The organism is Chromobacterium sp. ASV23 (assembly GCF_016428945.1).
GTDB classification, from domain to species: Bacteria; Pseudomonadota; Gammaproteobacteria; order Burkholderiales; family Chromobacteriaceae; genus Chromobacterium; species Chromobacterium sinusclupearum.
Map to the genome: position 1 here is coordinate 1 of NZ_JAELTR010000016.1, position 54704 is coordinate 54704.

General features: G+C 63.2%; 60 protein-coding genes (1 of these 60 running past the window's edge). 19 read left to right on the forward strand and 41 right to left on the reverse strand.

The genetic code is table 11. The features are described 5' to 3' along the window. The first annotated feature begins 1009 nt into the window (after window positions 1-1009). Window positions 1010-1426: a DUF1484 domain-containing protein gene (locus JHD59_RS08920; protein ID WP_199153969.1), complete on the forward strand. Its 417-nt coding sequence runs from the start codon at window positions 1010-1012 to the stop codon at window positions 1424-1426. Window positions 1427-1580: 154 nt separating this feature from the next. Here JHD59_RS08920 and JHD59_RS08925 read toward each other — a convergent pair whose 3' ends face one another. Continuing rightward, window positions 1581-2378, reverse strand: coding sequence for a S9 family peptidase (locus tag JHD59_RS08925; protein WP_199153970.1), 798 nt, complete (start codon window positions 2376-2378; stop codon window positions 1581-1583). 227 nt (window positions 2379-2605) lie between these two features. Here JHD59_RS08925 and JHD59_RS08930 point away from each other — a divergent pair, with 227 nt between their 5' ends. Continuing rightward, entirely contained in the window at window positions 2606-3172 is a 567-nt protein-coding gene (locus tag JHD59_RS08930) for a hypothetical protein (RefSeq protein ID WP_199153971.1), read from the forward strand. A gap of 45 nt (window positions 3173-3217) precedes the next feature. Here JHD59_RS08930 and JHD59_RS23315 read toward each other — a convergent pair whose 3' ends face one another. After that, window positions 3218-4711, reverse strand: a complete 1494-nt coding sequence (locus tag JHD59_RS23315; protein ID WP_199153972.1) for a hypothetical protein — start codon at window positions 4709-4711, stop codon at window positions 3218-3220. Window positions 4712-5464: 753 nt separating this feature from the next. On the opposite strand from JHD59_RS23315, the gene JHD59_RS08940 reads away from it, so the two are divergent. Further along, window positions 5465-5824 carry an NADH-quinone oxidoreductase subunit A gene (locus tag JHD59_RS08940; protein WP_043620422.1) on the forward strand — a complete coding sequence of 120 codons (360 nt, stop codon included), beginning with the start codon at window positions 5465-5467 and terminating at the stop codon, window positions 5822-5824. An 86-nt stretch (window positions 5825-5910) separates the two neighbouring features. On the opposite strand, the gene JHD59_RS08945 is transcribed toward JHD59_RS08940, so the two are convergent. Next, entirely contained in the window at window positions 5911-6576 is a 666-nt protein-coding gene (locus tag JHD59_RS08945; protein WP_199153973.1) for a magnesium transporter, read from the reverse strand. Window positions 6577-6596: 20 nt separating this feature from the next. Continuing rightward, window positions 6597-6752, reverse strand: a complete 156-nt coding sequence (locus JHD59_RS22760; protein WP_233163965.1) for a hypothetical protein — start codon at window positions 6750-6752, stop codon at window positions 6597-6599. Window positions 6753-7666: 914 nt separating this feature from the next. Between JHD59_RS22760 and JHD59_RS08950 the strand changes: the two genes are divergently transcribed. The 5 genes from JHD59_RS08950 (at window position 7667) to JHD59_RS08970 (ending at window position 13705) form a co-directional block, all read left to right on the forward strand. Then, window positions 7667-8584 (forward strand): bestrophin family protein, encoded by a 918-nt coding sequence (locus JHD59_RS08950; protein ID WP_199153974.1) that lies wholly within the window; start codon window positions 7667-7669, stop codon window positions 8582-8584. A 67-nt stretch (window positions 8585-8651) separates the two neighbouring features. Further along, window positions 8652-10394 (forward strand): ABC transporter ATP-binding protein, encoded by a 1743-nt coding sequence (locus JHD59_RS08955; RefSeq protein ID WP_199153975.1) that lies wholly within the window; start codon window positions 8652-8654, stop codon window positions 10392-10394. Further along, on the forward strand, window positions 10384-12144 hold the full coding sequence (locus tag JHD59_RS08960; protein ID WP_199153976.1) for an ABC transporter ATP-binding protein: 1761 nt from the start codon (window positions 10384-10386) through the stop codon (window positions 12142-12144). The genes JHD59_RS08955 and JHD59_RS08960 overlap by 11 nt, the downstream gene beginning before the upstream one ends. A 125-nt stretch (window positions 12145-12269) precedes the next feature. After that, window positions 12270-12917 carry a hypothetical protein gene (locus JHD59_RS08965; RefSeq protein WP_199153977.1) on the forward strand — a complete coding sequence of 216 codons (648 nt, stop codon included), beginning with the start codon at window positions 12270-12272 and terminating at the stop codon, window positions 12915-12917. Further along, window positions 12917-13705 (forward strand): TatD family hydrolase, encoded by a 789-nt coding sequence (locus JHD59_RS08970; RefSeq protein WP_199153978.1) that lies wholly within the window; start codon window positions 12917-12919, stop codon window positions 13703-13705. Before JHD59_RS08965 ends, JHD59_RS08970 begins: the two co-directional genes overlap by 1 nt. A 111-nt stretch (window positions 13706-13816) precedes the next feature. Here the strand turns inward: JHD59_RS08970 and JHD59_RS08975 are convergent, their stop codons facing one another. From JHD59_RS08975 to JHD59_RS09075, 21 genes are all read right to left on the reverse strand, one after another. After that, window positions 13817-15448 (reverse strand): methyl-accepting chemotaxis protein, encoded by a 1632-nt coding sequence (locus JHD59_RS08975; RefSeq protein ID WP_199153979.1) that lies wholly within the window; start codon window positions 15446-15448, stop codon window positions 13817-13819. Between the two features lie 200 nt (window positions 15449-15648). After that, window positions 15649-15993, reverse strand: coding sequence for a DUF2069 domain-containing protein (locus JHD59_RS08980; RefSeq protein WP_103321314.1), 345 nt, complete (start codon window positions 15991-15993; stop codon window positions 15649-15651). Beyond that, on the reverse strand, window positions 15990-16730 hold the full coding sequence (gene tatC / locus JHD59_RS08985; RefSeq protein ID WP_103321315.1) for a twin-arginine translocase subunit TatC: 741 nt from the start codon (window positions 16728-16730) through the stop codon (window positions 15990-15992). The genes JHD59_RS08980 and tatC overlap by 4 nt, the downstream gene beginning before the upstream one ends. Beyond that, entirely contained in the window at window positions 16727-17254 is a 528-nt protein-coding gene (tatB, locus tag JHD59_RS08990; protein ID WP_199153980.1) for a Sec-independent protein translocase protein TatB, read from the reverse strand. The genes tatC and tatB overlap by 4 nt, the downstream gene beginning before the upstream one ends. Before the next feature lie 19 nt (window positions 17255-17273). Next, window positions 17274-17480, reverse strand: coding sequence for a Sec-independent protein translocase subunit TatA (gene tatA / locus JHD59_RS08995; protein ID WP_043620451.1), 207 nt, complete (start codon window positions 17478-17480; stop codon window positions 17274-17276). 65 nt (window positions 17481-17545) lie between these two features. After that, window positions 17546-17869: a histidine triad nucleotide-binding protein gene (locus JHD59_RS09000; RefSeq protein ID WP_043620454.1), complete on the reverse strand. Its 324-nt coding sequence runs from the start codon at window positions 17867-17869 to the stop codon at window positions 17546-17548. 16 nt (window positions 17870-17885) lie between these two features. Beyond that, window positions 17886-18209 (reverse strand): phosphoribosyl-ATP diphosphatase, encoded by a 324-nt coding sequence (locus tag JHD59_RS09005; protein ID WP_043620457.1) that lies wholly within the window; start codon window positions 18207-18209, stop codon window positions 17886-17888. A 121-nt stretch (window positions 18210-18330) separates the two neighbouring features. Further along, window positions 18331-18714: a phosphoribosyl-AMP cyclohydrolase gene (gene hisI, locus JHD59_RS09010; RefSeq protein WP_103321317.1), complete on the reverse strand. Its 384-nt coding sequence runs from the start codon at window positions 18712-18714 to the stop codon at window positions 18331-18333. After that, a complete protein-coding gene (hisF, locus tag JHD59_RS09015; protein WP_199153981.1) occupies window positions 18711-19475 on the reverse strand; it encodes an imidazole glycerol phosphate synthase subunit HisF in 765 nt (254 codons plus the stop codon). The genes hisI and hisF overlap by 4 nt, the downstream gene beginning before the upstream one ends. 85 nt (window positions 19476-19560) lie before the next feature. Then, a complete protein-coding gene (gene hisA, locus JHD59_RS09020) occupies window positions 19561-20301 on the reverse strand; it encodes a 1-(5-phosphoribosyl)-5-[(5-phosphoribosylamino)methylideneamino]imidazole-4-carboxamide isomerase (RefSeq protein WP_103321319.1) in 741 nt (246 codons plus the stop codon). A 21-nt stretch (window positions 20302-20322) separates the two neighbouring features. Next, the gene (gene hisH, locus JHD59_RS09025) at window positions 20323-20961 is read right to left on the reverse strand and encodes an imidazole glycerol phosphate synthase subunit HisH (protein ID WP_199153982.1); all 639 of its coding nucleotides are present in this window, start codon (window positions 20959-20961) and stop codon (window positions 20323-20325) included. Beyond that, a complete protein-coding gene (gene hisB, locus JHD59_RS09030; RefSeq protein ID WP_199153983.1) occupies window positions 20958-21551 on the reverse strand; it encodes an imidazoleglycerol-phosphate dehydratase HisB in 594 nt (197 codons plus the stop codon). The genes hisH and hisB overlap by 4 nt, the downstream gene beginning before the upstream one ends. 4 nt (window positions 21552-21555) lie before the next feature. Beyond that, window positions 21556-22632 (reverse strand): histidinol-phosphate transaminase, encoded by a 1077-nt coding sequence (gene hisC, locus JHD59_RS09035; RefSeq protein WP_199153984.1) that lies wholly within the window; start codon window positions 22630-22632, stop codon window positions 21556-21558. Window positions 22633-22825: 193 nt separating this feature from the next. Then, entirely contained in the window at window positions 22826-24136 is a 1311-nt protein-coding gene (hisD, locus tag JHD59_RS09040; RefSeq protein ID WP_199153985.1) for a histidinol dehydrogenase, read from the reverse strand. A gap of 88 nt (window positions 24137-24224) precedes the next feature. Next, on the reverse strand, window positions 24225-24866 hold the full coding sequence (gene hisG, locus JHD59_RS09045) for an ATP phosphoribosyltransferase (protein WP_043621395.1): 642 nt from the start codon (window positions 24864-24866) through the stop codon (window positions 24225-24227). A gap of 39 nt (window positions 24867-24905) precedes the next feature. Then, entirely contained in the window at window positions 24906-25670 is a 765-nt protein-coding gene (locus tag JHD59_RS09050) for a flagellar brake protein (RefSeq protein ID WP_368671559.1), read from the reverse strand. Between the two features lie 49 nt (window positions 25671-25719). Further along, the gene (locus tag JHD59_RS09055; protein WP_199153986.1) at window positions 25720-26301 is read right to left on the reverse strand and encodes an SCO family protein; all 582 of its coding nucleotides are present in this window, start codon (window positions 26299-26301) and stop codon (window positions 25720-25722) included. Next, window positions 26301-27200: a heme o synthase gene (locus JHD59_RS09060; RefSeq protein ID WP_199153987.1), complete on the reverse strand. Its 900-nt coding sequence runs from the start codon at window positions 27198-27200 to the stop codon at window positions 26301-26303. Before JHD59_RS09060 ends, JHD59_RS09055 begins: the two co-directional genes overlap by 1 nt. Further along, window positions 27197-28219, reverse strand: coding sequence for a heme A synthase (locus JHD59_RS09065; RefSeq protein ID WP_199153988.1), 1023 nt, complete (start codon window positions 28217-28219; stop codon window positions 27197-27199). The genes JHD59_RS09060 and JHD59_RS09065 overlap by 4 nt, the downstream gene beginning before the upstream one ends. Window positions 28220-28288: 69 nt before the next feature. Continuing rightward, window positions 28289-28795 (reverse strand): hypothetical protein, encoded by a 507-nt coding sequence (locus JHD59_RS09070; protein WP_103321326.1) that lies wholly within the window; start codon window positions 28793-28795, stop codon window positions 28289-28291. Continuing rightward, window positions 28782-29501 carry an SURF1 family protein gene (locus JHD59_RS09075; protein ID WP_158248799.1) on the reverse strand — a complete coding sequence of 240 codons (720 nt, stop codon included), beginning with the start codon at window positions 29499-29501 and terminating at the stop codon, window positions 28782-28784. Before JHD59_RS09075 ends, JHD59_RS09070 begins: the two co-directional genes overlap by 14 nt. Here JHD59_RS09075 and JHD59_RS09080 point away from each other — a divergent pair. After that, window positions 29500-29697, forward strand: coding sequence for a DUF2909 domain-containing protein (locus tag JHD59_RS09080; protein ID WP_103321328.1), 198 nt, complete (start codon window positions 29500-29502; stop codon window positions 29695-29697). The genes JHD59_RS09075 and JHD59_RS09080 overlap by 2 nt on opposite strands. Before the next feature lie 6 nt (window positions 29698-29703). Here the strand turns inward: JHD59_RS09080 and JHD59_RS09085 are convergent, their stop codons facing one another. Genes JHD59_RS09085 through coxB form a run of 5 tightly spaced genes read right to left on the reverse strand, consistent with a single transcriptional unit; the run spans window position 29704 to window position 34081 of the window. Next, the gene (locus tag JHD59_RS09085; RefSeq protein ID WP_103321329.1) at window positions 29704-30561 is read right to left on the reverse strand and encodes a cytochrome c oxidase subunit 3; all 858 of its coding nucleotides are present in this window, start codon (window positions 30559-30561) and stop codon (window positions 29704-29706) included. A gap of 10 nt (window positions 30562-30571) precedes the next feature. After that, entirely contained in the window at window positions 30572-30748 is a 177-nt protein-coding gene (locus JHD59_RS09090) for a DUF2970 domain-containing protein (protein WP_199153989.1), read from the reverse strand. Further along, entirely contained in the window at window positions 30745-31293 is a 549-nt protein-coding gene (locus JHD59_RS09095) for a cytochrome c oxidase assembly protein (RefSeq protein ID WP_199153990.1), read from the reverse strand. The genes JHD59_RS09090 and JHD59_RS09095 overlap by 4 nt, the downstream gene beginning before the upstream one ends. 10 nt (window positions 31294-31303) lie before the next feature. Then, window positions 31304-32941 carry a cytochrome c oxidase subunit I gene (gene ctaD, locus JHD59_RS09100; protein ID WP_199153991.1) on the reverse strand — a complete coding sequence of 546 codons (1638 nt, stop codon included), beginning with the start codon at window positions 32939-32941 and terminating at the stop codon, window positions 31304-31306. Window positions 32942-32959: 18 nt separating this feature from the next. After that, window positions 32960-34081 (reverse strand): cytochrome c oxidase subunit II, encoded by a 1122-nt coding sequence (gene coxB, locus JHD59_RS09105; protein WP_199153992.1) that lies wholly within the window; start codon window positions 34079-34081, stop codon window positions 32960-32962. Window positions 34082-34300: 219 nt separating this feature from the next. Between coxB and JHD59_RS09110 the strand changes: the two genes are divergently transcribed. Further along, the gene (locus JHD59_RS09110) at window positions 34301-35620 is read left to right on the forward strand and encodes an HD-GYP domain-containing protein (RefSeq protein ID WP_199153993.1); all 1320 of its coding nucleotides are present in this window, start codon (window positions 34301-34303) and stop codon (window positions 35618-35620) included. Here the strand turns inward: JHD59_RS09110 and bioD are convergent. Together bioD and JHD59_RS09120 are read right to left on the reverse strand one after the other, a co-directional pair. Next, entirely contained in the window at window positions 35602-36234 is a 633-nt protein-coding gene (bioD, locus tag JHD59_RS09115) for a dethiobiotin synthase (protein ID WP_199153994.1), read from the reverse strand. The genes JHD59_RS09110 and bioD overlap by 19 nt on opposite strands. 498 nt (window positions 36235-36732) lie before the next feature. After that, window positions 36733-38520 (reverse strand): 2-isopropylmalate synthase, encoded by a 1788-nt coding sequence (locus JHD59_RS09120; RefSeq protein WP_199153995.1) that lies wholly within the window; start codon window positions 38518-38520, stop codon window positions 36733-36735. 240 nt (window positions 38521-38760) lie between these two features. Here JHD59_RS09120 and asd point away from each other — a divergent pair, with 240 nt between their 5' ends. Further along, window positions 38761-39603, forward strand: a complete 843-nt coding sequence (asd, locus tag JHD59_RS09125) for an archaetidylserine decarboxylase (protein ID WP_199153996.1) — start codon at window positions 38761-38763, stop codon at window positions 39601-39603. 287 nt (window positions 39604-39890) lie between these two features. Here asd and JHD59_RS09130 read toward each other — a convergent pair whose 3' ends face one another. The 4 genes from JHD59_RS09130 to ilvB all read right to left on the reverse strand — a co-directional run bounded on the left by JHD59_RS09130 (window position 39891) and on the right by ilvB (window position 44035). Further along, window positions 39891-40592, reverse strand: a complete 702-nt coding sequence (locus JHD59_RS09130; protein WP_199153997.1) for a hypothetical protein — start codon at window positions 40590-40592, stop codon at window positions 39891-39893. Window positions 40593-40702: 110 nt separating this feature from the next. Then, window positions 40703-41719, reverse strand: coding sequence for a ketol-acid reductoisomerase (gene ilvC / locus JHD59_RS09135; RefSeq protein ID WP_103321338.1), 1017 nt, complete (start codon window positions 41717-41719; stop codon window positions 40703-40705). A gap of 47 nt (window positions 41720-41766) precedes the next feature. Next, window positions 41767-42258, reverse strand: a complete 492-nt coding sequence (gene ilvN / locus JHD59_RS09140; RefSeq protein ID WP_043621423.1) for an acetolactate synthase small subunit — start codon at window positions 42256-42258, stop codon at window positions 41767-41769. 10 nt (window positions 42259-42268) lie between these two features. Beyond that, window positions 42269-44035 carry a biosynthetic-type acetolactate synthase large subunit gene (gene ilvB / locus JHD59_RS09145; protein WP_103321339.1) on the reverse strand — a complete coding sequence of 589 codons (1767 nt, stop codon included), beginning with the start codon at window positions 44033-44035 and terminating at the stop codon, window positions 42269-42271. Window positions 44036-44227: 192 nt separating this feature from the next. On the opposite strand from ilvB, the gene JHD59_RS09150 reads away from it, so the two are divergent. The 4 genes from JHD59_RS09150 to JHD59_RS09165 are packed head-to-tail and all read left to right on the forward strand — an operon-like array spanning window position 44228 to window position 46080. Beyond that, window positions 44228-44794, forward strand: coding sequence for an RNA polymerase sigma factor (locus JHD59_RS09150; RefSeq protein ID WP_103321340.1), 567 nt, complete (start codon window positions 44228-44230; stop codon window positions 44792-44794). Next, on the forward strand, window positions 44791-45171 hold the full coding sequence (locus JHD59_RS09155) for a DUF3619 family protein (RefSeq protein WP_158248801.1): 381 nt from the start codon (window positions 44791-44793) through the stop codon (window positions 45169-45171). The genes JHD59_RS09150 and JHD59_RS09155 overlap by 4 nt, the downstream gene beginning before the upstream one ends. Then, complete coding sequence (locus JHD59_RS09160; RefSeq protein ID WP_103321342.1) at window positions 45164-45562, forward strand: DUF3106 domain-containing protein; 399 nt, start codon at window positions 45164-45166, stop codon at window positions 45560-45562. The genes JHD59_RS09155 and JHD59_RS09160 overlap by 8 nt, the downstream gene beginning before the upstream one ends. Beyond that, window positions 45559-46080: an RDD family protein gene (locus JHD59_RS09165; RefSeq protein WP_199153998.1), complete on the forward strand. Its 522-nt coding sequence runs from the start codon at window positions 45559-45561 to the stop codon at window positions 46078-46080. The genes JHD59_RS09160 and JHD59_RS09165 overlap by 4 nt, the downstream gene beginning before the upstream one ends. A gap of 4 nt (window positions 46081-46084) precedes the next feature. Here the strand turns inward: JHD59_RS09165 and JHD59_RS09170 are convergent, their stop codons facing one another. Next, the gene (locus JHD59_RS09170; RefSeq protein WP_199153999.1) at window positions 46085-46978 is read right to left on the reverse strand and encodes a LysR family transcriptional regulator; all 894 of its coding nucleotides are present in this window, start codon (window positions 46976-46978) and stop codon (window positions 46085-46087) included. Between the two features lie 99 nt (window positions 46979-47077). Between JHD59_RS09170 and JHD59_RS09175 the strand changes: the two genes are divergently transcribed. Both JHD59_RS09175 and JHD59_RS09180 read left to right on the forward strand, forming a co-directional pair. Continuing rightward, a complete protein-coding gene (locus JHD59_RS09175) occupies window positions 47078-47347 on the forward strand; it encodes a DUF2798 domain-containing protein (RefSeq protein WP_103321345.1) in 270 nt (89 codons plus the stop codon). After that, the gene (locus JHD59_RS09180; RefSeq protein ID WP_233163966.1) at window positions 47348-47773 is read left to right on the forward strand and encodes a carboxymuconolactone decarboxylase family protein; all 426 of its coding nucleotides are present in this window, start codon (window positions 47348-47350) and stop codon (window positions 47771-47773) included. Between the two features lie 107 nt (window positions 47774-47880). Here JHD59_RS09180 and guaD read toward each other — a convergent pair whose 3' ends face one another. Continuing rightward, on the reverse strand, window positions 47881-49191 hold the full coding sequence (gene guaD, locus JHD59_RS09185) for a guanine deaminase (protein ID WP_199154000.1): 1311 nt from the start codon (window positions 49189-49191) through the stop codon (window positions 47881-47883). 215 nt (window positions 49192-49406) lie between these two features. Between guaD and JHD59_RS09190 the strand changes: the two genes are divergently transcribed. Further along, on the forward strand, window positions 49407-49904 hold the full coding sequence (locus JHD59_RS09190) for a MarR family winged helix-turn-helix transcriptional regulator (RefSeq protein WP_199154001.1): 498 nt from the start codon (window positions 49407-49409) through the stop codon (window positions 49902-49904). 87 nt (window positions 49905-49991) lie between these two features. Here JHD59_RS09190 and JHD59_RS09195 read toward each other — a convergent pair whose 3' ends face one another. Beyond that, window positions 49992-50615 (reverse strand): lytic transglycosylase domain-containing protein, encoded by a 624-nt coding sequence (locus JHD59_RS09195; protein ID WP_199154002.1) that lies wholly within the window; start codon window positions 50613-50615, stop codon window positions 49992-49994. Further along, window positions 50615-52321, reverse strand: a complete 1707-nt coding sequence (locus JHD59_RS09200; RefSeq protein WP_103321350.1) for a proline--tRNA ligase — start codon at window positions 52319-52321, stop codon at window positions 50615-50617. The genes JHD59_RS09195 and JHD59_RS09200 overlap by 1 nt, the downstream gene beginning before the upstream one ends. A 328-nt stretch (window positions 52322-52649) precedes the next feature. Between JHD59_RS09200 and kup the strand changes: the two genes are divergently transcribed. After that, a complete protein-coding gene (kup, locus tag JHD59_RS09205; RefSeq protein ID WP_103321351.1) occupies window positions 52650-54515 on the forward strand; it encodes a low affinity potassium transporter Kup in 1866 nt (621 codons plus the stop codon). A 59-nt stretch (window positions 54516-54574) separates the two neighbouring features. Here the strand turns inward: kup and JHD59_RS09210 are convergent, their stop codons facing one another. After that, window positions 54575-54704, reverse strand: partial view of a phosphohydrolase gene (locus JHD59_RS09210; protein ID WP_199154003.1) — the end only. 437 nt of this gene lie beyond the right edge of the window; 130 of the gene's 567 nt are visible here — the last part of the coding sequence; its start codon lies beyond the right edge, outside the window; its stop codon occupies window positions 54575-54577.

Genomic DNA, 54704 nt, shown 5'->3' on the forward strand with positions numbered 1-54704 from the left:
CCCCCCCCCCCCCCCCCCCCCCCCCCCCCCCCCCCCCCCCCCCCCCCCCCCCCCCCCCCCCCCCCCCCCCCCCCCCCCCCCCCCCCCCCCCCCCCCCCCCCCCCCCCCCCCCCCCCCCCCCCGTTTTGAGTCTCGTGGGCTCGGAGATGTGTATAAGAGACAGACCCAACAGCGCTCCAAAGCCCTTTCCAAGGCGCCGCCAAACTCGCGGGGCGCTAACGTCGCCCCGCTCAAACAGGAGGCGGCTTAAAACCTTGGAAAGGGCTTCGGAGTCGGCTTGCGCTGATGGGATAAGGGCAAGTCGGTTCGGCTCTGAAACCGATTAAACAAGCTCCATTACATGCCCCAACACAGCCAAGCGCTCGCAAAAACTGGCACGTTTGCGACGCCCCCCTTCCCTTCAAGCCTGCCGTCGGGTGGCAGGCCCGAGGTCTTAAGCGGCTGCATGTTTGAGTCCCGCGACGCTAGCGCGCATCGCTGAGAGAATCTCTACGTGCGAGGCTTCGCCTCGCCCATTGAGGGATTCGCACGCAGAGAGTTCAGCCGCGCCTCGGGCCTGACGGGAACCGGCGGGAAGCCGCAGGCCAGGCTTGCAGGGTGGCCGGGATACCGAATGAGGTCATAAAGCAGGCAAATATCCCCTCCCTGCCGCCGAGCAGCCCCGGCATTGAAAACCATCATCCGCGCAGCGGATTCTACTTACTGCTTCAAAATACAGCCGGTTTTCCACCCTATTCCCTTGCCTCGCAAGCCTTCCCTCCGGATAATCTCACCTGTGCCGTTCAATAGCGGCATCGGGATTGGCGTCCCGATACTTCACCGGGGACTGCTGCGTTCACACGCACCAGTCCTAGACACCATAGCTACGCGCAATTTATGGCGGGCGGTGGTGGGAGCATCGAAAGATGCGCCGGAGGTGAAGCCGGTACGCCAATCCCGCCATGCGCCTGCCACCCCGCCTGGCGTCGGGAGTGGCAGGAAAATGCACACTTCACCGGAGGGTTTTGCCATGCCTAGCATCACCCGCAGTTCGTCTCACCTTGCCGTTTCCCTGAAAAACCGTCACCCCGCCCGCAGCCGTTGGCTGCTGCACAATCAAGTTCCCACGCATCCACCCAGCCTGCTGGCCATGACCCGGCTGCATGAAGCCTTTGCCGCCTTGCAGGAGCAATTGGCCGGCAAGGATCAAGCCAAAGCCAGAGAGCCGGCCGCGCGCGTGGCGCATTTGTGCCACGACATCGAGCAGGCGGTGGTGGAGTCCATCTGCCACCTCGCCCATGGCCAGCTGGGTTTGCAATCCGTGATCGATTTGCTCGCTTGCCTGGGCGACGACGTGCGCCTGCCATCCAGCCGCATCAAGGAATTGCTGGAGCCGCTGGACAAGCGCATGGGCGAATCGCTGACGCTGCTCACCCGCGTGCTGTAAGCCCTGTGCCATAAAAGCCAACAGCCAGCCGCTTCTGCGGACTGGCTGTTTTGGCCCTTCGGTTTCAATGCTTGCGATGTGTCCTGATTTACACCCCAACACACCAACCAAACATCCCCCGGCAGCAACCATCCCGCACGGCGCTAACCGCGTACTAGCCACCCGTCTGCGGACTCTCTCCCAAGGCTGTGGATAACCACTCGCACACCGCGCCATGCGCGCTGCTGGCGGGATCGAGAAAGGCCATGTGGTCGGAATCCGAAAGCTCCTGCAGCAGGATGGAATCGCCCGCAGCGCGAGCGGCCGCCGCGTAAGTCCGCGACATTTCGATAGGCACGGCGTGGTCATCGATGGCGTGAGCGATCAGCTGTGGAATGCCCAGCGGCAAGCGTTGCAGAGGAGAGGCAGCGGCATAGCGTTCCGGCTGTTCATCCGGAGACGCGCCCAGCAGTTCCTGCACCGCGCCACGACCCAGCGCCATTGAATAAGCGGCATGCAGATCGCTGACCGGCGCGGCGCCCGCTACAGCCCGGATGCGGACGCGGTTCAGCGCTTGCGCAGCTGCCCATAAAGCCAGGTGCCCGCCTGCCGAATGCCCCAGCAACGCAATGCGGCTCAAATCCAGCGCTATGCCCTTGTCCGCCAGGGTGGACAGGTATTCGATGCCGCGCAGCACATCCGCGCCGGTATTCGGCCATCCACCTGTCGGCGCGCCTATTCGGCGGTAGCCGAGATTCCAAACCGCAAAACCGCGGGCTGCCAGGTCCTGCGCGATGGCATGCATCTGCTCCCGGCCATGAGGCATGCGCCAGAATCCGCCGTGCAGAAGACAAACAACGGCGGGATACGGCTGGGCGGGAAGATAGAGATCGCCAGCCTGCCCATCATGCGGGCCATAAGATTCGGTGAGGGTGGGCTGCGTGGAATGGCTGGATACGTCTGCAGGTTTCATATAAGGGAGCTTTCTCAAGCAATTGCAATGCGATGCCAGGCAAGGAGCCGCCATGCGCACATCGACAGGCATGCCATTGTAATCACACTGCGCGGCAAATGCTTTGCCTTTCCAGCTTGTCAGCGCTGAACCCTGTCTGCTCGCCCCGTCATATTTTCTGCCGCACCCTATGGCGTAAACCGGCCCTGCGCCGGCTTTCCGCCTCCACTCCGACAGAAAGGCAGGGCATGCACGCTTTCTCCATAGCCATCGACAGCGCGATTCCGCCCGCCATCCTGCCGGCGCCGCTGCAAGCCCGAGCCGAGCGCATCTGCCGGCTGGAGCGCTGGCGCGACGACGACCGCGCCCACTGGCTGCAAACGCTGGGCCGCCAACTTGAGGACGGCGTGTCGGCGGCGGAGTTGATTGCGGCGCTGGATACCCATCTTTATGTCCATCACCCCGAGCACGCCCACGCCGACGACGTGGAGGCATTTGAAGAGCGGGCGGCGATTCTGGAATTCGACGCACACCTGCCGCGCCTGCAAGCCGAACGGCTGGCTGCCAAGCACAACGACTGCGCAAGCTGCCGCCACTGGCGCGGTGAAGCCACCATCCCGGATGCCCGGCAACGGGCCGCCATGCTGGTGGGGCTGCCCGCGCCGCGCCTGGGCAACGCCACAATGGGCGTTTGCGCCGCCGGCTACCGCCCGTGGCGGGTGTCCAACCTAGCGGACAGCGCGGATTATCTGCGCTGGCACTTCATCGGCGAATGCGCGGCCAAACCACCGCAACAGACGCGCATCCGCCGCTAATATGCAAAAACGCCGCCGCTTCCCCAGGAAGGACGGCGTTTCCCGTCAGCGGGTTTGATCCAGCCGCCGCAGCGCCGCCACCCGCGCTTCAAAGCTGGCGAAGCGGCCATCCAGCTGACGCAGCTGCCGGGTTTTATCTGCCGGGCTAAGGAAGGAATAGCGGATGCTGCGGTATACCGTGCGCTTCAGCTCCTCATACGACGGCTTGTAGCGGCTGGCGTACAGCAGGTATTCATTGCCGATGTCGCTGCGCGACACGCCTTCGTCGTCGGTGGAGATCACAAACGGCACGCCGTAGCGGCGATACAGCAGCACCGGATGCGACGCGCCCTGCACGCCCAGGATGAACTCGTTGCTGGTGAGGTTGATTTCCACCGCCACGTCGCGGCGGCGCATCTCGGCCAGCAGGCGGTCGGCTTCTTCTTCATGGCTGATGTCTATGCCGTGGCCGATGCGATTGGCCCCGGCCAGTTCCACCGCCAGCCGGATATGGTCGCGCAGGCCTTCCGGCGGCACCATGCCCAGCACCAGTTCGCCGGCGTGCAAGGCCAGCTTCACGTCGGGGAAGCGCTGTTTGAGGAAATGGATCATGCGCATGTGCAGCGCGTAGTCGCGCATCGCCACGATGCCGTTTTCCGGGCCGACAATGTTCAGGCCCACCACCAGCGGGTTGCCATGGGCGGCGGCAAAGCCTGCGTACAGGGCGGCAAAGGTGGCCGATGGCGAATTATTGCGCGAGACATAAGTCTGGAAGCGCAGGGTGAAGTCGGCATCGTCCATGCCCTGGGCGTAGCCGGCCAGTTGCTGGCGATACTGCTGGATCATGTCCTGCGTTGCCGCGTCCGCCGCCAGCTTGTCCATGGCCTGGCCCAGCGCCTGGTCTATCTGGTCCGCGCTCATGCCTGCCGGCAGGTTGTCCAGCGCGGCCGCCAGTTTGCTGTTGTCGCCAGCCGGCGCGCCGCGCAGCATGGTTTCCAGGTATTGCAGGTTTTTGGCCTTGGCGCGCGCTTTCAGCAGCTGCAGCCCTTCGCGCGGGGAATAGCCGGCTGCCGCGCCAAAGTAGCCGAAGGTATCGAAGAACTGCTTGTCCGGCGGCGGCTGGTCATGGCTGTGGTTGTAGAAGTCCTTGTCCGACCACACCGTCAGCAGCTTGCGGTACAGGCCGTTGTCCTCCTTGAGCTGCTCGGCGCTCATGCATTCGTTGCCGGGCTGGGCCGCGGCCTGCTGCGGCTTGGTCTCTATCTTCAGCGTGGCGCGGTAGATGCAGTACTGTTGCTTGTCCACCCAGTCCAGATAGGTTTCCACATACAGCGCGCCGGTATAGTGGTGATGCAGGTCGCCGCCTTTGGGCATCATGTTCATCAGCAGGCCCAGCTCCGCCAGCCGGCCGCCGTTGCTGACCAATTGCTGGTAATAATCGCGGGTGGCTTGATAGTTTGCCTGCTGCTGGGCGGCGCGGATCGGCGCTTCCGCACTCGCGCCTTGCGGCAGCAGCGTCAGGGAGAGCTGCAGACAGGCCATGGCCAGTATCGATTTCACATTCCCCTCCAGTCATAGATTGACAATGACATAAACGTAGCAGCTGTAAAGGGAAAGCGGAAGGACAAAAAGCCTGCTTGGCGGGCAACGCCCATGCGGAGGAATGGAGACGCTAAGCGGCGGCGGCCAATGGGATGAAGCCATTGCGCCCGCGATGAGCGGGCTATTGGCAAAGCCGGCGCCAGCGGGCGAGACACCATACAAGAACCGTACCAGGCGTAACAAAAAATAATGAAAACAGCTATTTAGGCCAGCCATAAAAGACCGATATAAAGGCCAGCAGGCCCGATCATCTCACCACGGAGAGACAGTTAGCGGCAAATCCAGGCGAACCTTCCGATCCCTCATCTTGATTGGTTGCGCCGCGCCCCACCGCCATCCGCAGCATCCCACCAGACCGCTCTTCCGGCGAGGACTCCGGCTACGGTCAAACTGCGAGACGGCAAGCGGCTGCGACGCCAGATTGCCAGCGCACTGCGCGACAACATCAACTCAGGCCATCCCCAAGCGGATGGCCTTTGTTATGGCGGTTTCAGGCCGGCTGCCGCGCCTGGGTCAGTAATGCTCCCGCGCCGCCCGGCGAATGGTCGAGGCATGGTTCCCAGCAAGGCAGTTTGCTCACCCACAAACTGCGCCTTTATAACTGCCGGCCCATGCCATCCGGCTTTTACCAAACGTTTACCCTTGGCGAAGGCACTTGGCGGCCTGCCGCGGTCTATTCCTGTTTAGTCATCGCAACAGGAATCGATAGCCATGCTGGAAAACTACTTCCCCATCTTGCTGTTCATCGTGGTGGGCCTGCTGATGGGGGTTCTGCCTATGCTGGCGGGCCGCTTGCTGGGCCCCAACCGGCCAGACCCGGAAAAACTGTCGCCCTACGAGTGCGGCTTTGAGGCCTTTGGCGACGCGCGTAGACGCTTCGACGTGCGCTACTACCTGGTGGCCATCCTGTTCATCCTGTTCGATCTGGAAGTGGCCTTCATGATTCCGTGGGCGGTGACGTTGAAAGACGAGCTGGGCCTGTTTGGCCTGGGCGCGATGGCGGTATTCCTGGCTTTCCTGACCATAGGCTTTTTCTACGAATGGAAAAAAGGCGCGCTGGAGTGGGATTGAGCGCATAGCCGCACGCAAAAAGGCCGTCCACGCTGGGACGGCCTTTTTCTTTGAGCGGCGGATGCAAACCTGCCCACGATAAGCGCTTACACCAGATTGCCGCCCAGAATCACCATGGCGAAGCCCAGGTAGATCAGCACGCCGACGAAGTCGCAAATGCTGGTGAGCATGGGCGAGGACAGGGTGGCCGGGTCGGCGCCGAACCGTTTAGCGGCAAACGGCAGGACAGCGCCAATAATCGAACCGGTCAGGGTGCAGGCGAACATGGACACGCCCACCACCAGCAGAATGTCGCCGCCCGGAGATTTGGTGAAATGGGCCATGACGACCTCGGCAACCGCGACAACGGAAGCCAGCATGCAGGCAATCACGATTTCCTTTTTCAGCACCAGGAACACATCCTTGGCGCGGACCTTCAAGTCTTGCAGCGCGATGGAGCGGATGACCAGCGTGGCGACCTGGCTGGCGGAGTTGCCGCCCATATCCACGATGGCCGGCAGGAAGGCCGCCAGAATGATGGCTTGGTCCAGCAGTTCGGTCTGACCGGCGATGATGCTGCTGGTCAAGATGCCAAAGGCAGTCAGGATGAGCAGCCACATGGCGCGCACCCGGAAAATGCGCCAGATGCTGTCGCGCTTCATGTCCAGATCATTGCCATCGATCGCGTGGTTGCCGCCGAAGTCGGCGATATCGTCCGCCACTTCCTTCACGTAATCGGCGTTTACCCAGCGCATGCCTTGCGCGTCAGTCATGTAGATTTTGCTTGCTTGGTTCATTTGGCGTTGCCTTTCCAAATTGCAGATGCGCCCCGATCAGAATGATCCATCCCAGCTGCCGGGAATTCGCGCAAAAGCAAATATTCAGTTTTAACAATTTTAATGTTAAATGGATATTTTTGGCGTTTCATCAAAAAATGCGCCACCGCCATCAGACAAGTTTTTTAAATCAGATACCTATCCAATGCAGCGACAGCAGAAACGCTTACAGAATGAACGTGCCCGGACTTTTTAGTGCGGCAGAAATCTTGCAACTTCCCCTCCCATGCGCGCCGATGCGTTTCATCCGGACGCACATCCCCCTGCCTCTGGAAAAAACACGCGTCTGCCAACGATAGACGCAAGGTTTCCTCCGTATAGCAACGGAAAATTCAAAAAGGGGAGAGACAGACGAGACTAGGCCGCGCCCATTTCCGGGCCATGCCGACGGGACTGCCACCGCCCGCCAAGACCTAGGTCAGCGGGACAAGGGTTCCGGCCGGCACGGTCGAGGTTCTGGTTCTTCAGACATCGAAATCTCCGTGTAGCGGATCAAGGGAAGAAGCTGACAGGCAGCCGCAATGGCGGCGCTTGCCGGTAGCTCCGGTTCAATAGGAACTGGCGGATGCGATGCGGCGGGCCCAAGGCCGGCCGGCGCTGCCCGAAGGCAAAAGAGGAGAGAGCGGAGGCCCGAGGGCCAATGACGCCACACCCTGGCTTGCAGGATGCGGCAGTAGAAGAATCAGACTGCGCGAATCCCGCAAAGCGACGTGTCGATGAAGGATCGACTACACCCGTCGTTGTTCACGATGAACCTTTGCTTTGTGGATAACGCGGCAGACTATATCCGTCCGAACCAATCAAATCAAACTTTGTAACCGCTATTTTACACTTCACTCGCCAAAGCAGGAAAATCAATTCGAAAAAATGCTTAAAAAAACACACTAAATTTATTTGACATTAAATGAATGCGCCAAGCTGCAGCCTCACCGCCGACGCCTGGTGATAAGCCGGCAGGCCAAATGGATACAATAAGGCGGCATACATTTGTGTAACATTCAGTCTTTATGACAAGCATTTTTCCTCCATGATCGTTCGCCATATTCCCTCCTGGTTCCGCCTGCTGTTCGTCTGGCATGGCTCGGTGCTGCCGCGCATCTGGCCCCGGCTGCTGATGGTGTTGGCGGTGGGACTGGTCGCCGCCGGATTGCGTCACTGGTGGCTGCAAAGCCTGCGCGACTCTTCGCTGAGCATCCCCACTTTCACGCTGCTGGGCGTATCGCTGGCCATCTTCCTGGGCTTTCGCAACTCCGTCAGCTACGACCGCTTCTGGGAAGCCCGCAAACTATGGGGCGCGCTGCTGATCGCCAGCCGCTCGCTGACCCGGCAAATGCTGGCCGCGCTGGGAGACAACGACGACAGCAGCCGCTTCATCGACGGCGTATGCGCCTTTGCCTACGCCCTGAAAGCGCAATTGCGCGGCCAGGACGCGGAGGCGCAGCTGCGCCGGTTGTTGCCGGCGGAGGCCCTGGAAAAAGTGCTGGCCGGAAGTTTCCGCCCGGCCCTGATTTTGGTCTGGCTGGGCCGCGAAGCGCAGCGGCTGCAGCGCGCCGGCCAGCTCAGCGAGCTGCAATGGCACGCGCTGGACCGCAATCTGAACACGCTGTCGGAAATCCTGGGCGGCTGCGAGCGCATCGCCTCCACCCCCATGCCCTTCACCTACCGCGTGCTGCTGAACCGCACCATCACCATTTATTGCCTGCTGCTGCCGGCCGGGCTGGTGACCAGCATAGGCTGGCTGACGCCGCCGATCGCGGTTTTCATCGCCTACACCTATTTCGCGCTGGAACAGATTGCCGAAGAACTGGAAGAGCCGTTCGGCACCGAAGGCAACGACCTGCCGCTGGCGACCTTGTGCCACACCATAGAAGCATCGCTGCGCGAGATGCAGGGTTTGCCGCTGCAGGCGCCGCCGCCGCCGCGCCAGGGCATCTACCTTCATTGATAGAAGGTAGCAATGACAATGGCCTTACCATAGAATGGACCACTCCCCCACTTAGCCTGGTCCGTCCATGACCCTGTCCCGTCTGTTATTCAGCTTTGTCACGCGCCACTGGCGCTCCTACATCCTGGCGGCGCTGATGTTGGCGACGGTGGCGGTGCTGACAGTCATGATCCCGCGCCAGGTGGGCCACATCGTGGATGCGCTGGTGGCGCGCAAGCTGTCCGGCGACGAGCTGCTGGGGCAGCTGGCCTGGCTGCTGGGCATGGGCCTGGCCATCTATTTCCTGCGCGTGGGCTGGCGGCTGCAGCTGTTTTCCGTGTCCTACCAGCTGGGCGTGGAGCTGCGCACCCGGCTCTACAAGCAGCTGTCGCGCCAGGGACCGGGCTTTTTCCAAAGCCAGCGCACCGGCGATTTGATGGCGCTGGCCACCAATGACATCGACTCGGTGGAAATGGCCGCCGGCGAGGCCATGCTGGCCGGCTTCGACGGCGCGCTGTCCCTGGTGCTGGTGCTGGGCATGATGACGCTGGGCGTGGACTGGCGGCTGGCGCTGGCCGCGCTGCTGCCGTTTCCCTTCATGGCCTGGGCCTTCTCCCGCATCGCCAAATACATCCACCATCACTGGGACGAGGCGCTGAAGCGCTTCGGCAAGCTCAACAATCACGTGCAGGAAACGCTCAGCGGCGTGCGCACGCTGCGCGCGCTGGGGCTGGAAGCGCGCAACGACGCCGAGCTGGCGCAACTGGCCGAGGCTGCCGCTCACAGCAGCTTCGAGGCGCAGCGCGGAGAGGCGGCGTTCGAGCCGGTGGTGGGCGTATCCCTGGTTTCCGCCACCGCCATCGCGCTGACGGTGGGCGGCTATCTGGTATGGCATGGCCAGCTGACCATAGGCGCGCTCACCAGCTTCAATATGTATCTGGTGCAGCTGATCTGGCCGATGTTCGCCGCCGGCTGGGTGCTGTCGCTGCTGCAGCGCGGCTCCGCCGCCTGGCAGCGGCTGCAACCGACGCTGGACGCCGAGCTCGATGTGGCGGACAGCGGCACCCGCGCCGATCTGACGCCCGGCGCCCTGCATTTCGACAAGCTGACTTTCCACTACGCGCCGGACGCCGCCGCCGCGCTGCGCCAAGTGTCCGTAGACCTGCCGCCAGGCCGCACGCTGGGCGTGGTCGGCCCCACCGGCAGCGGCAAGTCCACGCTGTTGAAGCTGCTGCTGCGGCAATACCCGCTGCAGCAAGGCAATATCCGCTGGAACGGCGTGGACATCGCCGACTACCGCCTGGCGACGCTGCGCAGCGCCATCAGCTGGGTGCCGCAGGAGGCCTTCCTGTTCTCCGCCAGCGTGGCGGAAAACATCGCGCTGGCGCGGCCGGAAGCCAGCCAGACAGAGATAGAACGCGTGGCGCGGCTGGCGGCGGTGCACGAGGACATCCTGCGCCTGCCGCAGGGCTACAACACACCCGTGGGCGAAAAAGGCGTGGCCCTGTCCGGCGGACAGCGCCAGCGCGTCGCCATCGCCCGCGCCCTGCTGGCCGACGCGCCGCTGTTGCTGCTGGACGACGCCTTGTCCGCGGTGGACACCCAGACCGAGACGCAAATCCTGCAACACCTGCGCGAGGCGCGGCGCGGCCGCAGCGTGATCATCGTCAGCCACCGCCTGTCCGCCGTGGCCGACGCCGACCACATCATCGCGCTGCACCACGGCCACATCGCCGAACAAGGCAGCCACGAGCAACTGCTGCAAGGCGATGGCTGGTACGCCAGCCAGTGGCGCTATCAACAACTGGAGGCCAGCCTCGATGAAATCTGACGCCACCCGCACCCAAACCCGCGAGGCCGTCGCCCTGCTGACCGACGCCGCCCGCCCCGACTTGAACCATCTGTGGCGCGGCGGCGGCTGGCTGCTGATCGCCGCCCTGCTGGAAGCGGCCGCCCCCTTGCTGGGCAAGATCTTCATCGACAGCTATCTGCTGCCGCACCGGCTGGAATGGGGCGCCATCGCCGGCCTGCTGGCCGGCAGCCTGCTGCTGGGCGTGGCGGCTGCCGTGCTGCGCTACCAGCAACTGGTGCGGCTGGCCGGCGTGGCCATGCGCGCGGTGGTTCGGCTGCGCGAGCGCGTGTACGGCCATGTCATCCGCCTGCCCATGGCCTTTTTCGACCAAGCCATCACCGGCCAGCTGGTCAGCCGCGTCACCAACGACACCGAGTCGGTCAAAGCGCTGTATGTGCAAGCATTGTTCGTCATCCTCAACAGCAGCATCGTGGTGCTGGGCGCGCTGGCGGCCATGGCCTGGCTGGACTGGCGGCTGATGCTGGTGACGCTGCTGCTGTTCCCGGCCACATTCGCCATCATCTGGCTGTACCAGCGGCTCAGCGCGCCGTCGGTGGCGCGCGCGCGCGCCCTGCGCAGCGACATCAACGCGCAGATGGCGGAGTCGATCGCCGGCATCTCCGTGCTGCAAGCCAGCAATGCCGAGGGCCGCTTCATCGGCCGCTTTGACGACACCAACCAGCGCTACTACCAGGCGCGGCTGCGCGAGCTGAATGCCAACGCCTGGCTGCTGCGTCCGGCGCTGGATCTGCTCAATGTGCTGCTCTTGATCGCCGTGATCTACAGTTACGGCGCGCGCGAGCTGGGCGGCGTGGAAATCGGCGTGCTGTACGCCTTCGTCGGCTATATCGGCCGCGTGGTGGAGCCGCTGATCCAGATAACGCTGCAGTTTGGCCAGCTGCAGCAGGCCGTGGTGGCGGCCAGCCGCGTCAGCCACCTGCTGCAGGAGCCCGCCGCGCAGCAGCCCGGCGCAGACGGCCGCATCGCCGCCGGCGCGGTCAGCTTCCGCCAGCTGACTTTCGGCTACCAGCTGGAACACCCGGTGCTGCATGAGCTGAGCCTGGAGATACCAGCCGGCGGCTTCGTCGGCATCGTCGGCCATACCGGCAGCGGCAAGTCCACCCTGCTGTCGCTGCTGCTGCGCTTCTACCGGCCGCAGCACGGCGACATCCTGATCGACGGCCAGCCGCTGGAATCCATCAGCGACGCCGCCTTCCGCGCCGGCATCGGCCTGGTGCCGCAGGACCCGTTCCTGCTGGCGGCCAGCGCGCGGGAAAACATCGACATGGGGCGCGGCCTGTCGCAACAGGCCATCGAGGACGCCGCCCGCGCCGCCGACGTGCACGAGTTGATCCTGTCGCTGGAAAACGGCTACGACAGCGATATGGGCGAAAGCGGCGCGCGGCTGTCCAGCGGCCAGAAGCAGCTGATCGCCATCGCCCGCGCCTTGGCCGGCAAGCCGCGCATCCTGCTCTTGGACGAAGCCACCTCGCACATCGACAGCGAAACCGAACAGCTGGTGCAGCAGGCGCTGACGCGGCTGGCCGGCAAGATCACGCTGATCTCCATCGCCCACCGCCTGTCCACGATACGCGACGCCGACACCATCATCGTGCTGAACCACGGCCGCATCGCCGAAACCGGCGACCACGAACAGCTGATGCGGCTGGGCGGCATCTACCAGCGGCTATATCTGTTGCAGCAGCTGCAGACGGAGGAAACCGCATGAACATCGACGCCTCCGCGCCGAGATAGCCACCATAATGCGGTTGAACGCGTATGCTCAAAATGAAACATAAAGACCCAGAGACCTCCGCCGCGATGAAACCTATTATTTGCCTTCTCACAGCGGGCATGTTGTTGTCTTCCCTGCCCTGTCGCGCCGACGACGGCAAGGACCTCGACTTGTCCATCAGCACGGAGCTGATGACCCGCAAGACCGACTACGGCAACTCGTCGCGGCTGCAGCCCAGCGTGGACATGCAGTACCGCACCCGCTTCGGCGCCCTGTACGTGCAAGACGGCGAAGGCGGCTGGGCGCTGCCGGCGCCGGGCGGCTGGGTGTCGCTGGGCGTAGCCAGCGAGCCGGCCTGGAGTCTGGGCGGCGGCGTATCGCAGAGCCTGGCGCTGGCGCGCTACGGCTTTGACCTGCCGCGCGACGGCAGCCTGTCCTTCGGCTACGCCAGCCGCATCGGCAGCAGCCATCCGGGACAACTGCTGGCGGCCACGCTGGACGCGCCGCTGGGCGACTGGATGGGGCAGAAATTCTCGGTGCTGGGCTGGGCCAGCCTGGCCAACCAGAAACGCCGCCTGGGCTTGAATCATAGCGATGACGGCCCCGGCTGGCAGCTGGAGCAGAGCAATCTGCTGCTGGTGATGTCGCATCCGCTCGCCAAGCACTGGACGCTGGACCTGGGCGCCGGCAGCCGCTGGGCGGCCGAGAATACCGGCAGCCACACCGCAGGCTGGCAAACCCTGCTGGGCTTCACCTGGAAACTGTGATGCGTTTCGCCCCGCTGCCGGCCGCCGCCTGCCTGATAGACAGCCATTGCCACCTGGACGCGCCGGAGCTGCAACCGGATATCGACGGCGTGGTGGCGCGGGCGCAGGCCGCCGGCGTCGGCCAGTTGCTGGTGCCTGCAGTGACAGCCGGCAATTTCGACGACGTGCTGGCGATGCGCGCGCGCTACGGCTGCTGGATCGCCTTCGGCCTGCACCCGATTTATCTGGGCCAGCATCTGGACGATCACCTGGCCCTGCTCGACGCCGCGCTGGCGGCGCATGCGCCGGCGGCGGTGGGCGAAATCGGCCTCGATTTCTATCTGCCCGAGCTGGACCCGATGCGGCAGGAGGCGCTGCTGGTGGAGCAACTGAAGCTGGCGCGCAAGCACGGCCTGCCGGCGGTGCTGCATGTGCGCCGCTCGGTGGACCGGGTGCTGAAACATTTGCGCGAGCAAAAGGTGGAAAGCGGCATCGCCCACGCCTTCAACGGCAGCGAACAACAGGCCCAGGCCTTCATCCGCCAGGGTTTCAAGCTGGGCTTCGGCGGCGCGATGACCTACAGCGGCTCACGCCGCATCCGCCAACTCGCCGCCACCTTGCCGCTGTCCAGCCTGGTGCTGGAAACCGACGCGCCGGACATCCGGCCGGAATACGCCCAGGACGTCCCCAACGAGCCGGCGCAGCTGGCGCGCTTTGTCGCCGTGCTGGCCGAGTTGCGCGGCATGGAGGTCTCCACGCTGCGAGACGCGCTCTACGCCAACACGCTGGCGGCGCTGGGATGGACTTGAACCTGGCTCCCATCAGCCGTGCCGCACTGTCGCGGATTCAAAATCCAGGACCATCATGCAAAAACCCCGGCGCATGGCCGGGGCTTGGGATGCGCGTGACCCGCAGCCCGCTCAAGTACGGAAGCGCTGCAAACAAGTATCCAGCTCATGCGACAAAGCCTGCAGCTCGCTGGCCAGCGCGCTGGCCTCGCCGGCCGCCTCCGTGGTCTGGCCATTCATCTGCGCGATCTGCTCGACATTGCGCGCCACTTCCTGGCTGGCCAGGCTCTGCTCCTTGATCGCATTGGCGATGTCGGCGATGCGGTGCACCGAATGCTCGGCCAGCTCGCGGATCTGCTGCAGCGCATCCGCCACGCTGGAAGCGCTGACCACGCCGGTTTCAATCTTGTCATTGGCCTGCTGCATGCTCTGGTAGGCGCGCTGGGTATCGGCCAACACGCCGTCGATATGGCCGGAAATCTCGGTGGTGGCCTGGCTGGTGCGTTCGGCGAGCTTGCGCACTTCGTCCGCCACCACGGCGAAGCCGCGGCCCATTTCGCCGGCGCGCGCCGCCTCGATCGCCGCGTTCAGCGCCAATAGATTGGTCTGGTCGGCGATGTCGTGGATCACCCGCACGATGTCGCCAATGTCGGCGGAGCGCTGGTTCAACCCGTCCATCACGGTAGCGGTTTCGGTGATGGTGCTGGCGATCTGGCGGATCTCGCCGGCCGCCTTCTGCGCCAGCTCGCTGCCTGTTGTGGCCTGCTCCATCGTCTGCCGCGCCTGCCGCTCCACATCCTGGGTGCTGTCCGCCACCAGATTGATGCTGACCGACATCTGCTCGATGGCCGCCGCGCCGCTGGATGCGGCCTCAGACTGATGCGCCGACGCAGACGACACATGCTCGCTGACGACATTCAGCTGATTGGCCGCTTTGGCCAACTGCGCCGAGTGGCCCTGCGACTCCACCACCACCGCGCGCACGCTGTCCACCAGCTTGGCCAATGAGGCGGCGGCGCTGCCCAGCTCGTTGTTGCCGAAATCCGGCAATTGCAGCCGCAGATTGCGCTTGTCCGCCAGCTCCTGATTGGCATCGCGCATCTGCAGCAAGGGTTGGCGGATGGAGGAGATGATGTACCAGGCGATCAGCACGCCGATCACCAGCGCCGCGATGATCTCGGCCAGCATCTGGCTGCGCACGCTGGCGGCCGTGGCATTGATCTCGTCGTCCAGCAAGCCCACCGCATCCGCGGCGTTCTTGCCCAGCACATCCACCACGCCTTCCATCTGGTGGATATTGTCCTTGTACTTTTCCAGCTCGTGGTTGGCATCGGCGGTGGCGGCGAGCTGTTTGCCCTCCACCTGCGACGACACCTTGCCGAAACCATCGACATAACCGCCAAGCAGGCCGGACAGTTTGGACAATTGCTGAGAGGCCTCATCATTCAGCGGATGGGTGCCGGCCTGGCTGATCGCCTGTTGCGCGTCGGCCTGCGCTTTTTTCCATTTTTCCAGGTACTCGGCGCGCTTGCCGTCGTTGGCGATATTGATGAAGTAGTCTTTTTCGAAACGCCGCAGATTGCCCATGTCGCGCTGCAGTCTGACAATGTCGGTATAAAAGGCCAGCTCGTGCGAAGTGACGTCTTCCGCCCGCGCCGAAATCTTGCCCAGACCCAGTTGCGCCAACAACCCGGTGAGAATGAGCGCCGCCAACAGCAGCGCAAAGCCAAGCGTAATCCTGGCCGCGATAGACAAATTCCGCATGGTAATTCCCCATACCCAATAGAGTGAATGCCGGCCGGGCTGTACCCGGTCTCGTTATATGCTGCGATTCTAGATGAGGGCCGCCACAGGCGGCCACACGCCATATCACCAGCGGGAACATTCACGCGTTAGTAGTATCCAAAAGCCCCAAAAAAAACCGGCAGCATGGGCTGCCGGACTTTTCGCCTTGTCCATTTACCTCAAGCGCGCTGCTTGAAGCTCCTGGCAAATCCCAATACGCAGATAAAGAATAGTGTACTAATCAGAACTTCACACCATGCCAATCTCTGCGCCAGGCCGTGGTCGGCCCAACCCCTCATCACGCCTTCGGTGAAGAAACCCAGGATGAACATGCTGGACCATTGGTAGGTATACAGCCGCCCGGCCAGGATGCCACGCAAGGGCAGCAGCAATAGCAGCGCCTTGAACGCCAGGAAGGAGCCGCCCGGACGCAGCGGCGCCAGCCACAGCTCCCAAGCCAGGGTCAGCAAGATCAGGACGATCAGCGCGGCGGACGCGCCTTGGCGGAAATGCTCGCGGCTCATGGCGCGGGCTCGGCCTGGGCGCGCCGCGCCTTGCGCTCCATCAGCGCGGCCACCAGCACGCCGGCCTCGTACAACAGCCACAGCGGCACCGCCAGCATGGTCTGCGACAGCACGTCCGGCGGCGTGACGATGGCGGCGATCACAAAGGCGCCGACGATGACATAAGGCCGCGCCTCGCGCAGCTTGGCCACCGACACCACGCCCATCCGCGTCAGCACTACCACGATCACCGGCACCTCGAAGGTGGTGCCGAAAGCCATGAACATACCCAGCACGAAGGACAAGTATTTATCGATGTCCGTCATCATGCTGACGCCGGCCGGCGTCACCGCCGACATGAAATGGAACACCACCGGGAACACCAGGAAATAGGCGAAGGACATGCCCACCAGAAACAGTACCAAGCTGGCCAGCACCAGCGGCAGAACCAGCTTCTTCTCGTGGGCGTACAGCCCCGGCGCGACGAAGGCCCAGACCTGGTACAGGGTATGCGGCAGCGAGATCAAAAACGCCGCCAGCATGGTCAGCTTCATCGGCACGAAGAAGGTGGAAGTCACCTCGGTGGCGATCATGCTGCCGCCGTGCGGCAAGGCGTCCAAGAGCGGCTTCGCCAACAGATGATAAATATCCGATGACCAGTGGAACAGGCCCAGAAAAACCAGGGCGATGCCCAGCAGGGCGCGCACCAGCCGGGTGCGCAGCTCGATCAGATGCGCGAGCAGCGGTTGTTCGTTCATTGGTGGGCTTGCGGAGGAGTTTCGGTTTTGGGCGCCGCGCTGTTGCGCGGCGGCATGTCGTCGAACAGGTCCAGCTGGTTCTCGTCGCGCAGCGGCGGCGCGTCAGCCGGCTCCGGCGCGGCGCTTTCGGCCGTCGATGCCGCTTCCGTTGCCGGCGCGGCGTCTTCCGGGACGATGCCGCCGTGTATGGTGCGCTCGGCCTCGTGGAACGGCTCCGCCGCCTGCTCGGCCAGATTGCGGGCCTCGGCGGAATGGTGGTCCAGCGCGTCGCGCACCTGCTGCACCTCGGATTCCAGCTGGCCGCGGAAGCTGTGCGCAGCGTCCTGCAGGTCCTGGCGTATGCTGTCCAGTCCCTGCAGATTGGCCTGGTGCTGGATATCCGCCTTCATCGTGGCCACGAAGCGCTGCGCGCGCGCCACCAGGGCGCCCACGGTGCGCGCCACGGCCGGCAGCCTCTCCGGCCCCAGCACAACCAGGGCCACCACGCCGATCAGGACGAATTCGCCAAAGCTGATGTCAAGCACGCCGCGTCACCGTCCGGGTTTATTTCTTGTCGGCTTCGCCGTCGATGATGCGGCCGGCGTCCTTGGCCGGCGGCTGGGCATCCTTGGCGCCCTCGTTCATGCCTTCCTTGAAGCCCTTGACCGCGTTGCCGAGGTCCTTGCCGATGTTGGGCAGCTTCTTGGTGCCGAACACCAGTACCACGATCAGCAGCACGATCAGCCAGTGCCAGATGCTCAGAGAACCCATTGTGACTCTTCCTTATTCATGAAACAGGCGCCGGATCGCATCCCGGCGCGAAGCCGAAAAACGCGTCAGCCCTTGTGGCCGAACACGTGAACGTGAAGATGGAACACTTCCTGGCCGCCGCCGCGGCCGGTGTTGATGCCGGTCTTGAAGCCGGACTCCAGGCCCTGCTCCCTGGCCAGCTTGGGGGCCAGCGTCAGGATCTTGCCCAGCACCGCCTCATGCTCCGGGCCGCAGTGGGCCAAGGAGTCGACGTGCAGCTTGGGGATGATCATGAAATGCACCGGCGCGATCGGACGGATGTCGTGGAAAGCCAGCACATCGTCGTCTTCGTAAACCTTGTTGGCGGGAATCTGGCCCGCCACGATCTTGCAGAAAAGACAATCGCTCATCGAATTCAATCCATCATCAAGTGGTTTTGCGCGAGGCTTTCTCGTCCAGCCCGGAGATGCCTTCGCGGCGATGCAGCTCCATCACCACGTCTTCGGGACGCAAGCCATGATATGTCAACAGCACCATGGTATGGAACCACAGGTCAGCCACTTCGCGCACCAGGTGCAGCTTATCCTTGTCCTTGGAAGCCAGCAGCGTCTCCGCCGCCTCCTCCGCCACCTTCTTCAGGATGGCGTCCTCACCCTTGTGAAACAGCGAAGCCACATAGGAAGACTGCGGGGCGGCCTCGCGTCGGGCTTCCAGCGTGTCGGCGATATTTTTCAACACATCCGGGGTCATATCGATATCCTTTGCGCCGAAATCCGGCGATTATGCGGCACGGGCATGGCGCGTAGATGACAGCGCGGCCCGGCCGGTCATTGTAACCCGTCCATCGCGGGCAGCGTTGACCGGCGGCAACTCAGCCGTGGTAAATGCTGTGCGGGTCTTTCAGCACGGCATCCACCGTCAGCCAGGCGCCGTTCTCGAAACGGCGGTAAAAACAGCTCTGTCTTCCGGTGTGACAGGCGATGCCGCCCATTTGTTCGATCTGCATCACAATCACGTCGCCGTCGCAGTCCAGGCGCAGCTCCTTCACCGTTTGCAAATGGCCGGACTCCTCGCCCTTTTTCCACAGTTTTTGCCGCGAACGGCTCCAGTAGTGGGCAATGCCGGTGTCGGCGGTCAGCTGCAGGCTTTCGCGGTTCATCCACGCCACCATCAGCACCCGGCCGCTGGCGGCGTCCTGGGCGATGGCGGTGACCAGGCCCTTGTCGTCCCATTTGACTTCGTCCAACCAGCTCATAGCCTCACCTCGATGCCGGCAGCGCACATGGCCTGCTTGGCCTCGCTCACCGTGTATTCGCCGAAATGGAAGATGCTGGCGGCCAGCACCGCGTCGGCATGGCCTTCTTTGACGCCATCGACCAAATGCTGCAGATTGCCGACGCCGCCGGAGGCGATCACCGGAATGCCCACCGCGTCGGACACGGCGCGCGTCAGCGGCAGATTGAAGCCGGCCTTGGTGCCGTCGCGGTCCATGCTGGTCAGCAGGATTTCGCCGGCGCCCAGCGCCTGCATCTTGCGCGCCCATTCGACGGCGTCCAGCCCGGTGCGGTTGCGGCCGCCATGGGTAAAGATTTCCCAGCGGTCGTTTTCCGGCGTCACCGCCTTGGCGTCCAGCGCCACCACGATGCACTGATTGCCGAAGTGCTCGGATGCTTCGCGCACGAACTCGGGGTTGGTCACCGCGGCGGTATTGATGCTGACCTTGTCGGCGCCGGCGTTCAGCAGGCGGCGGATGTCGGCGATGCTGCGCACGCCGCCGCCGACGGTCAAGGGAATGAATACCTGCTCCGCCACCGCTTCAATGACGTGCAGAATGATGTCGCGCTGGTCGGAGCTGGCCGTGATGTCGAGGAAGGTCAGTTCGTCCGCGCCCTGCTCGTTGTAGCGGCGGGCGATTTCCACCGGGTCGCCGGCGTCGCGCAGGCCCAGGAAATTGACGCCCTTGACCACGCGGCCGGCGGTCACGTCCAGGCAGGGGATGATGCGTTTGGCAAGCATGTAACTATCCAGAAAACTTCAGCCAGAAAACTTCAGGCACGCGAAGCGGCGGGGCCAGCCCGCCGTTTGGCGCGATCAGCCGGGTTTAGCCGGCCAGTTCGTCCGCCAGCGTCTGCGCGGCGGCGAAGTCTATGCTGCCTTCGTAGATGGCGCGGCCGGTGATGGCGCCTTCGATGCCCTCGGCCTCCACCTCGCACAGCGCGCGGATGTCGTCGAGGTTGGTCAGGCCGCCGGAGGCGATCACCGGGATGGTCAGCGCCTGCGCCAGCTTGACGGTGGCCTCGATGTTGACGCCCGTCATCATGCCGTCGCGGCCGATGTCGGTGTAGATCACCGAGTTGACGCCGTAGTCCTCGAAGCGCTTGGCCAGATCAACCACATTGTGGTTGGTGATCTTGGCCCAGCCGTCGATCGCCACCATGCCGTCCTTGGCGTCCAGGCCAACGATGACCTGGCCGGGGAAGGCGTCGCAGGCGTCGTGCAGGAAGCCCGGCGTCTTGACCGCGGCGGTGCCGATGATCACGTAGGACAGGCCCATGTCGAGGTAGGCCTCGATGGTGTCCAGGTCGCGGATGCCGCCACCCAGCTGCACCGGCATGTCCTCGCCGACCTCGCCGAGGATGTCGCGGATCACCGACAGGTTTTTCGGCTTGCCGGCGAAAGCGCCGTTCAAGTCCACCAGATGCAGTCGGCGCGCGCCCTGGTCGCGCCAATGGGCGGCAACCTTGACCGGATCGTCGGAGAAAATGGTGGCGTCGTCCATTGCGCCCTGTCTCAGGCGCACGCACTGACCGTCTTTCAGGTCTATCGCGGGTATCAGCAGCATGGTGCTAGGTGTGTGGGTAAGTTAAACATTGCCGTCCCAGGCCAGGAAATTCTTCATCATCTGAAGTCCGGCGCGGTGGCTCTTTTCGGTGTGAAACTGCGTGGCGAATATGTTGCCACGCCCGACGATACAGGCAAACCGCTGCGGATATTCGCTCTCCGCCAGCGTCAGCGCCGCGTCGGCCGGCGCAAAGTGATAACTGTGCACAAAGTAAAAACGCTCGCCATCGGCGATGCCGGCGAACATCGGGTGGGACTGAGTCTGGTAGACCTGGTTCCAACCCATGTGCGGCACTTTCAGCCGCTCGCCGCCGGCGGTGAGATCGTCGGCAAACCGCAGCACCTTGCCCGGAAACAGGCCCAGGCCGGCGGTATCGCCCTCTGCGCTATGTTCAAACAATAGCTGCGCGCCTACGCAGATTCCAAAAAACGGCTTGCTCTGCGTAGTTTCACGGACGGCGTCCGCCAGACCGTGGCGGTTCAGCTCGCGCATGCAGTCCGGCATCGCGCCCTGGCCGGGGAAGACCACCTTGTCGGCCTGGACCACGGCATCCGGATCGCGGGTCAGGAAAATATCGGCGCCGATGTCGTTGACGGCCTGCAGGGACTTCAGCACCGAGTGCAGATTGCCCATGCCGTAATCAATCACTGCGACTTTCATGCGCTCAGCGTCCCCTTGGTGGACGGCGTGATGCCGGCCATGCGCTCATCCGGCTCGCAGGCCATGCGCAGCGCGCGGCCGAAGGCCTTGAAGATGGTCTCGGCCTGGTGGTGGCTGTTGTGGCCGCGCAGATTGTCGATATGCAGCGTGCTCATGCTGTGATTGACGAAGCCGTGGAAAAACTCCGAGAACAGATCCACATCGAACTGGCCGATGCTGGCGCGGGTGTATTCGACGTTGTAGACCAAGCCGGGGCGGCCGGACAAGTCGATCACCACGCGGGACAGCGCCTCGTCCAGCGGCACATAGGCATGGCCGTAGCGGCGGATGCCCTTCTTGTCGCCGATGGCCTTGGCAAAGGCTTGGCCCAAGGTGATGCCGATGTCTTCCACGGTATGGTGGGCGTCGATGTGCAGGTCGCCCACGGCCTGGACGTCGAGGTCGATCAAGCCATGGCGGGCGATCTGATCCATCATGTGGTCGAGGAAGGGCACGCCGGTTTCAAAGCGGCCGACGCCGGTGCCGTCCAGATTCAGCGTGACGGTGATCTGGGTTTCCAGCGTATTGCGGGTGACAGTTGCGGTTCTCATGGCTTCAGGCAAAAAAACGTTGAATGGCGGACAGCAGGGCCGCGTTCTGGTCTGGGCTGCCCACGGTCAGGCGCAGACAGTTGTCCAGCAGCGGATGGCTGCCGTGCAGCTGCTTGATCAGGATGCCGCTCGCTTTCAGATGCTGGTACAGCGCAACGGCGTCCGGCGCGCGGACGGTGACGAAGTTGGCCTCGGACGGGAACGTCGTCAGCGCCGGCAGCGCGGCCAGCGCCGCGGACAGTTTCGCGCGTTCGGCGCGCAGCTCGGCCGCCTGGCGGTTGAACACCTCCAGATGCCGCAACGCGAAACGCGCGGCGGCGAGGGTCAGCACATTGACGTTGTACGGCGGCCGCACTTTGTTCAGTTCGACAATCCACGCCGGACAGGCCGCGGCGTAGCCTAGGCGGATGCCGGCCAGGCCCAGCTTGGACAGCGTGCGCATCACCAGCAGATTGTCCAGCTCGCCGGCCAGGTCCATGAAGCTGTCGCTGGCGAAGCTCTGGTAAGCCTCATCCACCACCACCAGGCCCGGCGCGGCGCGGCAGATCGCCAGCACCTCGTCGCGGGCGTAGCGCGGACCGGTGGGATTATTGGGATAAGACACGAACACCACCGCCGGCTGCTCGCGCTCGATGGCTTCCAGCGTGGCGGACAGATTCAGCGTGAAGTCGTCGTTCAGCGGCACGCCGACGTACTGCAGGCCGGAGAACAGCGCGTTCATCTTGTACATGACGAAGGACGGCTCCAGCGCCAGCAGCTTGGCGCCGGGACGCGCCAACGCCTGCGTGATCAGCGTGATCAGCTCGTCCGAGCCGTTGCCCAGCACAATGTCTGCGCCGGCGGGAATGGCAAACGCCGCGCGCAGTTCGTCCTTCAGGCCGCCGCCATTGGCGTCCGGATAGCGATTCAGCGCAACCTGGGCCAGTTCGGCGGCCAGTTCGTGCTGCAGTTCCACCGGCAGCGGCCACGGGTTTTCCATCGCGTCCAGCTTGATGTAGCCGGTGGCGTCGGCCACATGATAGGCGCCGATGGCGGTGATCTCGTCGCGGACGAGTTGCTTGGCGGTCAGTTTGGTCGTCATGGTCTGCCTGGCGGCGCGAAAGCGCCGTAATGTGCCCGCAAACGGGCAAAAGGCCATCGTAACCCGTCGGCGCGCCACGGGCTACTGCCTTGCGCCCGCTCGGCCGCGCCTGTTGCGGCGCGGGCACGGGTTCTCAATTCAAGAGCGGAGGACAAAATCCAGCCATGCGGCGGAGGCAAGACGCCATACCGCTTCAGGACTGCGGTTCTGCGCCTCCATCCAGCCGCAGCTCGGCGGCGCGGGCGTGTGCGGTCAGCCCCTCGCCATGGGCCAGCAGGCTGGCGATGCGCCCCAGCTTCTGCGCGCCGGCCTGCGATACGCGGATCAGGCTGCTGCGCTTCTGGAAGTCGTACACGCCGAGCGGACTGGCAAAGCGAGCAGTGCGGCTGGTCGGCAGCACATGATTCGGGCCGGCGCAGTAATCGCCCAGGCTTTCCGAAGTGAAGCGGCCCATGAAAATGGCGCCGGCGTGGCGCAGTTGCGGCAACAAGGCATCCGGTTCGGCCACCGACAGTTCCAGATGTTCCGGCGCGATGTAGTTGGCGATCTCGCAGGCCTCGGCCAGGTCGCGCACCTGAATCAGCGCGCCGCGGTTGCCCAGGCTGGCCTCGATGATGGCGCGGCGCGGCATGGCCGGCAGCAGCTTGGCGATGCTGGCTTCCACGCGGGCGATGTAGTCAGCCGACGGGCACAGCAGGATGGCCTGGGCGATCTCGTCGTGCTCGGCCTGGCTGAACAGGTCCATCGCCACCCAGTCCGGGTCGGTGTCGCCGTCGCAGATCACCAGGATTTCGGACGGGCCGGCCACCATGTCGATGCCGACCACGCCGAACACGCGGCGCTTGGCGGCCGCGACATAGGCGTTGCCGGGGCCGGTGATCTTGTCCACCTGCGGGATGGTTTCGGTGCCATAGGCCAGGGCCGCCACCGCCTGGGCGCCGCCACAGGTAAAGACCTTGTCGACGCCGGCGATATAGGCCGCGGCCAGCACCAGGTCATTGCGCTCGCCGCCCGGCGTCGGCACCACCATGATGATTTCGGCTACGCCGGCCACCTTGGCCGGCAGCGCGTTCATCAACACCGAACTCGGATAAGCCGCCTTGCCGCCCGGCACGTAGATGCCGACGCGGTCCAGCGGCGTCACCTGTTGGCCCAAGAGCGTGCCGTCTTCGTCTTCATAGCTCCAGGAATGCGCAAGCTGCTTTTCGTGGTAGCGGCGCACCCGCTCGGCGGCGGCGGACAGCGCGTCGCGCACCTCGGCCGGCAGCCGCTGCCAAGCGGCTTCCAACTGCGCGCGGGACAGCGTCAGATCGGCCATGCTCTGCGCCTGCATGCGGTCGAAACGGTTGGTGTACTCCACCAGCGCCGCGTCGCCGCGATGATGGACATCGGCGCAGATGGACGCCACGGCGGCGTCCACTGCCGGGTCCTGCGCGGTTTCGAAAGCCAGCAGCGCTTTCAGGCGCTCGGCGAAGTCGGGCTGGGAAGATGACAGTTTCAACATAATGATTCTCTGATGCGTGGACCTGAACAAGGGGCAACGCCGGCCAAAGACGATCGGTTGACCGTCATTCAGCTGGCATGCGGATGGATCAGGCCGGCACGGCGCCGGCGAAGGCGTCCAGCACCGGCTGAATCGCGTCGTATTTGAGCTTCAACGCGGCCTGATTCACCACCAGGCGCGAGCTGATGTCGATGATGTGTTCGACCGCCACCAGCTTGTTGGCGCGCAGCGTGCCGCCGGTGGAGACCAGGTCGACGATGGCGTCGGCCAGGCCGACCAGCGGCGCCAGCTCCATCGAGCCGTACAGCTTGATGATGTCGACGTGGACGCCCTTCTTGGCGAAGTGCTCGCGGGCGATCTGCGGATACTTGGTGGCGATCTTCAGGCGCGCGCCCTGACGGACGGCGGCGTCGTAATCGTAGCCTTCCTTCACCGCCACCATCATCCGGCATTTGGCGATGTTCAAATCCAGAGGCTGATACAGCCCCGCGCCGCCGTGCTCGATCAGCACGTCGCGGCCGGCGATGCCAAGATCGGCCGCGCCATATTGCACATAGGTGGGCACGTCGGAAGCCCGCACGATCACCAGTTGCACCTCCGGGTGGTTGGTGCCGATGATCAGCTTGCGCGAGGATTCGGGTTTTTCCGCCGGCTCAATGCCTGCGGCGGCCAGCAAGGGCACGGTCTCTTCAAAAATACGGCCCTTGGACAGGGCGATGGTCAGCTTCATGATGTTCTACTGCAAAGGATTTAAATAAGTGCCGGCCGCTCAGCCGAACATGGCGCGGCGTTCGCGCTCAAGAAAGCCGACATAGCGCTGGATCATGGTTTCCATCTTCGGCGTCAAATTCAGATAGGAACACCCTATCCGCATCGCCTCGGTGTCATTGCGCAGCCGCGAGGCCAGGCGATGGCGCACCTCGATGCCGATCTGCAAAACGCCTATCGGCTTCAGATCCAAGGTGCATTTATGGTACTGCTGGCCAATGTCGAACCCGAGCGTGCTGACATCCGGCAGCCACAGGCTCATGCCGCCCACGCTGATATCGAACAGCGCCAAGTCTATCGCGCGCTGGCCGTAATCCTCGACATGGCAGAACACCGGCGTGCCCAACGGCGTCTGGATGCGGAAGAACTCGCGGCGCTGCAGCTTGATCACCTGCTCCGGCAGGTCCGCGGCAAAGGCCGGCTGGCCATCCACGATCACCTTGCTCAAAGCGCCGGTGACAAACTGCGTCTTCACGCCTTCCGGCGAGCACACGAAAACATTGCGCTCGCTGCCAAGCACCTGGTTGTTGGCCTCTTCCTCGGCGCCCCAGTCGACAGTGAACATCCCATTTTTGAAATCGACGTCCAGAATCTTCGTCAGAATGAAGTTTTTCCCCTTGTTGGAGAAAATCGTCACCATATGGCCATGTTTGGCAATATTCGTCAGATGCTGGGCGATCTCGGCCGGCGATGTCATCGTAAATTTGGCCAAGTCCAATGACTGATGCGCACTGGCTGGACTCACCGAGGTTTTATCGTCGCTCACGATTTCGTGACCCCATTTTTAGATAATGCACTTCTCCGATACGCCAAGTTTAGCGCATCAACTGCTTGATATCATAAGCGAGGCTCGCGGAAGGCGTGCCATAGGCCTCGAACACCCGCAATCTCCCCTCCCGGTCCAGCAAATACGAGCCTGAGCTATGGTCCACGCTGTAGCTGCCACCCGGCGTCGGCACCTGCTGCGCCACCACCTTGTACTGCTTTTTCACTTTCTCGATCTGCTCGGCCGTGCCGGTCAAACCGATGAAGCGCTTATCGAAGTATGGCACGTAACCGGCCAACACTTTGGGCGTATCGCGCTGCGGATCGACGCTGACGAACAACACCTGCACCTTGTCGGCATCTTCGCCCAACTGCTTCATCACCGAAGCATATTCCAACATCGTGGTCGGGCACACGTCTGGACAATGGGTGTAACCGAAGAACAATGCCACCACCTTGCCCTTGAATTCGTTCAGGCTGCGCGGCTGGCCATGGAAGTCGGTCAGCGTGAAGCCTCCGCCCATGGATTCGTCGTTGATCGCCGTGCCTTTAAAGTCGATGGCGGGCGGCGCGCAGGCGGACAGCGCGGCGAGAGTGAAAAGCGCTAGCAGGAGTCGCAGTATCTTCAGCATCAGGAAAAGGGAATCAGCCAGTAGTGATCAAATAACAAGGCCGCGAACAACCCAGCCAGATACCAGATCGACCAGGTGAACACGCGGCGCGCCAGGGTGTGAGCATACTGGCGATGCAGACGGACGGCAAGAAACAACAACCTGCCGTTCAGCGCTCCCGCCGCAGCGAGATAAATCCAGCCCGCCTGCCCCAGCGCGGCCGGCAAGAGCGTGATGGCGGCAAGCAAAACGCTGTACAGCACAATGGACAAGGTGGTGTAGCGCTGGCCATGCGTGACCGGCAACATCGGCAAGCCGGCCCGCGCGTAGTCGTCGCGGCGGTAGAGCGCCAGCGCCCAAAAGTGCGGCGGCGTCCAAGCATAGATGATCAGGAACAGCACCAGCGCGAAGGCGCTGACTTCCCCGGTCACGGCCGCCCACCCCAGCACCGGCGGCATGGCGCCGCTGGCGCCGCCGATCACGATGTTCTGCGGCGTCAGCGGCTTGAGCAGCAAGGTGTAAACCACCGCGTAACCGACAAAAGTGCCCAGGGTCAGCCAGGCAGTTAACGCATTGCAGCAAACGATCAGCAAGGCCAGGCCAGCTGCGCCCGCCAGAAGCGCAACCAGCAAGGTTTGCGCCACGCCGACCTCCCCGGTGACGGTAGGACGCCAGGCGGTGCGGCGCATTCTGGCATCCAGCCCGCGCTCTACCAGGCAATTGACCATGGCCGCCGCGCCGGCCACCAACGCTATGCCCAGCGTGGCCGGGATGACAACTCGGGCATCCGGCAAGCCGGCGCTGGCCAGAAACATGCCGATCACCGCGCAGAACACAATCAGCGCCACCACTCTGGGCTTGGCCAACTGCCACAGCGCCTGGCTCTGGCGACGCCACAACGGCAGGCCGAGCGCGTTCATCGCCCCTCTCCCGGCCGGCTCAGCCGCCCTGACAGCGGCAACGGCAGATGAATCCCGCGCCGCTGCGCCGCCGGCGCATGCAGACGCGACAGCAGCAGCAGCGCCGCCATCAGCAATAGCGCCGCGCCAGCGTTATGCGCCACCGCAATCGGCAAGGGCAGCTGCCACATCACATTGGCGATGCCCAGCCCCACCTGCAGCCCCCAGGCCGCGCCCAGACAAACCAGATGCCGTCTCAAGCCTGGCTCGCGCCAGCCCCGGGCCAGCAAGGCCAATACCAGCAGCGAAACCAGCAGCGCCCCCAGACGATGCAGCCAGTGTATGCTTACCAGGCTGGAGAATTCCAACAGACTGCCATCCGGCGCCTGGCCCAGCTCGCGCACGACATGGAAAGCCTGATCAAAGCGCAGCGCCGGCCACGCCTGGCCGTTGCATGTCGGAAAACCCTGACAAGCCAGGGCAGCGTAATTGCTGGACACCCAGCCGCCCAGCAGCAGCTGCACCAGCAAGGCGGACACCAGCCAGCCGGCCAGCCGGCGCAGCGCAAGCGGAACACGTATCGGCGCGAATGCGGGCGAAAGCGCCATCCAGGCCAGAATCTGCAGCACCGCCATGCCGCCTAGCAGATGGGAGGTGACGATGGCAGGCCGCAGCAGCAAGGTCACGGTCCACATGCCCAGCATGGCCTGCAAGGCCACCACCGCCAATAAGAGACTCGCCGGCAAGCGCTGGCGCCGCTCGCGCCAGGCCCGCCAAGCAATCAGCGCGATCAGAGTGGCGAGGCTGCCGGCGAGGTAACGATGGAGCATCTCCTTCCAGGCCTTGCCCAGGCTGACCGGCCCCTGCGGCGACATGGCCTGAGCCTGGCCTATGCTGTCGGCGGCATGCGCAGGAGAGATGTGGCCATAGCAGCCGGGCCAGTCCGGGCAGCCCAAACCGGCATGGGACAATCTGACATAGGCGCCGAACGGCACCACGATTGCGGCCAGCAGCAAAGCCGCCCAAATCAGTCTTCGCATGGCAAGGGTCCCCCTCATTGCTCAGCGCATCGGCCGGTCGGCCACTGACGGAAATTTTTGCACGGGCGCTTACAACCCGTTATTCACCTTCAACACACTGGCCACTTCATCGATGATCCGCCGCGGATCGGCGCCGTCGCGGTAAAACATCACCTGGTTGCCCAGCGGATCGACCAGATAGAAACCCTGGCTGCCAGCGGGCAGCGCATGCGCCGGCGAGTGCTGCAAGCGGTACGGCACATCCAGTGCCGCCGGGCGGGCCGACACCACCAGCGCCACGCGCGTCAGCCGCTCCGCCGCCTCTCCCTGCGCCTTCTGAATCTGGCTCATCGCATGCCAGCGCTGACGGCAACGATCGCGGCAATCGGCGCTCAGCGCCGAAACCAGCACCCATTTGCCGCGCGGCCATTCCGGGCTGGCCGCGGCGACAAACGGCCGCGTCGGCAGCAATTGCCCATAACTGGCGCCGCCGCCGGGCGGCAGCAGGAGATACGCCAGCCATGCCGCCAAGACCGGCGCCAGACACAGCAGCCCCATGCCCAGCAAGGCCGCCCGGCCGCGGTCAATGGATTTCATGGCGCCGTCTCCACAATAGCCACCACAAGCCGCTCAGGCACACGCCCAGCAGCAGCCATTGCACCGCGTAGGCATAGTGCTTATCCGGCAGGAACTCCGGCACCACCGGCCAATGCAGCAAGGGATCGGGCGAGGTTTCCAACACCACCACGCCCTGGAACCAGTGCCCGGGATAATGGCTGCGCAGCGCCGACTCATCGACTTGGTCGACCGGGCCGGCAAAACCCTTCACCGCGCCGGACAACACGAAATGGTGAGGCGTCGGCATCCGATAGCCTTGCGGCTGAATCTGCTGCGGCGAGAACGTCGGCAGCTTGACGCCATCGACCAGCCAGCCCAGATCCAGCAGCACCAGCGAGCGGTCAAGGCCTTGCCGCCAAGGCTGAAGAATGCGGCGGCCGCTCTGGCCGGCCAGATAGCTGTTGCGCAATTCGATCACCGGCCCGGCCGGTTCGGCCTGGATCAAACGCACCCGGGTGAACTCCGGCGGCGGCTCGGCATCGCGATACACCAGCGTCACCGGCGCGGTGCTCATCGCGTTGGTCAACGATCGCAGCAAGGCCTCCTTGTCTTGCCCCCGCTGCCACTGCCATACTGCCAAGGCGTAGGGCAGCAAGACGATGAGCAGCAGCATGCCCCATAGCAGCCGCTGCCATCTTGGCTCTTGCTTTTGCTCCTGATCGGAATGAGATGAGGATACGGTCATGAAACTCGTCATCCTGTTGTTGCTTGCCTGTATTGTCCTGGCCCTGTTCTGGGGATTGACCGGACTGATGAAAGCCGAACACGGCTCGCAACGTCTGGTCCGCTCTTTGACCCTGCGGGTCGGCTTGTCCATCGGCCTGTTTCTGCTGCTGCTCTTGGGCGCCGTGTTCGGCTGGTGGCGCCCGCATCAAGTTTGAGCCGGCTCACAGCCAGTAGACAAAGATGAACAGCAGCAGCCATACCACGTCGACGAAGTGCCAATACCAGCTGGCGGCTTCGAAGGCGAAGTGGTGGCTGGCGTCAAAATCGCCCTTCAGCGAACGCAGCCACACCACGAACAGGATGATCGACCCCAACAGCACATGCAGCCCGTGAAAACCGGTCAGCATGAAAAACGTCATGCCATAAGCGCCGGACGCCAGCGTCAGGTGCAGATGGCTGAAGGCGTGGCCATATTCGTGCAGCTGCAAGCCAAGGAACGTGAATCCCAGCAGCACTGTGAGAAACAGCCCCAGCTTCAATTGTCTGCGCTGGCCTTGCAGCAGCCCCCAGTGCGCCCAGGTGACCGTGGCGCCGGAGCTCAGCAGGATCAGCGTATTCAGCGCCGGCAAGCCCCAGGGCTCCATCGCCTGATAGGCCTGGGTGATGCCCGGCCCGGTGGACAGCGGCCATGCGGCCTCGAAATCCGGATACAGCATCTTGTAATCGAGCGAGCCGAGCAATGGCACCGACACCGTGCGCACCCAGAACAGCGCACCGAAGAAGGCCCCGAAGAACATCACTTCGGAAAAAATGAACCAGCCCATGCCCCAGCGGAACGACATGTCCTCTCGCCCCAGATAGACGCCTAGCCGGTTTTCGCGGATCACATCGCCAAACCATCCCACCAACATGAACACCAGTATCAGGAAGCCCAAAGCCAGCGACAGCTTGCCCAGCAGCATGCCGTTGACGGCAAACGCCGCGCCCAGGCCGATGCAGAACAGCGCCACCGCCCCCACCATGGGCCAACGCGACGGCTGCGGCACAAAATAACGATCCTGCTCCTCAACGCTTGCCATACCATTCCTCCTAGCGCGTTACCCAGGACACAAGCAACAACAGCGCGACAATCAACGCCAACATCAACAACAACGCGGTGACGATCAGCTGCCACGGTTTCAGCGACTGATCCTGCCGCGCGGCGTCGCCCTGGCGCACGCCGATGAATGCCCCCAACACCGCCTTTACGCCCTGTGCCCAGTTCATGACGCCCGGCCGTCCTGCCCCGGCACATCGAAGATGGTGTAAGCCAAGGTGATGCTGGTGATCGAAGCCGGCAACTTGCGGTCGATCACAAACACCACCGGAAAGGTTCGTGTCTGTCCAGGCGCGAAGCGCTGCTGAGTGAAACAGAAGCACTCCAGCTTCTTCACATACGCCCCGGCCTCAGCCGGCAAGTAGCGCGGCAATGCCTGCCCCACCACAGCGTGCGGGCTGGCATTGGTGATTTGGTACTGCACCTGGACAAAAGTGCCAGGCTTGACTTTCAGATGCGTGGTCAGCGGCCTGACCTGCCAAGGCAGCCCGGCCTGCACAGTGGCATCGAAAGTCATGGCCACCGTTGCCGCCCCCGCGACCAGATCGTCCCGCTCCAACGCATCGGCCTTCACCACGTCGTTGAGGCCGGTCTGCTCGCAAACGATGCGGTACAGCGGAATCATCGCCCAGGCAAAGCCGAACATCATGGCGGCGATCAGCGCCAGCTTGCCTAGCAGCTGGCGGTTGCGATGCAGGGTCCGGGTGGCGTCCATGACAAGCACCCTAATGGCGCGGGTGCGCCCCGCCCTCCCGGTAAGACCGGATCACGCCGTTTTCGCCGCTCTCAATCTGCGGCGCCTGCTCGAAAGTATGGTACGGCGCCGGCGTCGGCAGCTCCCACTCCAAGGTATTCGCGCCTTCCCACGGCCGCTGCTGCGCCGGCTTGCCGTAGCGCAGCGAGTGCAGGATGTTGAACAGGAAGATCAACTGGCCCAGGCCGAACATGAAGGCGCCGATGCTGGCGATCTGGTTGAATTGGGTGAACTGCAAGGCATAGTCCGGAATCCGCCGCGGCATGCCGGCCAGGCCCAGAAAATGCATGGGGAAGAAGGTGACGTTGAACCAGATCATCGACCACCAGAAATGGAACTTGCCCAGCCCCTCGTGGTACATCTTGCCGCTCATTTTGGGGAACCAGTAGTAGATGGCGGAGAACAGGCTGAACAGCGCGCCGGCCACCAGCACGTAATGGAAATGCGCCACCACGTAGTAGCTGGCATGCAGCTGGATGTCCACCGCCGCCACGCTGAGCGTGATGCCGGACAAGCCGCCGATGGTAAACAACAGGATGAAGCCGATGGAGAACAGCATGGGCGTTTCAAAGGTCATGGCACCCTGCCACATGGTGGCGATCCAGTTGAACACTTTCACGCCGGTCGGCACCGCGATCAGCATGGTGGCGTACATGAAAAACAGCTGGGCGGTGGCCGGCATGCCGGTGGCGAACATATGGTGCGCCCACACCATGAAAGACAGCACGCCGATGGAGCTGGTGGCGTACACCATCGAGGTGTAGCCGAACAGCGGCTTCCTGGCGAAAGTGGGAATCACCTGGCTGACGATGCCGAAGGCCGGCAGCGCCATGATATAGACCTCGGGGTGGCCAAAGAACCAGAACACGTGCTGGTACAGAATGGGGTCGCCGCCGCCGGCGGCATTGAAGAAGTGGCTGCCGAAATGACGATCGGCCAGCACCATGGTCACCACGCCGGCCAGCACCGGCATCACGGCGATGATCAGGTAGGCGGTGATCAGGCTGGCCCAGGCGAACATCGGCATCTTCATCATGGTCATGCCGGGCGCCCGCAGATTCAGGATGGTGACGATGATGTTGATCGACCCCATGATGGAACTGATGCCCAGGATGTGGATGGCGAAGATGGTCATGTCCATGCCTATGCCCATCTGCGTGGACAGCGGCGCATACAAGGTCCAGCCAGCCGCCGCGGCGCCGCCCGGCACCGCGAATGAAAGCAGCAACAGCAGCGCCGCCGGCGGCAGCAGCCAGAAGCTCCAGTTGTTCATCCGGGCAAAAGCCATGTCCGGCGCGCCTATCATCAAGGGCAGCATCCAGTTGGCCATGCCGGTGAAGGCCGGCATGATGGCGCCGAACACCATGATCAGGCCGTGCAGCGTGGTCAACTGATTGAACAGCTCCGGCTGGAAGAAGCGCAGCCCGGGGCTGAACAGCTCGGCGCGGATGCATAGCGCCAGCACGCCGCCGGACAGAAACATGGTGAACGAGAACCACAGGTACATCGTGCCGATGTCCTTGTGGTTGGTGGCCATCAGCCAGCGCATGATGCCGTGCGGCTTGCCGTGGTGCGCGCCGCCGGCGTGGGTGGTTTCCGCGATTGCCATGACGCCGCCTCCTCCTTGCTATGCCGCCTTGCCCCGCGCAGCCTTGATTTCCTTGGGCTGCACGACCTGGCCGGTATGGTTGCCCCAGCTATTGCGCTCGTAAGTGATGACCGCGGCGATGTCGGTATCGGACAATTGCTTGCCCCAGGCCGCCATGGCCGGATTTTTCTTGCCGCCGTACAGCACGATCTCGATATGGGCGGCCTTGTCGCCGGTGGCGATGGGCGAACCGTCCAGCGCCGGGAAGGCGCCTGGAATGCCCTTGCCGTTGGCCTGATGGCACGGGATGCAGTTTTGGGTGTAGACCTTCTCGCCGCGGGCCTTCAACTCGGCCAGCTGCCATATCTTGTTGGGATCGTCCGCGCTGGCGGCCAGCTGCTTCAGCTTGGCCTCGCGCCACTTGGCGTAGTCCTCCGGCGATTTGGCCTCCACCACGATAGGCATGAAGCCGTGGTCCTTGCCGCACAGCTCCGAGCACTGACCGCGATAGGTGCCGGGCTGCTCGATCAGCATCCAGCTGTCGCGCAAAAAGCCGGGAATGGCATCCTGCTTGACGCCCAGCTGCGGCACCCACCAGGAGTGGATCACGTCGTTGGCGGTCAGCAGCAGGCGGATCTTGCGGTTGGTGGGCACTACCAGCGGCTCGTCGACCTCCAGCAGATAATTCCCGCTGGGCGGCGCGCGGCCTTCGATCTGGTCGCGCGGCGTGGACAGGTGGCTGACAAAGCCGAAGTTGTCGTCCAGGTAGTCGTAACGCCACTTCCACTGGTAACCGGTGATCTTGATCGTCATGTCCTCGCTGCGCGTGCTCTTTTGCGCCAGCACGGCGCGCGTGGCCGGCAGCGCCATCAGCACCAGGATCAGCAGCGGGACGATGGTCCAGATGATCTCCACCGTGGTGTTTTCATGGAACTGTTTGGCTTCGTGGCCGGCAGCCTTGCGGTGGCGAATAATGGAATACAGCATCACCAGGAAAACCAGCAGGAAAATGACGCCGGTGATGATCAACAGCAAGGTGTGCAAGTGGTACTCGGTGCGCGCCAGCGGGGTGACCGGCGGCTGCAGATTGTACTCAGCCGCCAGCGCGGCCGGCGCCATCAGCGCCAGACAGAAAGAAACAGGAATGCGCGGACAAGACATGTCGCTCCCCCAAGGTCAAATGACCAAACAATGCATGCACTGCGCGCCGGCTATGCCGGCATGCTTTCATCGTAGGAAGTCGCGCGGGAAAAACAAGAAAGCGTCATGTTGCAGCGTAGCGAAACGAGACATACGGATAAGTACTAACCGCAGGCTTGCATGCTCGGTCAAATCGCCTTAACTGAAAGACATCACGCTTCGGTTTAATGTCCTTCTCCCATGCGCGACCACGACTTCACCACGGTCAATTCCTACTGGCTGAGCCACTTGCTGACCCTAGGAGAAGACTATCGACCGGTTCTGGCCAAGGATGCGCTGGATAGCGACGGCAAAATGCTGCTGCCGGCCGGCAGCGCCACCGACGCCAGCTGGATGACGCTGCTGCCGCAGCGACGACTGCAGCAGCCCCTGGAAAAGCTGCTGCAGTTGGAGGCGTTCGATCCGCGGACATTGCTGCAGCAACGCAGCTGGGAGCTGCTGCAGGATTCGCGTTTTCTGCATGCGCTGCTGGAGCAGAATGACGGCTGCGCGGTCTGCATCGCCATGCTCAAGCAGTTGCCGTTGAAAGGCGCCATCGCCGTCTGGCTGGCCATCCTGCACCAGCGCGGAGAGCTGGACCACGCCCTGCTCGTCTGCCTGGTATCGATCAGCCTGGCCAAACAACTCCACCTGCCGGCGCAGGAACAGCAGCAAGTCGCCCTGGCCGGACTGCTGCACGATATCGGCAAACTGTATATCGACCCAACCTATCTATCCGCCGAACGCACCCTGCAACCGGAGGAATGGCATCACGTCGTCAACCATCCGCTGCTGGGGTGCCAGCTATTGCTGATGCTGGGCGAGCTGCAGCAGCCCAAGGCGGCGGCGCTCGCCATCCTGCAGCATCATGAGCGGCTGGACGGCAGCGGCTATCCGCTGGGGGCGCTAGCCGGCAAGCTGGAAAAGGGCGGCCAGATCCTGATGCTGGCCGATACCTTCTGCCAGTTGCAGCGGCATGTCCCCTACCTGCAGCAGCGATTGGACATCGCACTGAAAATCCTGCCGGGAGAATTCAATAGCGACATCGCGTCCACCTTGTGCCGGGTTGGCCGGCAAGGCGGCAAAGCGGCGCCGCCGGTCTTGGACCTGTCTGATTTGCCCGGACAGCTGCAGACCTTGCTGCAGCAGATAGGCCGGCTGACCCAGCGCTTCTGGGCGATGGCCGAACTGGACGTCGGCCTGTCCGCCCACGCGCGCCGCCTGCTCGACAGCAGCATGAAACGCTTCAACACCATTCAACGCGCGCTCTCCAACACCGCCATGAACGAATCGCCCCCGACGCAGAAAAACGAAGAACTGTCGCGCGAGCTATGGTGCGTGATGGGCGAAACGCGCTGGCGGCTGCGCAATCTGGCGCGACAGATCACGCTGCGCATCGACAAGCTGCACGAGCACGAACGCGTGCGTTTCACCGCCTTGATCAAGGCCCTGATGGAGAACGAAACGCCGGCAGCGCCGCCTGCAGGCGACGGCTCTGGCTATCAGCAGCCGGGGCGATAGGGAATTTCCAGCAGCAGCGGCGCCGGGATATGGCGCTTCAGCGTGTCCAGGTTTTCGGCGTAGGCTGCCTGCGGCGGCTGCACGCAGTTCGCCACCCAGCCGGCCAATTCCAGGCCGCTGTCGCGCACCGCGCGCGCCGTCAGCAGCGCATGGTTGATGCAGCCCAGCCGCATGCCCACCACCAGAATGACCGGCAGCGCCAGACTCAGCGCCAGGTCGGCCATGAACAGGCTGTCCGACAACGGCGCCAACCAGCCGCCGGCCCCCTCCACCAGCACGATATCGGCCTGATCCTGCAAGCGGCGGTAATGCTCGCCGATGCGCGCGAGATCGATTTCCACGCCGGCCTGGCGCGCGGCGATGTGCGGCGACACCGGCGGCAAAAACCGATACGGATTCATCAATTCCAGGTCAATCTGCCCGGTGGCTGCCGTCAGCCGCGCCACGTCGTCGTTATGCCAGCGGCCATCCGGCAGGATGTCGCAACCGGAGGCCACCGGCTTCATCGCCAGCACGCGCTTGCCCTGGCTTTGGTAAAGGCGGATCAGCTCGACCGCGGAATGGGTCTTGCCGATCTCGGTATCGGTGCCGGTGATGAAATAGCCCTGGCTCATCCTCGCTCCCTCAATCATCCATAGAGTCGCCGGCCGCGTGCCGGCCGGGACCGATGTTCTACACCAGCCCGCGCCAATCTTCCAGCAATTCCACGCGCAGGGCTTGGGTGTCCACCCTGGCCCTCACGCCAAGCGGCAGGATCAGCATCGGGGGGATGGGGCTGCCAAACACAAGCCGCCTGATTAAACGAATTGTGTTTTGGACTATCTTTGAGCCGCGCAAAAAGTCTTATTCAAAAACCCTGCCCATTCAGGCAAGGCCAAGCGCGCCCTCGACGTGCCAACGCCGACCTTGTGGGTCGGCGTCGTGCCGTCGGCCTTATGGGCAGGGGCGCGATGGGTTTGGCCGGGTAGGCCTGCGCAGGATTTCACGCGCGGATGAAGTGAAAACCTGTTTGGCTGGGCGAAACGGTCCGCGGGGCGCAACGACAAGGCCGGGATGGAAAACCTTGCCGCCTCCCTTTGGCGCCGTCTGGCCGCGCCGGGAAAACAAACTGTTTAAACGATGGCCTGGGCGCTGACCTTCTCCGCGGTGGACAACTTGTTCAGCGCCGACAGATACGCCTTGGCGCTGGCCACGATGATGTCGGTGTCGGCCCCCTGGCCGTTGACGATGCGGCCGTCGCGCGCCAGGCGCACGGTCACTTCGCCCTGCGATTCGGTGCCCTTGGTGATGGCGTTGACCGAGTACAATTCGAGTTCGGCGCCGCTGCCGGCCACGCTCTCGATGGCCTTGAAGGCGGCGTCCACCGGGCCGGAGCCGCTGGATTCGGCATGGCGTTCCTGGCCATGCTCGACAAACACGATGCTGGCCTGCGGCGCTTCGCCGGTTTCGGTAATGATCTTCATCGACACGAACTTGAAATTCTCCTGCACGATGGACACCATCTCGTCCGACACCAGCGCGTGCAGGTCTTCATCGAAAATCTCGCGCTTCTTGTCGGCCAGCTCCTTGAAGCGGGCGAAGGCGGCGTTCAAGGCCTCCTCGCTGTCCAGCACGATGCCCAGCTCGGCCAGCTTGGTCTTGAAGGCGTTGCGGCCAGACAATTTGCCCAGGGTCAGGCGGTTAGCGCTCCAGCCCACCGACTCCGCCGACATGATCTCGTAGGTTTCGCGGTGCTTGAGCACGCCGTCCTGGTGGATACCGGACTCGTGGGCGAAAGCGTTGGCGCCGACGATGGCCTTGTTCGGCTGCACCGGATAGCCGGTGATGGTGGACACCAGCTTGGACGCCGGCACGATCTGCGTGGCGTCGACGCGGCTGTCTATGCCGAACACGTCGCGGCGGGTCTTCACCGCCATCACGATCTCTTCCAAGCTGGCGTTGCCGGCGCGTTCGCCCAAGCCGTTGATGGTGCACTCCACCTGGCGCGCGCCGCCCAGCACCGCCGCCAGGCTGTTGGCCACCGCCATGCCCAGATCGTTATGGCAGTGAGCGGACCAGATGACCTTGTCGCCGCCCGGCGTGCGGGCGATCAGCTCGCGGAAGAAGGCCTCGGTCAGCCGCGGCACGGCGTAGCCGACGGTGTCCGGCACGTTCAGCGTGGTGGCCCCGGCCTCGATCACCGCGCCGAAAATGCGCGCCAGGAAGTCGATGTCCGAGCGCAGCGCGTCCTCGGCCGAGAATTCCACGTCATCGGTGTATTCGCGGGCGATCCGCACCGCCTTCACCGCCGCGTCCACCACCTCGTCCGGGCTCATGCGCAGCTTCTTCTCCATATGGATGGGGCTGGTGGCGATGAAGGTGTGGATGCGGCCGCGCGCGGCCGGCTTGATGGCTTCGCCGGCGGCGCGCACGTCGCGCTCATTGGCGCGCGCCAGGCTACAGACGGTGGAGTCCTTGATCGTTTCGGCGATGGCGTGGATGGCGTCGAAATCGCCGGGGCTGGCGGCGGCGAAGCCGGCCTCGATAATGTCCACGCCCAGCCGCTCCAGCTGGCGCGCGATGCGGATTTTCTCTTCCTTGGTCATCGAGGCGCCCGGCGATTGCTCGCCATCGCGCAAGGTGGTGTCGAAAATGTAGAGGCGGTCGCCCATATCGATAGTTCTCCCTGCTCCCTGTGCCGGCTCGCCGACCAGATAGTCGTTGAAATCAAAGCGCCTGCCTTGCCCGGCGGCCAGCTGCGCCAGCCGGCTCAGCTGCGCCAACGGCAGGCTGCCGCGTTCCCTCCATTTGTATATCGCTGCCCGGCTCACCGGCTCGTCGGGGAACAGTCGGTTCAACTCGTCGGCCAGATGGCTCGGTCCGCCGAAGTCCGCAACCAGCCGTTCAATATCCACTTGCATCAATGTGCTCCTGCAGCATGTTTTGAACCAGCCTACCGAGCGAGAGACATCTCGTCAAATTTCAAGTCCAATAACTGTGTTAATTACGTCACACACCCTGTCAAATATGAATTTTTCAGACAAATTGTAGAATTTTACACAGGCAAATTAACCATTCAGACAAAGGGACCCACGGCTCGTCCACGCTGTCCGACAAGAAATCGGTTACAATGGCCGGTTTAAGACTGATTGGGGGCGCCCGTGTCCGAACGCCTGTTTGTGCTGTTGCAACATATGATGCCCAAGCTGGCGCTGACCCGGCTGGCCGGCTGCTTCGCCTCCTGGCAAGGCGGCAGCGTCACCACGGCGGCCATCCGTCGCTTCATCGCCCGCTACAACGTCAATATGGACGAGGCCGCCAACAGCGACCCGGCAGCCTACGCCACTTTCAACGATTTCTTCACCCGCGCGCTGAAACCCGGCGCGCGGCCGCTGGCCGATGCGCGGCTGGTCTGCCCGGTGGACGGCGCCGTCAGCCAGTTCGGCCCGATAGACCAGGGCCGCATCTTCCAGGCCAAGGGCCGCGACTACAGCGCCACCGCGCTGCTGGCCGGCGATGCGGCCCTGGCCGCACGCTTCCATGACGGCCACTTCGCCACCATCTATCTCAGCCCGCGCGACTACCACCGCATCCACATGCCCTGCGCCGGCAAGCTGCTGGAAATGACTTACGTGCCGGGCGATCTGTACTCGGTCAATCCGGCCACGGCCCGCGGCGTGGAGCGCCTGTTCGCGCGCAACGAGCGCGTGGTGTGCCTGTTCGAAGACGAACAAGGCCAACCGTTCGTGATGGTGCTGGTGGGCGCCACCATCGTCGGCAGCATGGCCACCGTCTGGCACGGCGTGGTCAACCCGCCGCGCCGCCCCGCCGTACATAAGTGGGATTACCGCGATCAAGACATTCGCCTGGCCAAGGGCGAGGAAATGGGCCGCTTTCTGCTCGGCTCCACCGTGGTGCTGCTGTTCCCGGCCGGCCCGCTGCAATTTAACGCCTCATGGCAGCCGGCCAAGCCGGTGCGGCTGGGCGAGGCGATGGCGGATTAATTCGAATACGGCGCGAAAGCGCCGTTTTTTTTCAATACCTATAGCCATGCCGAACGACCTGACCATTTTATTACCCTGACATTAGACGTCACTATATCGGCAGTGACGTACTACTTTTAACTACCACAGAATACCGTCTTATTCTCATTATGACTCACCTAAAACGGTTGCAGTACATCTGCCTTCTCGCCTTACAGCAGACAGCTCTGCCATAAAACCTCCTTCATAAAGTGGATACAAGCTCTGCCTGCCAAAATCTCTAAATCAGCCAACAAGCCAACTAACTATTATCGCCCCCTTTCTGAGCCAGCCATACACAACCAGTATATGTGCATGAGCTTATTATAATAAGAAATACCCATTTTTATTTCTTCCTTAACTTCAAATTCATTCTTGTCCACCCTTGGCATCACATCTAAGGAACTAACCACCTTCTCTGCATCCATCTTAGGAACCAAACCTGACAGATCAAAATCATCAAAACCGCACCAACCATTAATTCCCACTTGGTAATTTTTCAATGCCGCACATTGACCATACAATACCACCTTTAAATGTTTCAGAATTTCACCTGACAGGACCTCTACCAACCCCATACGTTTTATGTCTTCACATACGCTGACAAAGCGCTCAGAGCGGTAATCTATAGGAGAAATCGTTGCCAAGCCTCCTCCAAATTTTAGCGATTCCTGCAAGAGGCCTCTAAAAACTATCAGCCTTAATTCTTTCAAATCACTAACAACAGCCTCCGCCTCGATCCGAACTTCCCTTAACTTCACAACATTTCCGACAATAGATATCTCTTGAACATCATTTAAGAAAACCAAAACAAAGCCCACAGCTGAAACCAATGCCAAATACGAGACAAACTCACCTCCTGACAACTGACCCGCTCTTAGCAGTAGAAAGCCAAAAAACCAAAAAATAATAGCAAAGGATAAAATGATCAATCGTTCAAATCTAACACCAAACACATTTCCCTTACCCATATCACCTCCAAAAATAAAACATACAATCTAGCCTAATTCATCCCATTCAAAAGCATAAAAAGCCGGGCATCGCGCCCGGCTTTGTCTTTACCAACGATTCAAGCGACAGATTAGTTCTTGGACTGGTCCACCAGCTTGTTCTTGGCGATCCACGGCATCATCGCGCGCAGCTCGGCGCCGACCTTCTCGATCGGATGCGCGGCGGTCAGGCGGCGGCGGGCGGTCATGGACGGGTAGTTGGTCTTGCCTTCCAGGATGAACATCTTCGCGTATTCGCCGCTCTGGATGCGGTACAGCGCCTTCTTCATCGCTTCCTTGGTGGCGGAGGTCACCACTTCCGGGCCGGTCACGTACTCGCCGTACTCCGCGTTATTGGAGATGGAGTAGTTCATATTGGCGATGCCGCCTTCGTACATCAGGTCGACGATCAACTTCAGCTCGTGCAGGCACTCGAAGTAAGCCATTTCCGGCGCGTAGCCGGCTTCCACCAGGGTCTCGAAACCGGCCTTCACCAGCTCGACGGCGCCGCCGCACAGCACGGCCTGTTCGCCGAACAGGTCGGTCTCGGTTTCTTCGCGGAAGTTGGTCTCGATCACGCCGCCCTTGGTGCCGCCATTGGCCGCGGCATAGGACAGGGCGATGTCGCGCGCCTTGCCGGACTTGTCCTGGTAGACGGCGATCAGGGTCGGCACGCCGCCGCCCTTCAGGTATTCGGAGCGCACGGTGTGGCCCGGGCCTTTCGGCGCCACCATGATCACGTCGACGTCGGCCGGCGGCACGATCTGGTTGTAATGGATGTTGAAGCCGTGGGCGAAGGCCAGCGCCGCGCCCTTCTTCAGGTTCGGGGCGATGTCCTTGTGATAGACGTCCGGCTGGGATTCGTCCGGCAGCAGGATCATCACCACGTCGGCCTTCTTCACCGCGTCGGCCACTTCCTTGACCTTGTGGCCGGCCGCTTCGGCCTTTTTCCACGACGCGCCGTCCTTGCGCAGGCCCACCACCACGTCGACGCCCGATTCTTTCAGGTTTTGCGCGTGGGCATGGCCCTGCGAGCCGTAGCCGATGATGGCCACTTTCTTGCCCTTGATGATGGAGAGGTCGGCGTCTTTGTCGTAATAAACTTTCATTCTCTAATGTCCTTGATATTTGTTTGCTAAGGGACTTGCAGCCCTGCTCAGATTTTCAGAACCCGCTCACCGCGACCGATGCCGGATGCGCCGGTACGGACCGTTTCCAGGATCACTGTACGGTCCACCGCCTCGATAAAGGCGCCAAGCTTCTCGCTCGTACCAGTCAGCTCGATGGTGTAAGTCTTTTCCGTCACGTCGATGATGCGTCCGCGGAAGATGTCGGCCATGCGCTTCATCTCCTCGCGGTCCTTGCCCTGGGCGCGGACCTTGATCAGCATCATCTCGCGTTCGATGTGTTCGGATTCGTTGAGGTCTATCACCTTGACCACCTCGATCAGCTTGTTGAGCTGCTTGGTGATCTGCTCGATGACTTCGTCGGAACCGTGGGTGACGATGGTCATCCGCGACAGTGTCGGGTCCTCAGTGGTGGACACCGTCAGCGAATCGATGTTGTAGGCGCGGGCCGAAAACAGCCCCACCACGCGGGACAAGGCGCCCGCTTCGTTTTCCAGAAGTATGGATAGGATATGTCGCATGCCGGCCGCCTTAGCACATATTGCCGTAGTCACGGTTGTTCTCGAAAGGCACCTGCTGGATGTCGCGCATGTGCGGCGGCAGGTCCATCTGATCCAGTCCCTTGCCGTTCTGGATCATCGGGAACACGTTTTCCGACTGGTCGGTGCGGAAATCCAGGAACACCAGGCGCTCCTTCAGCTTGTCGCTGAACGCCTCGCGCAGCACCGGCTCCACATCGGCCGGGTTCTCCACCTTGAAGCCGACATGGCCATAGGCCTCGGCGATCTTGACGAAGTCCGGCAGCGCGTCCATGTAGGACTCGGAATAACGGGTGCCGTAGAAGAACTCCTGCCACTGGCGCACCATGCCCAGGTAGCGGTTGTTCAGCGCCACCACCTTGACCGGCGTGTGGTATTGCTTGGCGGTGGACAGCTCCTGGATGTTCATCTGGATCGAGCCTTCGCCGGTGATGCAGGCCACCTGCGCATGCGGGTTGGCCAGCTGCGCGCCGATGGCCGCCGGCAGGCCGAAGCCCATGGTGCCAAGTCCGCCGGAGTTCAACCACTGCTTGGGGCGGTCGAACTTGTAGTACTGCGCCGCCCACATCTGGTGCTGGCCGACATCGGAGGTGATGATGGCCTGTCCGCCGGTGATCTGGTACAGCTGCTCCACCACGTACTGCGGCTTGATCAGGTCGTCTGACGGGGTGTACAGCAGACAGTTATGGCCGCGCCATTCCTCGATCTGCCGCCACCATTGATTCAGCGCCGAACCGTCCGGCTTTTGGCCGGACTGCTTCAGCACATCCAGCATCTCGCGCAACACCAGCTTGACGTCGCCGACGATGGGGATGTCGGCGCGCACGCGCTTGGAGATGGACGACGGATCGACGTCGATGTGGATGATCTTCTTCGGCTGGCCGAGGAAATGCGACGGCACGCTGATGACGCGGTCGTCGAAACGCGCGCCCACGGCCACCAGCACATCGCAATTCTGCATGGCCATATTGGCTTCGTAGGTGCCGTGCATGCCCAGCATGCCGAGGAACTGCCGGTCCGAGCCCGGATAGGCGCCCAGGCCCATCAACGTGTTGGTGCACGGCAGGTTCAGCAGGCGCGCCAGCTCGGTCACCTCTGCCTCGGCGCGGCCCTGCACGGCGCCGCCGCCGACGTAGATATAAGGACGCTTCGCCTCAAGCAGCAGGTTCACCGCTTTCTTGATCTGTCCGCTATGGCCGCGGGTAGCCGGCACATAGGAACGGATATGCACGCTGTCCGGGTAACGGAACTCCGCGCGCTGCTGGGTGATGTCCTTTGGAATATCCACCACCACCGGGCCGGGCCGGCCGCTCTTGGCAATGTAGAACGCCTTCTTGATGGTGGCGGCTATCTCGTTCACATCCTTGACCAGGAAGTTGTGCTTCACGCACGGCCGGGTGATGCCCACCATGTCCACTTCCTGGAACGCGTCCAGGCCGATGGCCGGCGACGGCACCTGGCCGGAGATCACCACCATGGGGATGGAGTCCATATAGGCCGTGGCAATGCCGGTGACGGCATTGGTCGCGCCGGGACCGGAGGTCACCAGCGCCACGCCTATCTTGTCGCTAGAACGCGAGTACGCGTCCGCGGCATGCACCGCGGCCTGCTCGTGTCGCACCAGCACGTGCTTGAACTTGTCTTGCCGGAAGATGGCATCGTATATTTCCAGTACCGCGCCACCCGGGTAGCCGAAAACAAATTCGACCCCCTCTTCCTGCAGGCAGCGGACTACTATTTCGGCGCCCGATATCTGCATATCGCCTCTGTTTCGTATTAATTTCATCCCGTTTGCTCAAAGACCTTAGCGTATTGCTCAAAGCACGGTCAAGTGCTTTTGTGCAGGTGCAAAATGGCGCTAACTGCCGGTAATTTCAGGCAAAAAAACGGACTAGCCGAGTGATTCCTGCTCTGTTACCATCGCAGGTTGGCATCAACCCGAAACGCACAGATGGCAAGCCGCAAGGAAATGGCCGACTTCCTCCAGTCGGTGGAAAAACGCGCCTTCAAGCAGGCGCTGTACGCGGTGCGGCAGGAAGAGAACGCGCTGGATATCGTGCAAGACTCGATGATGAAGCTTGCCGACCGCTACGCCCACGCGCCGGCCGAGGAACTGCCGCTGATCTTCCAGCGCATACTGCAGAACACCATCCGCGACCACTACCGTCGCAGCAAGGTGCGCAGCTTCGTCAGCACCCTGCTGTCGTCGCTGATCCCTACCCATGCCGAGGACGACAGTCCGGACCCGCTGGAAACCCTGGATGTGGCCGCCGACGAGGCGCATACCAACCCCGAGAAATGGTATCTGCGCAAGGAAGTGGCACAGATGATAGACGCGTCGCTTAAGCTCTTGCCGGCGCGTCAACGCGAGGCCTTTCTGCTGCGTTACTGGGAGGGACTGGATGTCGCCGAAACCGCTCTCGTGATGGGATGTTCGGAAGGCAGCGTGAAGACGCATTGCTCGCGCGCCAACCACACCCTGGCCGCCATCCTTGCGCAAAAGGGAGTACTGCTATGAAACACGCCAAAGATAGCCCGGGCGACCATTTGCCGAATCACATCACCCGCATACTCGACAATCCGTCCTCCGACCCAACGCCGCAGCAGTTGGCGCGCCTGAGAGCCGCGCGCCAGCGCGCCATGCAACAGTATGATATGCGCGCCGCCGAGCCAGTCAGCCTGCACGAGCGGCTGGCGCTATGGGCGCAGCGCCATCTGGTGATGCTGCGCCGCGGCGGGGCCGCCATCGGTTTTGCCGCGATCGCCGCCGCCAGCCTGATGCTGGCCGAGGGGCTGCTGGCCGAATCGGAATCGGTGGACGCGACGGTGCTGTCGCAGGATCTGCCGCTGAACTCGCTGCTGGAGCCGCATTTCAGCCGGGGGCTGCATGAATAAGGCCGCACACCTGGCCAGCGCCTTGTGCCTGGCCGGTCTGCTCTGCCCCGTGTTCGCCCAGGCCTCTCCGCCCGCCAATCCGAGCTGGGACCAGCTGGACAGTCAACAACAGCAGGTGCTGGCGCCGCTGGCCGGCGAGTGGAACCGCTATTCGCCGGACAAAAAACAGAGCCTGCTGGCCATCGTGCCTGGCTTCGCCAATCTGGCGCCTCAGCAGCAGCAACGGGCGCAGCGGAAGCTGAAAGCCTGGTCCGAGCTGACGCCGCAGCAACGCCACGAAATCCGCGCCAACTGGAAAAAACTGCAGCAGCTGCCGCCTGACCAGCGCGAGCAAGTGATGCAGCGCCTGCGCCAGCAGCGCGCCCAACCCGACGCCTCCATCGCCCAATGACCGAAACCGCCGCCCCCAGCCTGTCTCGCTGTCTGGCCAGCCTGTTCTACGAATCGCTGCTGATCGTCGCCATGCTGCTGATCACCAGCGCCGTGCTGACCCCCTTGCAACTGATGTTGGGCCAAGACTCCTGGCTGCTGCACAGCCTGATCCAGCTGTCCTCGGCCGGCGTGCTGTTCGCCTACTTCGGCTACTGCTGGACGCGCAGCGGCCAAACCGCCGCAATGAAGACCTGGCACATTCGGCTGGTGACGGCCGACGGCAGGCTGCTGAACTGGCAGCAGGCGCTGATGCGCTTTGCCGTCGCGGCGATGCTGTTCGTCGGCCTGCCGGTGATCTCCTACCTCGGGTGGCAACGCAGCTATGGCGACCATCCGGCGGCCAAGTGGCTGGCGCTGATCTGGTGGCTGCTGCCCTTCCTGGCCCGTTTCTACGACAAGGAAGGCCGCCACCTGCACGACAGGCTGGCCGGCACCCGGCTGGTCCTGCTGCCCAAGCCGCCGCGCGGCGGCAAATAAGCCTTCACTCCTGCAAGCGCGGCTCCGCTGCGGCAAACGCCAGCAGGGCATCGAGCACCACGCGCACCCGCGCCGGCAAGGCGCGCCGCTGCGGCCAGACGGCGTACACCGGTCGCGTGGCGATCTCCCATGACTCCAGCACGCGGCGCAGCGTGCCATCGGCCACCTGACGGTGGCAAATGCTGAGCGGACTGACGGCGATGCCGGCCCCGGCCTCGGCCAGCCTCCGCGTCAGCAGCATATCGTTGGCTTGCAGGCACGGCGCGACCGGCCACTCCACCTCCTCGCCGCTTTCCCGGTGACGCAGTTTCCAGCGCTGAAACGGCTCCGACATCAGCAGTCGGTGCGCCGCCAATTCAGCCGGCCGCTCCGGCTCGCCATGCGCTTCCAGATAGGCTGGGGCGGCGACCAGAATGGTACGCACCGCGCCGACGCGGCGCTGCTGCAGCGAGGGGTCGGTCTGCTCCCCCACCCGCAGCGCCAGATCCGCCATGCCGCTATACAAATCGTCCATATTATTGTTCAGCTTCAACTCCAGCCGCAGCTGCGGATGGTCGCGCAATAGCCGCTCCCACAGCGGCAGCAGCATATCGTTGGCCATATTCAGCGGCGCCATCAGCCTCACCACGCCCTCCACCCGGTTCAGCGTCGCGTCCAGCGACGCCGTGGCTTGCCGCAGCGCCGCCAGCAAGGGCTTGCACTGCTCGTAGTACTGCCAGCCCTCGTTGCTCGGCACCATGCGCCGCGCGCTGCGATTGAGCAGCTTGCAACCCAGCCTCGCCTCCAAAGCCTGCAGCCGCCGCGTCAAGGTCGGCGCCGGCATCTCCAGGCGCAGCGCCGCCGCGCGCAGGCTGCCGGCATCCACAATCGCCACAAACAGATCCAGATCATCCAGCATGATTGCAAAAATGGAATTTGAAATTGATTTTTTCATTCTATTTTCGCAATTCGCTTTTTACTAGACTCTGCTCATCAAAAACCGACGGAGAATCACGCCATGCATCCCGCTCTGCGCCAACGCCTGCTGTTCTCGCTGCTGATGTCTGGGGCCATGTCCCTGGTCATGACTGCCTGGTTCACCAGCCTGAATCTGGGGCTGCATGCCGATTTTCTGGCGCACTGGCTGCACGCCTTCGCCCAGGCCTGGCCGGTCGCAATGGGCGCGGTGCTGCTGCTGGCGCCACCCCTGCAGAAACTGACCGCACGCCTGCTGAATTGGCGCGCGCCCGCCACCAGCGCCCAGTCCGCGCTGAACCCGAAAGGATGAATGATGAGACTCGATTACACCAAACTGTCGCCCCAGGCCTATCAAGGCTTGCTGTCCTGCAAGAACGCACTGGCGGAGAGCAGCCTGGGCCTGCCGCTGATCGAACTGGTCTATCTGCGCGTGGCCCAGCTGAACGGCTGCGCCTTCTGCCTGAAGCTGCACAGCCACGCGCTGCGCCGCCGCGGCGAAAGCCAGGAAAAACTCGACGCGCTGGCCGGCTGGGACGTGGCGGAGATCCTATCGCCGCGCGAAGCCGCCGCCATCGCCTGGACGGAAGCGGTGACCCGCATCGGCGAAAGCCGCGCGCCGGATGACTTGTATCAGGCTTTGGGCGAGCATTTCAGCGCAGCGGAAATCTCCGACCTGACGTTGGCGATCGCGCTGATGAATGCCTTTACCCGCATCGCGGTGGCAGTGCGTCAGTAGACGGCAAACTTATCCACAACGCCCGGAGAAATCTCAAGTTATCCACAATGGCAAGCAGGCGGAGCCCTAGTGGCCATCCGCCTGCTTGCTGTCGCCTTGCCTGCGCTTTACGCTGCCGCGCGCCGATACACCGGGCTACCGGCCACATATGTCGCCGCCACCGCGCGATCGTCGCCCAGCATCATCTGGATGAACAAGGCTTCGGACAGGTCGCGGGCGTAGCGCATGCGGAAATCCAATAGCGGCGTGGAGCGCAGGTTCAGCACCGCCAGATCGGCCTCCATGCCGACGGCGATACTGCCCACCTTGTCGGCGATGCCCAGCGCCTCCGCGCCGCCGCGCGTGGCCAGATAGAATGCCTGCGCCGCCGACAGCGGTTTGCCGTGGCTCTGCGCCGCCATATAAGCCGCGTTCATGGTCTGCAGCATGGAGAAGCTGGTACCGGCGCCCAAGTCGGTGCCCAGGCCGACCGGAATGGCCCGCTCGCCCTCGACGCAGCGGCGCAGGTTCAGGCAGCCGGAGCCCAGGAAGAAATTGGAGGTCGGGCAGTGGGCCAGCGAAGCGCCGCTGTCGTGGAAAGCCTGCAGCTCCTCATCGCTCAGGTGGATGCCATGGCCGTACACCGCGCGCGGCCGCAACAGGCCGTAGCGCTGATAGACGCTGGCGTAGTCGCGGCAGCCGGGGAACAGCTGCTTGACCCAGGCGATCTCGTCCAGGTTTTCCGAAATATGGGATTGGATGGCGACATCGGGGAACTCCGCCGCCAGCGCGCCCAGCATTTCCAGTTGGCCATGGCTGGAAGTCGGCGCGAAGCGCGGCGTGATCACATATTCGGCGCGGCCCTTGCCATGCCAGCGCTGGATCAGCGCGCGCGATTGCTCATAGGCGGTCAGCGGCGTGTCCAGCAGCGCTGGCGGCGCATGGCGGTCCATGCAGACCTTGCCGGCCAGGATGCGCAGATTGTGGCCTGCCGCCGCCTCGAACAGCGCATCTACCGACCCCGCGTGCACAGTGCCGAACACGCAGCCGGTGGTGACGCCGTTGCGCAGTTGCTCATCCAGGAACACGCGCGCCACGTCCCGCGCATGCGCCTCGTCGGCGAAGCCCTGCTCGGTGACGAAAGTGTAGTGATGCAGCCAGTCCAGCAATTGCTCGCCGTAGGCGGCCATCATCTCGGTCTGCGGATAGTGGACATGGCAGTCGATGAAGCCCGGCAGGATCAGGTGATCCGGATAATGCGCCACCGCCAGATCGGCCGGCAGCGTCGGCAATAGCTCTGCCGCCGGGCCGCATGCCGCGATGCGTCCGTTCTCCATCACAACCAGCGCGTCGCGCTGGAACGCCAGGCAATCCCGCTCAGCCTCCCGGAACGGATTGCCCCGGAAACTCAGCACATCGCCACGTACCGCTGTTTTCAAGCTTTAACTCCCGCCGCTATGCGGCATTTATCTTCATATAAAGAATCTTTACATGTAAATATATCGCTGATTCGGCATTCTGGCAAGGATCCCGCGCTGCAACATAGTTGATCTGCAGCATTTGTCTTTAGATGAAGATAGTATATTTTGAAGTCGTGATACTCTTGCGCCCGACCGGATTCGCCGTGCTTACCTTACGATCAGGAATCAGCAGCATGCAGCAAGTACCAGACCAGATTGACCGCATTGTCGCCCTGTGGAACGAAGTCCGCCCCGATCTCGATACCTCCGCCACTGAGGTCATCGGCCGCATCGTGCGGATGGAATACTTCATCACCCGCCGGGTGCTGCAGGATTTGGCTCGCCATAATCTCAATGTAGGCGAATTTGACGTGCTGGCGGCGCTGCGCCGCCGCGGAGAGCCGTATCAGCTGTCGCCCAACCAGTTGCAAGGCATGGTGCTGATCTCGTCCGGCGCGCTGACCAACCGCATCAACCGGCTGGAAGAAGCCGGCCTGGTTCAGCGCTCGCCGGATCCGGACGACCGACGCGGCGTGATCGTCACGCTGACGCCCAAGGGCTTCCAGGTGATAGAAGACGCCGCCGGCCACCATCTGGCCGCAGAGTCTGAGTTGCTGGAAATGCTGGACGGCGAAGAACGCGCCACGCTGGCCCACCTGCTGAAAAAGATGCTGCAGGCGCAGGAAGACTGAGCCGCGACACCAGACGCCAGCCTTCCCGAGCCAGCGCTTGCAAAGCCATGCTCTGGCGACAAAAAACCGGCCTATTGGCCGGTTTTTTCATGGCAAGGCCGCCGTGCGCACTGCGGCGGGCGGCGTCCACGCCCATTTTTTCTTCCAGGCGCCCATCACCATATTGGGGTATTCCGGCTGGCCCAGGCTGCCGTTATAGCGGCCCAAGGCGCGGTACAGATTGCCGCGCTCGATGTCCAAGTAGTGCCGCAGAATGGTGCAGCCGTAGCGCAGATTGGTGCTGAGATCGAACAGATTGTGCTGCGGCGTGCCGATATGGCGCGGCCAGAACGGCATCACCTGCATCAGGCCGCGCGCGCCGGCGCCGGAAATCGCGTATTTGTTGAAGCCGCTCTCCACCTGGATCAGGCCCAGCACCAGTTGCGGGTCCAGCCCGGCGCGGGTGGCCTCGTACTGGATGGCGGTGAGCAGCCGCTCGCGCACCCATGGGTCTGGAATGCGCTTTTGCAGGCGCGCCGACATCTCCGCCAGCCAGGCTTGGCCCTCGCGCGGGTTGTCGAACACCAGCCGCGGCGCGTTGACGTCGGAAATCGAACGGCTCATCGCCGACGCCACATTGGCCGACAGCGCCTCCTCCTTCTGCGCGCCGGCCCACGCTGGCGCATGCGCCAGCAGCAGGCAAAGCGGCAGAAGCACGAGGCGCGGTTTCATCAGGCCAGCTTATCCAGCACGTGGGCCAGGATGGCGTCGGCGGCAACGGCAGTCGCTTCGCTGTCGCGACGGTGCTGATACTCCACCTTGCCTTCTTTCAGGCCGCGGTCGCCGATGGTGATGCGGTGCGGCGCGCCGATCAGCTCCCAGTCGGCGAACATCGCGCCCGGGCGCTCGCCGCGGTCGTCCAGCATCACGTCCACGCCCTTGGCCAGCAGTTCAGCGTGCAGCTTGTCGGCGGCTTCCTTCACCGCTTCGGAGCGGTCGTAGCCGACCGGGCAGATCACCACCGCGAACGGCGCGATGGAATCCGGCCAGATCATGCCCTTGTCGTCGTAGTTCTGTTCGATGGCCGCGCCCAGGATGCGGGTCACGCCGATGCCGTAGCAACCCATTTCAAACGGCTTGGGCTTGCCGTCCTCGTCCAGGAAGGTGGCGTTCATCGCGGCGGAGTACTTGGTGCCGAGGTAGAACACGTGGCCCACCTCGATGCCGCGCTGGATGGCCAGCACGCCCTGGCCGTCCGGCGACGGGTCGCCTTCCACCACGTTGCGGATGTCGAACACTTCGGGCTCGGCGCAGTCGCGGCCGAAGTTGGCACCGGTGTAGTGCTGGTCGTCCTCATTGGCGCCGATGACGAAATCGGCCATCTTGGCCACGGTGCGGTCGGCGATCACGCGGCCCTTGAAGCCCACCGGGCCCAGCGAGCCGGGATTGGCGCCGAAGGCGTCGCGGATGGCGGCCGGGCTGGCGAAGGTCAGCGGGTTCTTGATGCCGGCCACCTTTTGCGCCTTCACCTCGTTCAATTCGTGGTCGCCACGCACCATCATCAGCACGGCCTCGCCCTCTTCGCCTTCCACCACCACCGCCTTGACGGTTTGCTTGATGTCGATCTTCAGGAAATCGACCAGCTCGGCGATGGTCTTGACCTTGGGCGTGTGCACCTTGGTCAGCGCGGCCGATGCGGCGGCGCGCTCGCCGGCCGGCGCCAACGCCTCGGCCAGTTCGATGTTGGCGGCGTATTCGGAGTCCGGACAGTAGATGATGGCGTCCTCGCCGGTATCGGCGATCACCTGGAATTCGTGCGAGCGATCGCCGCCGATGGCGCCGGTGTCGGCCGCCACCGCGCGGTAGGTCAGGCCCAGACGATCGAAGATGCGGCGGTAGGCCGCGTACATATTGTCGTAGCTCTTGAGGGCGTCTTCGGCACTGCGGTCAAACGAGTAGGCGTCCTTCATGGTGAACTCGCGGCCGCGCATCACGCCGAAGCGCGGGCGGCGCTCGTCGCGGAACTTGGTCTGGATCTGGTAGAAGTTCTTCGGCAGCGCGCGGTAGCTGCGCAGCTCGCGGCGGGCGATGTCGGTGATCACCTCCTCGGCGGTCGGCTGCAGGGCGAAATCGCGCTCGTGGCGGTCTTTGAAACGCAGCAGCTCGGCGCCCATCGCGTCCCAGCGGCCGGTTTCCTGCCACAGCTCGGCCGGCTGCACCACCGGCAGGCTCACTTCGATCGCGCCGGCGCGATTCATCTCTTCGCGGATGATGTTTTCCACCTTGCGCACCACGCGCAGGCCCATCGGCATCCAGGAATAGATGCCGGCGGCTTGCTTGCGGATGAAGCCGGCGCGCAGCATCAGCTTCTGGCTGGTGATGTCGGCGTCGGCGGGAGCTTCTTTCTGGGTGGAGATGAAAAACTGCGATGCGCGCATGATGCGTCCTTGGAATTCGGCTAAATGTCTTCGATTGTAGCGTCGTCCCGCCTTGGCGGCCAAGCGTCACGCCCCTGTCACGTCGGCGCAGGCCGCGTCAACCGCTAGGCGCTTGGCAGTTGTTGCGGTACAACAACCCTGTTTACGGCAGGCCTACCCGCGCTTGGCGGGCTGGGGCCACTGGGGTAACCTGCGCGCTTCCGAGCATTTTTATGGTTTTTTTATCGGCCGCTGTCATCGACTATGATGTTACGACGCAGCCGCAAAATGCATCCGGCTCAACCATCGCCGCCGCAACGACGACGATGAACAACCGCAATGGAAACTTATGCAGGAACAAAACAAACAGGCGATGGCAGGCCTGACGCTGGCGGCGCTCGGCGTGGTATACGGCGATATCGGCACCAGCCCGCTGTATACGCTGCGCGAGTGCTTCACCGGACAAAACATTCCCACCACGCCTGACAACATCTTCGGCATCCTCTCGCTGATCTTCTGGTCGCTGATTTTCGTGGTGTCGATCAAATACGTCGCCTTCATTCTGCGCGCCGACAACCGCGGCGAAGGCGGCATCATGGCGCTGATGGCGCTGGCGCGGCACTACACCACCCACGCCGCGCGCTGGAAGATCGTATTGCTCGGCCTGTTCGGCGCCGCGCTGTTCTACGGCGACGCCATCATCACGCCGGCCATTTCGGTGCTGTCCGCGGCCGAAGGCATGGAGGTGCTTTCCCCGCAGATGCAGACCTGGGTGCTGCCGGTGGCGGTGACCGTGCTGCTGGGGCTGTTCCTGCTGCAGCGCTTCGGCACCGCCAAGGTGGGCATGATGTTCGGCCCGGTGATGATGGTCTGGTTCGCCACCATCGGCCTGATGGGCCTGAAGGAAATCCTGGTCACGCCGGCCGTGCTACACGGCCTCAACCCGGTTTACGCTGTTCTCTTCATCCAGCAACACGGCTTCCACGCCTTCCTGACGCTGGGTTCGGTGGTGCTGGCGCTGACCGGCGCCGAGGCGCTGTACGCCGACATGGGCCACTTCGGCAAGACGCCGATCCGCCGCGCCTGGTTCGCGCTGGTGCTGCCCGGCCTGGCCCTGAACTACTTCGGCCAGGGCGCGCTCCTGATGCGCGATCCGTCCGCCATCAAGAACCCGTTCTTCATCCTGGCGCCGGACTGGGGCCTGGTGCCGCTGATTGTCCTGGCCACGCTGGCGACCGTGATCGCCTCGCAGGCGGTGATCTCAGGCGCCTACTCCCTATCGCGCCAGGCCATCCAGCTCGGCTACAGCCCGCGCATGGAGGTGCAGCATACGTCGGCGCAGGAAATCGGCCAGATCTACATGCCCTTCATCAACTGGCTGTTGATGATCGCGGTGCTGATCGTGGTGCTGACTTTCCGCTCGTCCGATAGCCTGGCGGCGGCCTACGGCATCGCCGTCACCGGCACCATGCTGATCACCACGCTGCTGTTCTTCGTGGTCGCCCGCGTCAATTGGCGTTGGCCGCTGCCGCTGGCGCTGGGCATCACCCTGGTCTTCGGCATCATCGATCTGGCCTTCTTCAGCGCCAACTTCCACAAGATCGCCGATGGCGGCTGGCTGCCGCTGGCGATGGGCGCGGTGATCTTCCTGTTGATGAGCACTTGGAAACGCGGCCGCGAACTGTTGTTCAACCGTCTGCGCGAACAGGCGCTGCCGCTGGATGGCTTCATCGAAAACCTGGAAGCCTTTCCGCCGGCCCGGGTGCAAGGCACAGCGGTATTCCTGACCAGCACGCTGCACGGCGTGCCGCACGCGCTGCTGCACAATCTGAAGCACAACAAGGTGCTGCATGAGCGGGTGGTGCTGATGACGGTGCGCACCGAGGACGTGCCCTACATCTCCGACGAAGACCGGCTGGACATCGTGCAGATGTCGGCATCGTTCTGGCGCGTGGTGGCGCGCTACGGCTTCAAGGAAGATCCGAACGTGCTGCAGGTGATCGAAATGTGCGCCAAGGAAGGCTTCGAAATGGAGCTGATGGACACCTCGTTCTTCCTGTCGCGAGAAACCATCGTCCCCACCGACCATCCCGGCATGGCGCTCTGGCGCGAGAAGCTGTTCGTTTGGATGAGCAAGAACGCGCTGCGGGCGACCGATTTCTTCCAGGTGCCGACCAACCGCGTGGTGGAGCTTGGGGCGCAAGTGGAGCTGTAGATCCGCCGCCAAAACCGCTCACAGGCGCGTCCACCCGGACGCGCCTTTTTCATGGCCGCTCAACACGGCGCGTCCTGGCGGAACTGAATGCGCGACGGCTGCGGCCAGCGCAGGGCTTGCTCATACTGTTCGCAGAAGCGCGCCAGCGCCAGGGAAATGGTCATCGGCCAGATCCGCTCCGGCAGCGGC

Excerpts from the sequence above, each read along its gene's own strand:
- JHD59_RS08920 (WP_199153969.1), top strand. The coding sequence starts at position 1,010 with ATGCCTAGCATCACCCGCAGTTCGTCTCACCTTGCCGTTTCCCTGAAA.
- JHD59_RS08925 (WP_199153970.1), bottom strand. The coding sequence starts at position 2,378 with ATGAAACCTGCAGACGTATCCAGCCATTCCACGCAGCCCACCCTCACC.
- JHD59_RS08930 (WP_199153971.1), top strand. The coding sequence starts at position 2,606 with ATGCACGCTTTCTCCATAGCCATCGACAGCGCGATTCCGCCCGCCATC.
- JHD59_RS08940 (WP_043620422.1), top strand. The coding sequence starts at position 5,465 with ATGCTGGAAAACTACTTCCCCATCTTGCTGTTCATCGTGGTGGGCCTG.
- JHD59_RS08945 (WP_199153973.1), bottom strand. The coding sequence starts at position 6,576 with ATGACTGACGCGCAAGGCATGCGCTGGGTAAACGCCGATTACGTGAAG.
- JHD59_RS22760 (WP_233163965.1), bottom strand. The coding sequence starts at position 6,752 with ATGGCGGTGGCGCATTTTTTGATGAAACGCCAAAAATATCCATTTAAC.
- JHD59_RS08950 (WP_199153974.1), top strand. The coding sequence starts at position 7,667 with ATGATCGTTCGCCATATTCCCTCCTGGTTCCGCCTGCTGTTCGTCTGG.
- JHD59_RS08955 (WP_199153975.1), top strand. The coding sequence starts at position 8,652 with ATGACCCTGTCCCGTCTGTTATTCAGCTTTGTCACGCGCCACTGGCGC.
- JHD59_RS08960 (WP_199153976.1), top strand. The coding sequence starts at position 10,384 with ATGAAATCTGACGCCACCCGCACCCAAACCCGCGAGGCCGTCGCCCTG.
- JHD59_RS08965 (WP_199153977.1), top strand. The coding sequence starts at position 12,270 with ATGTTGTTGTCTTCCCTGCCCTGTCGCGCCGACGACGGCAAGGACCTC.
- JHD59_RS08970 (WP_199153978.1), top strand. The coding sequence starts at position 12,917 with ATGCGTTTCGCCCCGCTGCCGGCCGCCGCCTGCCTGATAGACAGCCAT.
- JHD59_RS08975 (WP_199153979.1), bottom strand. The coding sequence starts at position 15,448 with ATGCGGAATTTGTCTATCGCGGCCAGGATTACGCTTGGCTTTGCGCTG.
- JHD59_RS08980 (WP_103321314.1), bottom strand. The coding sequence starts at position 15,993 with ATGAGCCGCGAGCATTTCCGCCAAGGCGCGTCCGCCGCGCTGATCGTC.
- tatC (WP_103321315.1), bottom strand. The coding sequence starts at position 16,730 with ATGAACGAACAACCGCTGCTCGCGCATCTGATCGAGCTGCGCACCCGG.
- tatA (WP_043620451.1), bottom strand. The coding sequence starts at position 17,480 with ATGGGTTCTCTGAGCATCTGGCACTGGCTGATCGTGCTGCTGATCGTG.
- JHD59_RS09000 (WP_043620454.1), bottom strand. The coding sequence starts at position 17,869 with ATGAGCGATTGTCTTTTCTGCAAGATCGTGGCGGGCCAGATTCCCGCC.
- JHD59_RS09005 (WP_043620457.1), bottom strand. The coding sequence starts at position 18,209 with ATGACCCCGGATGTGTTGAAAAATATCGCCGACACGCTGGAAGCCCGA.
- hisI (WP_103321317.1), bottom strand. The coding sequence starts at position 18,714 with ATGAGCTGGTTGGACGAAGTCAAATGGGACGACAAGGGCCTGGTCACC.
- hisF (WP_199153981.1), bottom strand. The coding sequence starts at position 19,475 with ATGCTTGCCAAACGCATCATCCCCTGCCTGGACGTGACCGCCGGCCGC.
- hisA (WP_103321319.1), bottom strand. The coding sequence starts at position 20,301 with ATGCTGCTGATACCCGCGATAGACCTGAAAGACGGTCAGTGCGTGCGC.
- hisH (WP_199153982.1), bottom strand. The coding sequence starts at position 20,961 with ATGAAAGTCGCAGTGATTGATTACGGCATGGGCAATCTGCACTCGGTG.
- hisB (WP_199153983.1), bottom strand. The coding sequence starts at position 21,551 with ATGAGAACCGCAACTGTCACCCGCAATACGCTGGAAACCCAGATCACC.
- hisC (WP_199153984.1), bottom strand. The coding sequence starts at position 22,632 with ATGACGACCAAACTGACCGCCAAGCAACTCGTCCGCGACGAGATCACC.
- hisD (WP_199153985.1), bottom strand. The coding sequence starts at position 24,136 with ATGTTGAAACTGTCATCTTCCCAGCCCGACTTCGCCGAGCGCCTGAAA.
- hisG (WP_043621395.1), bottom strand. The coding sequence starts at position 24,866 with ATGAAGCTGACCATCGCCCTGTCCAAGGGCCGTATTTTTGAAGAGACC.
- JHD59_RS09055 (WP_199153986.1), bottom strand. The coding sequence starts at position 26,301 with ATGCTGAAGATACTGCGACTCCTGCTAGCGCTTTTCACTCTCGCCGCG.
- JHD59_RS09060 (WP_199153987.1), bottom strand. The coding sequence starts at position 27,200 with ATGAACGCGCTCGGCCTGCCGTTGTGGCGTCGCCAGAGCCAGGCGCTG.
- JHD59_RS09065 (WP_199153988.1), bottom strand. The coding sequence starts at position 28,219 with ATGCGAAGACTGATTTGGGCGGCTTTGCTGCTGGCCGCAATCGTGGTG.
- JHD59_RS09070 (WP_103321326.1), bottom strand. The coding sequence starts at position 28,795 with ATGAAATCCATTGACCGCGGCCGGGCGGCCTTGCTGGGCATGGGGCTG.
- JHD59_RS09080 (WP_103321328.1), top strand. The coding sequence starts at position 29,500 with ATGAAACTCGTCATCCTGTTGTTGCTTGCCTGTATTGTCCTGGCCCTG.
- JHD59_RS09075 (WP_158248799.1), bottom strand. The coding sequence starts at position 29,501 with ATGACCGTATCCTCATCTCATTCCGATCAGGAGCAAAAGCAAGAGCCA.
- JHD59_RS09085 (WP_103321329.1), bottom strand. The coding sequence starts at position 30,561 with ATGGCAAGCGTTGAGGAGCAGGATCGTTATTTTGTGCCGCAGCCGTCG.
- JHD59_RS09090 (WP_199153989.1), bottom strand. The coding sequence starts at position 30,748 with ATGAACTGGGCACAGGGCGTAAAGGCGGTGTTGGGGGCATTCATCGGC.
- JHD59_RS09095 (WP_199153990.1), bottom strand. The coding sequence starts at position 31,293 with ATGGACGCCACCCGGACCCTGCATCGCAACCGCCAGCTGCTAGGCAAG.
- ctaD (WP_199153991.1), bottom strand. The coding sequence starts at position 32,941 with ATGGCAATCGCGGAAACCACCCACGCCGGCGGCGCGCACCACGGCAAG.
- coxB (WP_199153992.1), bottom strand. The coding sequence starts at position 34,081 with ATGTCTTGTCCGCGCATTCCTGTTTCTTTCTGTCTGGCGCTGATGGCG.
- JHD59_RS09110 (WP_199153993.1), top strand. The coding sequence starts at position 34,301 with ATGCGCGACCACGACTTCACCACGGTCAATTCCTACTGGCTGAGCCAC.
- bioD (WP_199153994.1), bottom strand. The coding sequence starts at position 36,234 with ATGAGCCAGGGCTATTTCATCACCGGCACCGATACCGAGATCGGCAAG.
- JHD59_RS09120 (WP_199153995.1), bottom strand. The coding sequence starts at position 38,520 with ATGCAAGTGGATATTGAACGGCTGGTTGCGGACTTCGGCGGACCGAGC.
- JHD59_RS09130 (WP_199153997.1), bottom strand. The coding sequence starts at position 40,592 with ATGGGTAAGGGAAATGTGTTTGGTGTTAGATTTGAACGATTGATCATT.
- ilvC (WP_103321338.1), bottom strand. The coding sequence starts at position 41,719 with ATGAAAGTTTATTACGACAAAGACGCCGACCTCTCCATCATCAAGGGC.
- ilvN (WP_043621423.1), bottom strand. The coding sequence starts at position 42,258 with ATGCGACATATCCTATCCATACTTCTGGAAAACGAAGCGGGCGCCTTG.
- ilvB (WP_103321339.1), bottom strand. The coding sequence starts at position 44,035 with ATGCAGATATCGGGCGCCGAAATAGTAGTCCGCTGCCTGCAGGAAGAG.
- JHD59_RS09150 (WP_103321340.1), top strand. The coding sequence starts at position 44,228 with ATGGCAAGCCGCAAGGAAATGGCCGACTTCCTCCAGTCGGTGGAAAAA.
- JHD59_RS09155 (WP_158248801.1), top strand. The coding sequence starts at position 44,791 with ATGAAACACGCCAAAGATAGCCCGGGCGACCATTTGCCGAATCACATC.
- JHD59_RS09160 (WP_103321342.1), top strand. The coding sequence starts at position 45,164 with ATGAATAAGGCCGCACACCTGGCCAGCGCCTTGTGCCTGGCCGGTCTG.
- JHD59_RS09165 (WP_199153998.1), top strand. The coding sequence starts at position 45,559 with ATGACCGAAACCGCCGCCCCCAGCCTGTCTCGCTGTCTGGCCAGCCTG.
- JHD59_RS09170 (WP_199153999.1), bottom strand. The coding sequence starts at position 46,978 with ATGCTGGATGATCTGGATCTGTTTGTGGCGATTGTGGATGCCGGCAGC.
- JHD59_RS09175 (WP_103321345.1), top strand. The coding sequence starts at position 47,078 with ATGCATCCCGCTCTGCGCCAACGCCTGCTGTTCTCGCTGCTGATGTCT.
- JHD59_RS09180 (WP_233163966.1), top strand. The coding sequence starts at position 47,348 with ATGATGAGACTCGATTACACCAAACTGTCGCCCCAGGCCTATCAAGGC.
- JHD59_RS09190 (WP_199154001.1), top strand. The coding sequence starts at position 49,407 with ATGCAGCAAGTACCAGACCAGATTGACCGCATTGTCGCCCTGTGGAAC.
- JHD59_RS09195 (WP_199154002.1), bottom strand. The coding sequence starts at position 50,615 with ATGAAACCGCGCCTCGTGCTTCTGCCGCTTTGCCTGCTGCTGGCGCAT.
- JHD59_RS09200 (WP_103321350.1), bottom strand. The coding sequence starts at position 52,321 with ATGCGCGCATCGCAGTTTTTCATCTCCACCCAGAAAGAAGCTCCCGCC.
- kup (WP_103321351.1), top strand. The coding sequence starts at position 52,650 with ATGCAGGAACAAAACAAACAGGCGATGGCAGGCCTGACGCTGGCGGCG.